This window comes from Lacticigenium naphthae DSM 19658 (assembly GCF_000425865.1).
Taxonomy (GTDB): domain Bacteria; phylum Bacillota; class Bacilli; order Lactobacillales; family Carnobacteriaceae_A; genus Lacticigenium; species Lacticigenium naphthae.
The window spans coordinates 1-54,172 of sequence record NZ_AUEG01000007.1 but is presented as its reverse complement, the minus strand read 5'-3'; the positions used below and the strand labels follow the sequence as shown (position 1 = coordinate 54,172).

The following is a 54,172-nucleotide window of genomic DNA, read 5'->3' as shown; positions in this document are numbered from 1 at the left end:
CTTGAAGTTACCCATAAGCGAGCCGATCGGCCAACTTTTGAAGAAAATATAGGCGAAGTTGCCGGAAACACACAGAATCGGTCAACTTCGAACAGTATTCGCTTTGAAGTTACCCATAAGCAACCCAATCGGTCAACTTTTGAAGAAAGCACAGCTGAAGTTGCCGAGATTACTTCCGTTCAAGCAACTTCAAATAACCCATCTCTTTTGAACTTGCTGAAGATGCCTGCGACTACCCATTTACCTGACCGCTTTTCATGCTATGTGACTCTACAGGAGCGTTTAGTAGACTGTCGCTAGTCTTGAAAGTAGGTTTCAGAAAAAATAGCTACAGAGATGAAAAGTCTGGGAATCCCCCCAGACTTTCTTTTCTATCAGAAAAAGGAACCGATAACTGCTTGAATAATTCTCTCAAACATTTTATTAAGCAATTGAATCCAAGTCTGTTATTCTTAAGTTGTGAGGAAAAAAGGCTTGTGGGAAACAGCCACGAAAGCTGATTCCACTCACAGGAGAGTAAGAGGAGAAGAGGGCGAAACAATCTGTTCACAAGGTAACAATCTTTTTGTTTTTTTTCGACATACTTTGCAAAAACAGTTTATCTTTCTTTAAAAACATGTTAAACTAATCACATGCAAGAAAATAAAGATATTATGTAGGGAGTAGGGATACAATTATGAAAAAAATCATGAGTGGATTAAAATTCTATTTCCGTAACGGAGAAACGTGGACAATTGACCGCGAAAACATTGGTGACTTATGGATCAAACAAGTCACAACCAGCTACGGACGTATTGACGAAGGCGAATTACAAGAAATTCACCCCTGCCAATCATTCAAAATCGAAATTACCCGTGAAGCTGATCAAGTGAAATCCAACGATATCAACCTTGGAGGACTCGAAACCGGCATGTTTGACCGCGTTGCCCGTCGCCAAGATATCGAAAGAATGGAAATCCTTTACCGCGACTTAGCGGAAAGAGACAGCATTTACTTCCCGTATGAAGCATCAGACACGGATGAACACGTCAATGCTTACCAATCATCTTTTGTTTCCGATAACGATAAGTTATACCTCGTTATCGATCCAGAAACAACCGCTGAAGAAGTTTATCCGGACGCTTCTTCAAACTAACCTAGTTGCTTCTTGTTTTATATCTATACCCTCTTACTCCGTGGTCACGCGCAAGCGTGACCTCCTTTTTTTGTCTAAAAAAACCAGCTCCCAAGGATTCCGCTTGACGATCAAGCCGACACCAGTCACTCTCCCACAGCGACAATACCTATTCTCCGTACAAAAAGGCCAGTATTCAAGTTTCGACTTGAACACTGGCCTTTCCTTATAGTTAAAGTTTTTCGGGTCTGAACGCTTGTTTCAGACTTTATTCTTTATTTAAACCAAACTTTGGCGAATTTGTTTCCGATGATCCCACCAAGGATCATGACTGCTAGGAAGACCCAGCCAGATAATGAAAATTGTGCAATCGGTGTATACAATGCCCCGACGTTACAACCATTAGCTAAACGTGTACCAAATCCCATGGACAGGCCACCCAAAGCGAATAAGAAGAACTGACGCACAGATAAGCTCATTTCAGACATGAACGCTTCTCTGAATTTGTTTGCAGTGAGTAAGAAGACGATGGTCCCCAAGAAGATACCGGCATTTTGTGTATTGACCGGATGACTGAAGAAGGGAGCACTGTAATGTTCAGGCGCGCCGAGTGTAAATTCAGCTAACGCTTCTGCAGAAACCCCAAACAACATGAGGACTTTCCCAAACCAGAAACCGTAAGGAGTCGAAGCGCCCCAACCAGAACCAGTGACGCCCATCAAGAGTGCGAAAACCAAGGCGATTGCTACAGCACCTTGTTTCAAAGTCCAGGGACGAACAAACAAGCGGTTGTAAGTTTCATTGGAGAACAAGCTGTATTCTTTCGAATCGAATGTATCGGGTTCATCTTGACGAGTTTCCATGAAATGTCCAGCATAGGTATTGTTGCGTTTGCGTGAACTTTCAAATTTGTAACTGAAGAAAATGACGATGCCACAAAAGAGTGCGGTCAATAGAATGGCACCCAAGTACCCGTTCAAGCCGTCCCATTTGAATAAATCAGGCAAGAAGACACCCGTTTCAAATGTACTGGAGTTGAACCAAGTAGCTGTGACGAATTCAGCGGAACGTTGGATAGGAAAACCTAAGAAAACGCCCATTCCGAAAAAGACTAACGTGACTAACGCACGTGGTAAAGCAGTGACCAAGTCAGTCAAGACCCCAGAAGCACAACAAGCGGAGAAGGACATCCCGAAGCCAAATAATGCGCCCCCAGCAAGTAAGCCAAAGTTGATCGGATTGATCCACAATCCAAAAGTAGTGGGATCGGCATTAAACAAGAAAGCTGTCGAGATCAACGTAGTGATGAAAAACATAAACATCAACGTCCGCAATAATTTCGTTGACCCCGTTGTATAGGCCCGGTTGATGCTTCCAGCGAAACCTGTATACGCACGTGAGAGTGCATAGCCTAAGGATAAGCCCATAAGCAAGCGGAAAAATAGCATACCCGACTCTAAAAAATTGTACCCCATGAATAAAATAATACCTAAAAATGCAAAGCCAAAAATCGGTTGGATTTTAGACTCCCTCTGCATTGGTTTTGACACCAACATACTACCCTCTCCTTATAATTAAATGTGATTGATTTCACTAAGAGTATACCGACATGGATTGGCTTGCGCAATATTTATACGCAATAAAGCATATTTTGTTCACAAAAACACAAATGAAAACACTTTAGTATGAGAGTTTAATTAAAATACAAGCATTTTTTGACGTTCAGTACACAATAGGATAATCCACTTATTTAAAGTGAGAAGAAGTGAGCAAGCAAGCAATTACGGTCCCCGGATCATAAACCCTACTAAGACATCCTGCCGTTCAACCATTCCTCCTCGCAAAAGTTCCCTTTCATACGGTATACTAGAGGAAGCAAACAGACAGGAAGGATGAAACACACATGAAAATAGGCGTTATCGGACTCGGGAACATCGCACAGAAAGCTTACTTACCCGTCATGCTCACCCAGCACCCAGAAGTGGACTGGCATCTCTGCACGCGCAACCAGGAAAAATTAGAGCAGATCGGCAAACAATACCGCATCGACAAACTCTTTACGGACTTGGACGAATTTACGGACAGCGGGATCGAAGGGGTCTTCGTACACACGCCCACAGCTACCCATTACGACGTCATCAAGCAATTCATCCACAAAGGCATCCACGTCTACGTGGACAAACCCATCAGCGAGGACCTGGACCAGACCAAAGAACTCCTCGAACTCGCCGAAGAAAAAAACGTCTTACTCATGACCGGCTTCAACCGCCGCTTTGCGCCCATGTTGGACGAATTGAAAAAAATGGAAGACAAGCAGTACGTTTCTGTCCAAAAAAACCGTCAAGGCAGTAGCGGACGCAACACGCGCTTCATGATCTACGACTTGTTTATCCATCCACTGGATACAGCACTCTACCTGCTCGACGGAGAAGTTGAATCCATCCAGTCCACAATAGTCGGCACAAAAGACAACTTTCAACGAGCCTGGGTGATGATCGAATCCAAAGATACGACCGTCTCGGTATCCGTGAACACCGAAGCCGGCGCCAACCTTGAATTCATGGAAGTCCAAAGCAAAAACGGGACCATGCGCCTGGAAAACCTGGATCAGCTTACGACACGCATAAAAAATACCGACCAGACCACCCGCTACAGTGACTGGACACCAACCTTACACAAACGCGGCTTTGAACCAATCATCCAAGCATTCCTGGATGCCCTCAAAACCAAAAAAAGCCCCGTCACCCCCAAATCAGCCTGGCTCTCACACAAAATCTGTGAAGAAATGCTGAAGAAGGAAGGGTACTAAAAAAGAGAGTGGAGGCGACTGCCCTGGCTCGACCGGAAAATAGGGCCGCACAGGACAGAGCACCCTGCGCATGGCCAAGCGGCATCTTTTTCCCGAGAGCCAAGAAGCCGCAACTCATTTCAAACAGAGAGTGGAGCTTTGCGTTAAGAAATGAGGGGCTGGAGCAGGGCAGAACAAGATTCGCTAGAATCGGTGAAGCTCAGCGAAGCAACCGCATTTCTGCAAAGCACAACTCATTTCAAAAAGAGAGTGGAGCTTTGCGTTAAGAAATGAGGGGCTGGAGCAGGGCAGAACAAGATTCGCCAGAATCGGTGAAGCCCAGCGAAGCAACCGCATTTCTGCAAAGCCGCAACTCATTTCAAAAAGAGAGTGGAGCTTTGCGTTAAGAAATGAGGGGCTGGAGCGGGGCAGAACAAGATTCGCCAGAATCGGTGAAGCCCAGCGAAGCAACCGCATTTCTGCAAAGCCGCAACTCATTTCAAAAAGAGAGTGGAGCTTTGCGTTAAGAAATGAGGGGCTGGAGCAGGGCAGAACAAGATTCGTTAGAATCGGTGAAGCCCAGCGAAGCAACCGCATTTCTGCAAAGCCGCAACTCATTTCAAAAAGAGAGTGGAGCTTTGCGTTAAGAAATGAGGGGCTGGAGCAGGGCAGAACAAGATTCGTTAGAATCGGTGAAGCCCAGCGAAGCAACCGCATTTCTGCAAAGTACAACTCGTTTCAAAAAGAGAGTGCGACAATAGGCGTTCAGACCCGGATCATTGGAACGAATACATGAAGCTAGTCGTGAAATGGACGTCGGGTCTGCTTTATTGAGGATGCTTCAAAAACTCATTCATTTTTTGTTTTCTGAGAGAATGCAAAAAAAACCTTAAAGAAAGAAAAAGTACTCCGATAAACAAACAGTATGTAAAAAAATATACCGGTTTGTTAGAGGAGTGAAATGAATGAGGCACATATATAAAAGATTACTTACAGCAATTATGATAGCGACATTTTTCATTGGTGGCTGTAATAAAGACGAGACAACTAAAAAAGATAATGATGAAACAGTCGTTTTAGCAAAAGGAATAGAGAAACCTGAGCTGTCTTCTAAAGTAGCAGAAGACGAAACTCAAGAAGATTTATTAGAGGAGAAACCTCAAAAACCAGGCGATATAGTATCAGCTGAGATAGTTTCTGAGACAATAGAAACTGAAGAGGAAAAAATAGAGAATAAAGAAACCAAACATAAAACTTCCAAAAAAGTAGTAAAATCGGAAATAACCACCGAGAAGAAACAAAACTTCAATGGAAGTCCAACTGTTAACGTAATAGAGTATTTACTACCTTTAGAAAACTCCGCTGAAAGAGTTGAAGAATTGACGCATATCGTTATCCATTTTACGAGCAATGCTCAAAACAAACCGGCAGACCCATTTCTGATTGAAGATACGTATTCCATCTTTAAAGATTATGGTGTTTCTGTTCATTACGTTATTGGAAAAAATGGGGAAATCTATTCCTTGGTTAAAGAAAATCGAATAGCTTACCATGCGGGAAAAGGTGACTTAGACGGATTTCCACAATACCAAGACAGACTCAACCATCATTCTATCGGAATAGAATTGCTCGCTATCGGCACAGAAGATGAAATGGAAGCAATGGTCCCCCAAGATACCTATGCTCAAATCGATTCAGAAGATATCGGGTACACTGAGGCACAATATACTGCACTTCGATCCTTAGTAGATGATATAGTGAAGCGGCACCCAAGTATTCAAAGAGACAGGAACCATATCGTAGGACACGATGAATATTCTAAAGGAAGAAAAACAGATCCTGGGAGCTTGTTCAACTGGTTTGAAATAGGTTTGTAAATGCTTTTACACCAAAGAAATTAAAGAAATAGAAACACAGTCGTTATTAAAAATTCAACAAATAAAATAGGCTTGAGATATGTTATACTATTCTAAGTGTTATTTCTAAAAATCATTTAAATGAGTAGAGGTCTTTATTATGTATGATATGTTTTTTGTTTTGATTATGTGTGTATTCACCATGGTCATTTCGCTGATAGTTACTCCCTTAGTTAAAAAATTGGCAGTCACTGTAGGAGCTGTGGATAATCCGAATAAGAGAAGGGTAAATATAAAGCCCATGCCGACAATTGGTGGGTTAGCAATTTTTATTTCTTTTTTCATTTCCGCCTTTTTCTTGCAGCCACTTTCCACACAAACAGTCTTACCGGTATTCATAGCTTCATCGTTCATAATTGTCACAGGTTTGATAGATGATATAAAAGAAATTTCTCCGTTAGCCAAAATACTTGGGATAGTCATAGCGGCGACAATTATTTATTACTTTACTGATATCAAATTAGAGATGATCACTATACCTATATTTGGTGAAATTCATTTTGGGGTTTTAAGCTTACCGATGACACTCATCTGGATTTTAGGGATTACAAATGCGATTAATTTAGTCGATGGACTAGATGGGTTAGCGAGTGGGATTTCAATAATAGCGCTGAGTACGATGGGGATTATTGGATTTTTCTTTCTAGGATTTGAAAATGTAGAAATTTCCATTATGTTATTCACGTTGGTAGCCGCAATTGTAGGCTTCTGGCCGTATAATTTCTTTCCAGCCTCTATTTTTTTAGGAGATACGGGAGCACTGTTTCTTGGGTTTATGATTGCAGTATTTTCATTAAATGGATTGAAGAATGTTACCTTTATTTCATTAGTTATTCCGATAGTAATATTGGGTATTCCGATAACAGATACACTTTATGCAATCATAAGAAGAAAACTGAAGAAACTGCCCATATCAGCTGCAGATAAACATCATATACATCATAGACTAATGGGATTGGGTCTGTCGCATAGACAAACGGTATTAGCGATTTACTCGCTCGGAATCATTTTTTCCATTATTGCTTTATTGTATAAAATGTCAACATTCTGGGGTACGATTATTTTATCTATTGGAGTAATAGTGGGTGTAGAAATATTCGTGGAAGTTATAGGCTTAATAGATCCGGGGAGAACTCCATTTTTAAATTTTGTTAAGAAATTATTCAAAAAAGCAAAATCAGATGAAAAGCCAAATAAATAGAATACAAATAAAAAGTAAGAGACTGGGAATCCAGTCTCTTACTTTTTATTCATAACCATTTGGATTGTTTTTTTGCCAGTTCCATGAGTCACGAACCATATCGTCAATTGTTAGTTTCGTTTCCCAATTCAACTCCTCTTTTGCTTTGGAAACATCGGCATAACTACTCGCAATATCTCCAGCTCGCGGTTCTACAATTTCATACGGAATATCTACACCATTCTCTTTTTCAAAAGTCCGGACTAAATCTAATACACTCGTGCCTTTTCCCGTACCTAAATTGTAGGCTTCGATACCAGTTGAATGGAGAACTTTTTCTAGGGCTTGAATATGACCTTTGGCCAAATCAACTACATGAATATAATCCCGAACGCCTGTACCGTCTGGTGTTTTATAAGTATCCCCAAACACACTTAGTTTTGCGCGTTTACCTACTGCGACTTGAGTGAGATACGGCATGAGGTTATTCGGGACCTCACTAGGATCTTCACCAATCAGACCCGATTCATGTGCGCCGATTGGATTAAAGTAACGTAAAAGAGCCGTACTCCAATCTTTATCGGCAATAGATTGATCTTGCAAGATTTGTTCGATAAACATTTTTGTTGTGCCGTATGGATTGGTGGTGCTTAAGGGCATAGTTTCTTTGAAAGGAACAACGTTATTCATACCATAAACTGTAGCAGATGAACTAAAGACCATGTTTTTTACAGCGTATTCATTCATCAATTCCATCAGTGTAATGGTTCCTATAATATTGTTACGGTAATATTTCAATGGTTTTTCAACTGATTCACCTACCGCCTTATAACCTGCAAAATGAATAACCGCTTCAATATTATTCTCTTTGAAAATATTTTCTAAACCCTCTTTATTGAGAAGAGTCTCCTCATAAAAAGTAAAACTCTTACCTGTGATTTTTTTGATGCGATTTAGAACTTCGTGTTTGCTATTAGAGAAATCGTCAACGACAATAACTTCGAAGTTTTTCTTCAATAATTCGACTACCGTATGGCTACCGATATAACCAGCACCACCCGTGATTAAAATGGACATAAAATCCCTCCCTTTGAAAAGTATAGCATAATCCAAAAATTATTAGTCAGGTAATGGAGAAATATGACTAATAATTTTTTAATGAAGATGAATTAAGAAGCGAGTTATGCTATCATAATTTAGATAATGTGAAAAGATAAAATTAGAAAAGCATAGTAATAAATTAAAAAATAGCGTTAAAATATTTATTGTTAGTAAATTGTAAAATTTGATTGAGGGAGTTAAAAATGGATAAACTAGTATCAGTTATAATACCGGTCTATAATGCTGAAGAATATATAAAAAAAACGATAGAATCTGTCTTAGCACAAACCTTTCAAAACATTGAATTAATTCTTGTAGATGATGGATCGACAGATAAAAGTAAATCGATTATTGAAACATTAGTGGAAACAGATTCACGTGTTTACTACTTCTATCAAAAAAATGCTGGAGCACCAGCTGCTCGGAACTATGGTATTTCAAAATCTAAGGGAGATTTTATTTATTTAATTGATTCGGACGATGAATTAAATACTGAAGCAATAGAAAATATGTTGTTCTCTTTTGAAAATAAAGAAGTTGATTTGGTTGTGGGCCAATATCAACATATGAATGAAAAAGGCACCTTAGGTAAAAAAGAAGATTTTGGGTATACAGATACGAAATTGTTAGAGGTTAGTGATAATCTTAAGGAACTAGCATTTGTCCCCCCTTTTCCGGGAAACAAAATGTACCGCACAAATGTGATAAAAGATAATAATATTTATTTTGCAAATGTCAAAATTGCTCAAGATTTAAACTTCTACCTAAAGGTATTGCTTCACGTTAGAAAGATACAATTTGTTAAAGAAGTAGTATACTATTACCGATTTAGAGAAGGTAGTATAAGCAATACGTATACGAAATCAATATTGGATATTAGACCGAGTATTGAGAATGTAGAAAAATACTATAAAATGAATGAAAATTATGATAAACAGCTTTTTGATAATATCAAGTATTTATATTATTCATATCAATTATCAAAAGTTCCTCAAATCGCAAGTGAAAAGGACCGCAAATCTGTTTTTTGGGATTTAAAGCACGAACTGAAAAAAATTAAAAAAAGAGATTTATATCAGTCTATATATAGGAAAAAATATTGGAATACTACATTAAAATTATCTTTGAGTTTTATTTTTTTGAGTAAATATTATCAAAAATTTCAAATTTCAAAAAAGCAAGAGAGGTAAATAAATGAATCCATTAATTAGTGTTATTGTACCAGTTTATAATGTTGAGAGCTTGCTTCCTAGGTGTTTGAACTCGATTGTTCTTCAAACATATGCTAACCTAGAAATCTTGCTGATAGATGACGGTTCTACAGATGAAAGTTTGGAAATTTGTCGTAGTTATGAGAGAGAGGATTCTCGTATTAAAGTACTAACTAAACCAAATGGTGGTCAAGGGAGTGCTAGAAATATGGGATTAAGTATCTGCAAGGGCGATTTAATCACATTTGTAGATAGTGATGATTGGTTAGTTAAAGAAATCTACGAGCATGTAGTTCAATTATTTAACAAACTTAAGATAGATATAGTGAGTTTTAATACCATTCAAACTAATGGCGATGAAAAACTTCCTGAAGTTACAGATCAAGTAGTCGAGGTCAATGGTGTGGAAATTTTAGAAGATTACCTGTATCGCGGTCAAACAGAAGTAGCGCCTTTTACAGTGTGGAGAAAAGTTTACTCTAAATCTATTTTAGAGAATCTTAGATTTGATGAGAAAACAATAAATGAGGATATCTTATTTAATTATTCTGCATTAGAAAAAGCAGATAAACTCGTTCACACTAATAAAGTAGGTTATTATTATTTTCAGGAAAATAAAAGCACAACAAGAAGTGGATTGAAAAAAAGAGACTTTGATCTGCTAGAAGTAAGTAAGGAACTTGTCGAAGTGACCCAAAAAAGCGAGAATGAAAGATTGATATATTTAGCTAAAGTAAAAAAAGCAAGAACTTATTTTTCTTTATTAGCAAAAATCGCATACTATGGAGTAAGTGATGAAAACATCTCTAGAAAAAAAACAATAAAAGAATTAACAGCAAACATCAGGGAAAACTATTTGCTATTGATTAAATCACCTATGTCGTTCAATCGTAAATTAATGGTTACTGTCCTTGCCGTAAATTATAATATTCTCGCTATACCTTTAAAGATTTATAAACAGTTCAAATAAGGAGCATTCAAATGGACCAATATTTTACACTGAAAGATTATCTTTTATTTTTAAAACAATCAAAAAAAACAATAATAATCACCTCCTTTGCTTTTGTGATTATTTTTTCGGGTCTATATTATTTTTTTAATATTTTAGATTCGCAGGGCGATGAAGAATCTATTGGAAAAACTGTGGCGAATGAAGAAATAATATCAAAAGAGGAAGCTGATCAGTATTTGGATACTGAATATGAGGTGCTTACACAAAACCAACAATCAGAACTAATTAACTATTTAGATCAAGAGGCATATATCTTTAGATATTTTATTGAACTCAAAGATGGTGAACCCTATAGAGAATTCGGTACTGTTAAAGAAATATTAACATTGCCTGAGACTATTCAACAAATTCAAAATAATCTAAATGTTAAATTCAAACCTGATGCTAGTAGAGCAATTCGTATGTCTTTCGATCAGAAAAATAATGTTCACACATTTCTTGTTGGTATCGGAAATGAAGCAGACAATTTAAATATTGCAGAAGAGTATTATTCGCTGCTAGAAAATGCAGAGGGAACTTTTTTTGAAAACAAAAATGTGTATCTAATCGATTCAACCCCAATAAAAAATGATCTTCAGGAAGAAGCTATAGATCCTTCCGAACTTCAAGATCCCACCAGTGCAAGTAATTTGGTTGTTGTCTTCATTTTGATAGTATTCGCAGGTCTCATTGTTGGACTGGTAACCAGTCTCATAAAAACATTTTTTTCAAAAAATATTTCTTCCCTGTATAACTATCAACTTGCTAATACTGAGAAACTTGTAAAAATGAGCCATTATTCAACTCGAAAAACAGATAGTATCATTAATGTTATAAGTTTGATTACAAATAATACAAAAGAAAAGATTGCTTTCTTAGTGCAAGATGATTCAAAAAAGAATTTGCAAGATGAAAGATGGTTAAACAATTACGCTAATACTAGTTATATGTCCGTTTTGGATATTCCCAAAGAAGAAAATTTTGATAAATTCATTATAATAACTGAATTAAATCAAACCAAAAAATCTTGGTACACTGATCAATTAAAGCTCATTCGGAACTTATCAAAAGATATACTAGTTATTGAAATGAACCAAAATAAGAAATCGAATTAAAGGAGTAAACTTAGTGTATAATGAATTCTCAGTATTATTGTCCGTTTATCAGAAAGAAAAAAAAGACTTTTTAATTGCTAGTTTAAATAGTGTGATTAATCAGTCCGTAAAACCCTCGGAAATTGTAATTGTAAAAGATGGGCCACTGACAGAAGAACTTGAAGAAACGCTATCAAATTTTATTGAAGAAATGCCAAGTTTGTTTAAAATCGTCACGTTGAAAGATAATGTAGGATTAGGGTTGGCTTTAAATGCAGGATTAAAAGAATGTAAGTATGATCTGGTGGCACGTATGGATACGGATGACATATCTATGCCTGATAGATTTGAAAAGCAACTTGAAATTTTTAACAGAATTCCAGAAATCGGAATTGTTGGCAGCAATATCAGTGAATTTGTTGACAATCCAAAGAATGTTGTCAGCCAAAGAACGGTTCCTGAAAATCACGATGATATAGTCAAGTTTTCACGAAGGAGAAGCCCTTTTAACCATCCAACTGTCATGTACAAAAAAAACCTAGTCTTAAAATTCAATGGTTATTCAGACTTTAGGCGAAATCAGGACTATGATTTATTTGTCAGAATGTTAAATAATGGGATAAAAGCATATAATATTCAGGAGCCATTGCTTTTATTTAGAGCCGATAGTGATAATTTGAAACGAAGAAAAAGCTGGAAAAAAACTTCATATGACATACAAATGAGGTATAAATTTTTTAGAAAAGGCTACTCTTCCATTCTGGACCTTACAATTACAACGATAGCTTTTATAATTGTATATTTTGCACCATTAAAATTATTTAAGTTGATCAATAAAAAGATTTTGAGGGAAAATATAAAATAAGGAAGTTGGATAATTGTGATTATTGAAAAAAAAATTAATGAAATATTGACTAAATATCCAATTATAAAAAAGAGTGTTAAGCGTCTTTATCAAGTGACATTTTATCTTTTATCCAATAAGGAAGAAAAAAAAGGGAATATAAATAGAGTCACACCAAACGATCAATTTGAATACTTCTTTGGATACTATGATAAGTCTCCTTGGGATAGTGACGAGAGGTATATGCTCTGCTTACGCGTTCAAGATACTTCTAAGAGTGTCGCTCCTAAGGAACCTGCCGAGTTATTATTGATCGATACGAAAAATGATAATACTTTAACTAGCTTAGGTTATACAAATGCATGGAATGTACAACAAGGATGTATGATGCAATGGTTGGGACCTAATTATAATGAAGAAATCATATACAACGATTTTATCGAGGGAGAATACAGATCTATAATTTTAAATATAGTTACTAAAGAAAAGAGAATTATTTCAAAACCAATTTATAGTATTACTGAAGATGGGAATTACGCACTATCTTTAGACTTTTCTAGATTGCATAGGCTACGTAAAGGGTACGGATATTCAAACAAAGAAGATGCTTCCAAAAATGAAAAAGTACCTACGAGTACTGCGATTTGGAAAGTGAATTTAAAAACGAACGAGGTAACAGACTTATTATCATATTCTGATTTTTATAATTTTGAAAATGATAAATCAATGTCAGATGCAGAACATAAAGTCAATCATATAATGATCAACCCTTCTGGAGATAGGTTCATGGTGTTGCATAGATGGCTAAAAGGAACAAATAAATTTACTCGCCTAGTCACTATTGATATGGATGGGAAAAAGATGTTTAATCTAAATGATGACAAAATGACTTCACATTGTTTCTGGAAAAATGATTATGAGATAATTGCATATGCTAATAAACAAGGCAAGGGATCAGGGTATTATTTGTTTAAAGATAAATCTCTAAATTATGAAGAGATTTTAACCAGTTTGAAAAATGATGGACATCCAAGCTATTCCCCTGATAAAGAATGGATTATAACGGATACCTATCCGGATAGGAAAAGGATTGCTAATATTTATCTAGCAAAAGAGAGTGGTGAAATAAATACTTTGGCACAAGTATTTGCACCGTTTAAATATGATAATGATGTTAGGTGTGATCTTCATCCTCGGTGGAATCGAAGTAGTACTGCCATTGCATTTGATTCCGTATTTGAAGGCAAGCGAAGAATGTATACAATAGAAGTGAAACCGGAAAATTTTTTGGAAAAATAAACGAGAGGTAAGATAATGATAAATATACTAGTTTATGGGATATCTACTGAAATCGGAGGAATTGAATCCTTTTTTCTTAACTTTCTTGAACACACAAAAAATGACTGTTTTAACTTTGATTTTATTCTATCAAGTAAAAACGACGTTCAATATAAACAAACTTTAGATGAAACGAATTCAAATATAATAAAAGTTACACCTTGGGGAGAAAATCCTCTTAAACATGGAAAAGAAGTCAAAAAAATAGTACAAGGAAAAAAATATGATTATATCTGGGTGAACACTACCTCTGCAAGTAATATTTCAATATTTAAAATTTCGAAAAAATATTCTAATGCCAAATTGATCATACATTCTCATGGAGCTGCTTTTGAATCGAGAAATAAAGGCATGAAATACTACTTGTTAAAATTGCTAGATAAAATCAACAAAACTAGAATTAGCCATTATGGGGACATACTTTTTGCCAGTTCTAACGATGCCGCTTTGTGGTTATTTGATACAGTAAAAAATGTTCATATTATTTATAACGGCATCGAATCCTCTAAGTATTTGTACAACCGTGTTGAACGTAATCAAATGAAAAAAGAATTAAACTTAGAGAATAAAGAGATTTTGCTAACGATGGGGAGACTCGAAGAAGTTAAAAATCATGAGTTTCTAATTGATATCATGCCCGAACTGATAAAACACAATAAAAATAGGCAACTATTGATACTTGGGCAAGGCAGTTTAGAAAATGTATTGAAAACAAAAGTGAGGGAATTAGGATTACAAGACCATATATTTTTTTTGGGATTTAAAGAAAAAATCGAGAATTATTTAGAAATTGCAGATTTGTTTTTGCTACCCTCGAAAAGTGAAGGATTATCTATAGCTACTATAGAAGCTCAAGCATCAGGTTTACAATGTGTAGTTTCTAATGCAGTGCCCAGTGAAGTAAAGGTCACTGATTCTGTTTATAGGAAGGATATATCCAGTCCTGATGAATGGATCGGTGTTATAGAATATCTTTTAGATAAAGAAGTCGATAGAATCGAGATGAATACTATTGTGAAAGATAGTGATTTCGACATTTCTAAAACTGTATCAGTTTTGAGAACAGTTTTAAAAGAGGGGGGAAATAATGCAAAATAAATTAAAAAATATTTTTTTTCTCCTTTTTCTCTTTTATATTTCTTTTCCCTTTGTTTTCAAACAAAATCATTTGCTGCAAGATCTACTATTTTTCATAGTATACTTGTTGATAATATTTACAAACTGGTCTATATTGATTAGGAAAATAAACTTTTTCAAGCCTAAAAATATGCTCATTCTAAGTTTGTTTATATTAATATCCCTTTATTCGATCATGTATCCATTTATAATGGGGACTTATGATTTATCTTTTTTTAGGGGGATATATTTTTCATCATTTCAGTTGATCATAAGTCATTTGGCTTTAGTTCTTTTATATATTAGATGGTATAAAGAAGAGGCTACGCTGGTATTGTTAGCTAAATTCTATATAGTAGCTTCTCTATTATATTTGTTTTCTACTGTATTTTTAGTATTGACTCCTGGATTGCGCTCATCCTGGCTAAGTATTTTATATATATCCGAAACGGATATTGAACATTTAGCAAAACCACAATATTATACAAGAATAGGTATAGACGGTTTTGCAGGATTTAGACAGACTTTAAGATTCTCATTAGCTGTAGTTTTAAATGTATATTTACTAATAACCCACATCTCAACAAAAGCAAAAATAAATATAGTTTTTTATTTTTCAATGTTTTTTTTACTCATTGGAACTTTATTGTACGGGAGAATAGGTAGTGTGGCATCCGTATTGGCTTTAGGAATAGCTTTCCTACTATTTTTATATTATCAAAATGGATTACATCTCTTTATAAGCTATCTGTTGGGACTTGTTTCGCTAGTATTTATATTACTTGTTGGCTCACTTTTAAGTGAAACCATAAATACTTGGTTTAACTGGGCTTTTGAAATAATAATAAATTTATTCAGAACTGGGGAAGCAACTTCTGTTTCCACAACTGCACTTTTCGAAAATATGTATTTTTTACCTACAATAAAAGAATTCTTTGTTGGTGAAGCATACTTTACAGATCCTATTACGGGTAGTTATTTTGGTTCAACAGATGTCGGTTTTCTAAGAAGTTTACTTTTTTTTGGTATTTTCCCAACACTCCTGAATTATTTCATACCACTTCTGATAATATTCTTTATGTTTAACAATCTGCTCAAAAATAATGGTAAAGCAGCTCATGTCTTATTGTTTTGTTTACTATTTTTATTTATTGTTTTTGAAATCAAGGGTGGTATATATCATTATCTTATACCCTACTTATTACCGTATTATTTTGTTACGGAATACGAGAATAATGGATTTATTAGAAAATGATAGCTATTATTTAATATAGAAAGGATCAACTATGAAATTAGGAATCGTAATTTTAAATTATTTAAATTGGGAAGATACTGTTGAGTGTATCGATTCTATCTATAATCAGACTTATGGTGACTTAGAGATAGTAGTAGTCGATAATAATTCTAAGAATCGGTCCATAGAAAACATAAAAGGAAAGATTATTGCGGACAAAAAACGAATTCCTATACATTTTTTACAATCAGATGAAAATTTAGGGTTTGCTAAAGGAAATAATCTCGGGATACATTACTGTATAAATAAATTAAATATTTCCAATGTTTTTGTGGTGAACAATGATACTATCTTCAAAGAATTCGATTATTTTGAAAAACTAGTAAAAGTTCCAATGGATAAGACTGTTGGGGCAATTGGAACGAGAATCGTTGGTAGTGACGGAAATAATCAGAATCCAATATATTTTAACCCTTCACTTAAAAGTGTTTTTAGAGAATTGATTTTTCCAATAATAGAAACATATAGGAATATAAAAAGATTTGTACAGTCAAATAGAATTGAAGGTAGAAAAGAAAAGGATAGTAAAAAAGATACCACCCAAAAAAGTGGTTATATTTTGCATGGAGCAGCTATTTTATTAACAGAAAATTATTTAAATAAAGCTACAGGTTTTTATCCAAAAACATTTTTGTATTATGAAGAGAATATATTGGGATTGATTTTCAAAAAAATGAACTTAAAAATGATTTATTTAGACGATATTGAAATTTATCATAAAGAGGACCAATCATCAACGATGAGTTTCAACAATCAGACAGATATTAAGTATAAATATGGAAGAAAAAGTGTAAAAGAAGCGCTTAAATTGTATTTCTTATCAAAGGAAAAAATACAAAAAATTATAAATCAGCAAAATTTTGCATATCGTATTGATAAGTAAGAAGTAATAATGGAAAGTAGGGAATTCTCCTCATGGTAATGAGCGATTTTAAATCAGGGATTATATACAGCGCAGTTGGAAAGTATTCAAATGTTGTAATTCAATTATTAGTTAATGCTGTGCTATCTAGAATATTAACGCCTGATGATTACGGTGTAGTAGCTATAGTTCAGATATTTTTGGTGTTTTTTACCCTCTTGGCTGATATGGGATTTGGACCCGCTATTATTCAAAACAAAACCTTAACAACAAAAGACATCAGAGTAATTTATAAGTTTTCGATTTATGTAGCAATAGTATTAGGCTTTATGTTCATGTTTTTAGGTTACCCAGTCAATATTTTTTTTGAAAATAGTGTTTACATTCCTATTTTTGTTATTTTAGGTGTTTCTGTGTTTTTCCAGGCCCTTTTAGTGGTTCCAAAATCGATACTACTAAAAGATAAAGATTTTAGAACAGTAAATGTGGTAGTTATTGCTTCCGGTATTGTAAAAGGTATTGTATCAATCATATTAGCGTTACAAAACTTCAAATACTACTCAATAATTATTGGGGCTATTGTTCAAGCAATCATTACTTATTGGTTTTATTACAAAAAGACAAAAATTTCTTCCCGAGTATCATTTTCATGGGAACCCATAAAAAAAATATGGTTGTTTTCAAGGAATCAATTTGCCTTTAATTTTATTAATTATTTTTCTCGGAATTTAGATAGTATTTTGATTGGGAAGTTTTTGGGACCTACTCAGTTAGCTTTTTATAATAAATCTTATCAAATTTCACTATATCCTAATCAATTATTGGCTGGAATAATCACTCCTGTGATTCAACCAATTATGTCTGAATATGAAAAGGAAACAAAAGTAATAGAAACAGTCTATTTACGAATCACACGTATTTTAGCTAATATTGGTATACCGGTATCCGTGTTCTCGTTTTTTGCTGCTGAAGAGATCATTTTATTCATATTTGGTAATCAATGGGTCGACAGCGTATTAACCTTTAAAATACTTGCAGTATCAATTTGGCTTCAAATGATTGCGAGTACTTCGGGGGCATTTTACCAATCTACAAATCGTACTGATCTCCTTTTATTTTCTGGAGTACAGTCCATGATATTAAATGCACTGTTTATTATTTATGGGGTATATTTAGGGAGCGTTGAAGCTGTAGGTGTGATGTTAGTAATCTCATTTAGTGCAAACTTCTTAGTGAATAATTATCTGCTAATGTATCAAGTATTTGAAACAGGATTCAAAAACTTGATTATATCTTTAACTAAACCAATAATATTAGGAATTTTTCAAATAATTATTTTCCTTATTCTTCCCGAACTTCAATATAGTATATTCATTAACTTAGTCATTAAGTTGATTGTTTTTTCAGTAGTGTTTTTATTTGGTTTAATCGTTACCGGACAGATAAAGGAAATGAAGAAATTAGTTTCTAAATGAAATAAAAAAGCAAATCAAAATGATTTGCTTTTTTACTTCAAGTATCTATTCTTCAATATTTTTTGATAAATTCTAAACAGAAAGGATAATAGACTGTGCAATTTATTTCTGTAAAACAAAACTCTCTACTGCCAATTACAGGCTTAAAAATCATTCTATTTATAGCATTGCATTTTTTGATTACATTTTTTTTGCAATTACTCCATTTCAACTTTGAAAAAGAATTAATAAGTAATTTTTTTTCGATTGAGAACACTTCTATTATATTAGCACAGACATTCATATTGATTTGGATCGGTTTGTGGCTATTCTCAATTACAAGAAGTCTTCTACTCGCAACAATCATCAACACTGTTTTTTTTCTTCTGATGGGGGTAGCAAACCAACAAAAAATCCAATACAGAAGTGAACCCTTGTATCCTTCAGATATTTATTTTCTTAAAGATATAAATTTTGTGTTAGATATGGTCGAACCAATCTATTTAGTGGCACTTATTTTAATAGTGACTTTTATCACAGGAGTTTTTATATATATATTAATGTCCAAAAACAAACGGTCAGCCGACCATAAGTATAAAATTTTTCGATTAGTATCTATTATTATTTTGACCTATGGCTTATTTTATATGAGTAATTTTAATAAACCTGGTAATGCTATCAAAGAATTTTTTTCCAATCATACTTCATGGGTCATGTTTAACCAACATTCTAATTATTCGAAAAATGGCGTAATCGTTGGGTTCTTATTTAACTTAAAGTCTCCTGCAATGCAAGAACCAGGAGGATATTCCGAGAAAAAAGTGGAAGAAATTATTAATAAGTATAAAAAACAAAGTATTGCGACTAATGAAGACAGAGTGACAAATCTTGATGATATGAATATAGTGTATGTGATGAACGAAACTTTTTCCGATCCATTATATTATGATGGTTTATCCGTAAACCAAGACCCCATCAGCGATTTTAGGAATCTTGAAAATTTTGGAAATATAAGTTGGGTGTATACCCCTGCATATGGAGGAGGCACTGCAAATGTTGAGTTTGAAGCGTTGACGGGCATATCTCTGGAACCTTTGTCTGCAAACATTACCACTCCATATATTCAATTAGCAAAAGAAATAGAAAGTTATCCCTCTATTTTGTCTTTAGTAGGTGACAAGTATGACCGATTGGCAATTCATCCATACAATACCAATTTGTATAAGAGAAAAGAAGTGTATGAAGGTCTAGGGTTTGACCAATTTCTTGACCATCATACTATGGAATACACAGAAAGAATTGAAAACAATGAATTTATCTCCGATGAATCTGCATATAAAGAGGTAATAAAAACAATTGAAGGGAATCAAAAACCATCATTTATTCATTTAGTGACTATGCAGAATCATCAGCCTTATTTGGGCAAATACGACAACTTGCTTTTTGAAGTAGAAGGGACACCAGATAATATTGAAACGGCTCATTACATGAATGATTTATACTACAGTTCTTTGGCATTGAAGGACTTCATTTCAAAGCTTGAAAATTCACCTGAAAAAACTGTGGTTTTCTTTTGGGGAGATCATTTACCGAGCTTATACGGAGATGACGTATACGGAAGCAATGGGAAAACAAAAATGCACAAAACTCCCTTGTATATGTATTCAAATTTTTCAGAGATTGGAGCAGTTCCGGATACAATTAGTCCTATTTATTTTATGAACCATATTTATAGTTTGAATAACTCTAAAGTAAGTCCATACATTCAGTTGCTAATGTCTTTAGAAGAGCATATTCCCGTTATCAGTAATGGAACATATTATAGCGAAAAAAAATCTGAATACTACAATAGACGAGAAGAGTTACCTGTTGCGGCACAGGAATTGTTAAATGATTATGATATAATATTATATGACATAACTACCGGCGCTAATTATAGTTCTAAATTAGGATTATATAACTAAAATAATTAAACTAAGTGAGGGAGATATCATAATGAATAATGAAAATATTTTAATCACAGGAGTAGCAGGATTTATAGGGTCATTTTTAGCAAAAAGACTTTTGGAGTCGGGAAATGTAGTCATAGGAGTAGATAATCTTAATGATTATTACGATACAAATTTAAAAGAAAGCCGATTGAATAATTTGCAAACGTATGATAATTTCAAATTTATTAAAAGTGATATTTCAAAAAAGGAAATCATTTTAGATGTTTTTAAGAATGAAAAGCCAACTGTTGTTATAAACTTAGCTGCTCAAGCAGGAGTAAGGTATTCTATTGTCAACCCAGATGTGTACATGGAGAGTAATGTGCAAGGCTTCTTTAATATTTTAGAAGCATGCAGAAAATACCCTGTGAAACATTTGATTTACGCATCTTCAAGCTCTGTCTATGGAAATAATAAAAATGTTCCTTTTAAAGAGGAAGATAGAGTGGATTACCCAGTATCTTTATATGCTGCGAGTAAAAAAACTAATGAAATGATGGCATACACATATAGTCACTTATACAATATTCCAACTACTGGATTACGTTTCTTTACTGTTTATGGTCCAATGGGAAGGCCGGATATGGCTTATTTTGGATTTACAGATAAGTTTTTCAATAATGAACCCATAGCAATTTATAATAATGGGGACTTTGAAAATGATTTATATAGAGACTTTACTTATGTCGACGACATTGTTGAAGGAGTTTCACGGTTAATATCATTGCCACCTTCTAGTGAAGACGGGAATGTTCCAAGTACGATTTTTAATATTGGAAATAATAACCCGGTAAAATTAATGGATTTTATAAGTACCCTAGAAAATGCATTAAGTAAATCACTAAATAGGGAAGTCACATTTCAAAAGGTATTTGAACCAATGAAGCCAGGAGACGTTCCAGCTACCTATGCATCAATTGAGAAACTTAATAAAATCACAGGATTCAAACCGCAAACTCCATTGGAGAAAGGTTTGCAGAAATTTACGGATTGGTATGTTGACTATTATAAAAAGAAATGAGAGCTATATGTACACAATAAAAAAAGTTTTCTGAGTTAAAAATAAACTCAGAAACTTTTTTTGTTGTCATACAGTAAGAGGTTTTTATAAAATAACCATTCTTCTTTAATATGCGCAATGGTAAAATAAAAATAGGAAAAAGGAGTGTGAAATATGGAGAAGAAAATCAGACAATTTATTCGATTAGTTTTTTTGAGTTTATTTTTTATTTCGTATATCAATATGGATCAGGTATATGCACAGGAAGAAGTTCTAACTAATGAACAGGTCGAAACAACCTCAGTTCTTTATGATGAAAATTGGAAAGACAATATTAATGAAATAGGTTATACATATAAAGTGGAAATTGTTTCTCCGGAACAACATGTTTTTTCGGAACCACATTTAGAAAGTAATGAAATTTCTTATCAAACTGAATGGAAAGAAGTAGCTTTTCAAGTGAAAGCAACTTTTAAAGTAGATGATGGTGCAATAGATGAATGGCTTAATATATATTTAAATGATGAAGAAATTGGATGGATCAAAGCGACAGAGACAATTACTGTCGAGGAGGAAGAATCAGCAAATTTGTTAGTGGAGGATGAAGAATCATTCGAGGTTAGCGAAAACAAAAACACTGAAGGAGACAGTATCTCTAAGACTAATGAAGTAATAGCAGATACTAATTCTTTAGCTATTGTTCAAGAAGAAAAAATAGCTGTCACAGATTCTGTGTTGGATTACGCTGTTCAAACGGATGATGGTGGTTGGGTATATAATGGTGTTCATGGTGACTTTGCGGGGACCGTTGGAAAATCCAAGCAAATTAAAGGATTGAAAACTGAAATAGATGATTCTTTGAACCTGGCTATTGAGATTTCAACTTATACTGATGGAATCGGATGGAGTGAATGGGGACATTCAGAAATCACTAATGAAAATTTAAAAATATCTGCTGTCCGTTTGAGGTTGATTGGAGAAGAATCTGAGGAATATAATCTTTTTTATCGTGTGCATTCTCAGAGTTATGGATGGCTTGATTGGGCTAATAATGAACAACCAGCAGGTGTGAAAGATTACGATAAGCATATTGAAGCGATTGATATAGACCTAGCGCATAAAGATGAAGTCGTCGAAGAGATGCAAACAACTGAACCATTTATTGTCAATGAATATCCTAAGCTTACTTATCAGTCTCATGTTCAAAAATATGGATGGATGGATATTGTACAGAATGGGACATTATCGGGGACAATCAATGAATCGAAAAGAATTGAAGCAATTCAACTAGATATAATGAACACGGATAAAGTAAACGTTCAATATTCTATTTTGAGTGAAAATAATCAATGGTCTGATTGGCATAATGAGGGGGAAATTGCGGGAAGTATCGGACAGTCTAAAAAGATCCAAGCGATTAAAATCAGATTAAGTGGTGAAGACTCAGGGGAATTTGACGTTTATTATAGAGTCCATGCACAAAAATTTGGTTGGCTTGACTGGACAAAAAATGGAGAAACAGCTGGAACAGAAGGATTTGATTATCGACTAGAAGCAATCGAAGTTTCGATTAAGAATAAAAAGGACAATTCTTTAATAAAAGGTGACAACCCTTTTAAAAAATATGTTGCTCCCTCGATAACCTATAAAACACATATTCAAAAGCTTGGCTGGTTAGAGCAAGTTGAAGAAGGAATGATGAGTGGGACTACTGGACAAGAAAAAAGAATGGAAGCTATTGAAATTTTCCAAGAGAATTTTCCAGCAAATAGTTCTATAGAATATACAGCTCATATTGAAAAAGTCGGCTGGACTGACTACTATAGTAATGGGAGTACGGCCGGGACTGTGGGATTGGCTAGAAGGCTGGAAGGGATTCAAGTCAGATTAACTGGTGAAATGTCACAAAAATATGATGTTTATTACCGAACTCATATAGAGAGTTATGGCTGGTTAGGTTGGACAAAAAACGGAATGAAGTCTGGCTCTGAAGGATTAGCTAAAAGAATAGAAGCAATTGAAGTGAAATTATTTAAAAAAGGGACAGGCCCAGAATTAGACAAAAAATCATTTGAAAGACCAGTAATTGTTTACATTGATTCAGGACATGGAGGGAACGATTCAGGGGCGACCTCAGCTGGTATCTATGAAAAAAATTTAAATTTTAGCGTTACTCAAAAAGTTGTACGCATGTTAAAAGACAAAAAAATAAATAATCGACCAATAACTATTCAACAGACTCGATTGGGTGATCAGACATATTCGTTAAAAGAGAGATCCCTAAAAGCTAATACATTAAAACCGGATATATTTTTAAGTATCCATCACAATGCCTTTAACGGTACAGTAAAAGGAATTGAAACTTACTATTACAATCAATCTGGAACTACTAACAACCCTTTAGCAAATGATTTTAATAGAATCCTAGAGAGTTCTAAATTGGCGAATGCAATTCATGCGAATGTTGTGGAATCCTCAGGAGCAAAAGCTCGTGAAGAAGATCGTGGAGTTAGACAAGCAAATTTCCATGTATTAAGAGAAACGTTGATGCCTTCTGCCTTGATAGAGTTTGGTTATATCGACAATCCTACTGAGCGTGCACGATTGGTACAAAACAGTTATCAAGAAAAATTGGCTAGAGGTTATGTTAATGGTATTTTAGAATACTTATACTGACAAAAAAGGTTGAGTTCACTCTCAACCTTTTTTTAAATAATTGACTATGTGATGTAATGATAGATATACTTTCAATAAGGTGGTTTAATTCTTTACGTTTTTAGTATGATATAATGGTTACGGTTATTTAGAAAGGAAAGTGAAATTATGAAAGGTATTGTATTAGCTGGTGGTAGTGGAACTAGATTATATCCTCTTACGAAAGCTGTATCTAAACAGTTGATGCCGATATATGATAAACCGATGATTTATTATCCTATTTCGACTTTGATGTTGGCTGGTATAAAAGAAATATTGATTATCTCAACTCCGGAGGATACACCAAGATTTGAAACACTTTTGGGTACTGGGGATGAAATCGGGGTGAAATTTTCTTACGCCGTTCAGGAGAAACCCAATGGGTTAGCTGAAGCGTTTATTATTGGAGAAGAATTCATAGGTAACGATTCAGTTTGTCTAATATTGGGTGATAACATCTATTATGGTAGTGGATTATCAAAAATGCTTCAATCCGCAGCCGAAAAACCAAAAGGAGCAACCGTCTTTGGCTATCATGTAAATGATCCAGAAAGATTTGGTGTCGTTGAATTTGATAAGACTATGAAAGCAGTATCTATCGAAGAGAAACCTGAAATACCGAAGAGTAATTACGCTGTAACAGGATTATATTTTTATGATAATGAGGTTGTTGAAATCGCAAAAAATATTAAACCTTCAAAAAGAGGGGAACTTGAAATAACAGATGTCAATCAGGAATACTTGCGTAGAGACAGGTTAGATGTTCAATTAATGGGTCGTGGATTTGCCTGGCTGGATACAGGAACTCATGAATCATTACTAGAAGCTGGTATGTTTATAGAAACAATAGAAAAAAGACAAAATTTCAAAGTGGCTTGTTTAGAAGAAATTGCATATCGTATGGGATATATATCAAAAGAAAAGTTAAACGAATTAGCTCAACCGCTAAAGAAAAGTGGGTATGGGAAGTATTTGTTAAGAATCTCAAACGAAAAATAAACGAGGAGTGTGTTATATGAAACTGATAGATACTTCCCTTCAAGATGTTGTCTTAATCGAAACGGATGTTTATGGAGACCATAGAGGTTTTTTTACAGAAAGTTACACACAAAACAAATTCGAAAAAATGGGTATAAACAATAATTTTATACAAGATAATCATTCTTTATCAAAAGAGCCCGGAGTGTTAAGAGGGATGCATTTTCAAATGCCTCCAAAGGCACAAACAAAAATGATTCGGTGTACAACTGGAGCTATTTATGATGTCATTGTTGATTTAAGAAAAGGCTCTCCTTCGTTTGAAAAATGGGAAGGCTTTATATTAAGTGAACATAATCATAGACAATTGCTCGTTCCAAAAGGATTCGCACATGGTTTTATTACTTTAACAGAAAATTGTAACGTTCAATATAAAGTAGACGAACTGTATTCCAAAGAGCATGATGCTGGGATTGCCTTTGATGATGCGGATATAGGGATCATATGGCCAATGAATTTAAATAGTGTCATATTGTCCGAAAAGGATAAACACCATCCAAAATTGAGTGAAATCAATAATCCATTTGTATGGAAGGAAGAAGAAAAATGAATATTTTAGTTACAGGTGGTGCCGGTTTTATAGGGAGTAATTTTGTTCATTATATGCTGAGAAATCATCCGGATGATAAAATCATAAATTTAGATTTATTGACGTATGCTGGAAATATTCATAATCTAGATGATTTACAGAATAATTCCCAACATATTTTTGTTCAGGGAAATATTACAAATACTGAATTAGTCAGTTATTTAATCAAAGAATATACCATCACTCATGTTGTCAATTTTGCAGCTGAATCACATGTAGACAGAAGTATAACGAATCCTGAAATTTTTGTTGAAACAAATGTAAAAGGAACGTTAGCTTTACTGAATGTGGCGAAAGAATACGGCGTTCATAAATATTTACAAGTTTCGACAGACGAAGTATATGGTTCATTAGGTGAAGAAGGCTATTTCACAGAGGAGACTCCGTTAGCCCCCAATAGCCCTTATTCGGCCAGCAAAGCAAGTGCAGACTTGCTGGTGCGTTCCTACTACGAAACATATGGAATGAATGTCAACATAACTAGATGTTCTAATAACTATGGTCCCTACCACTTTCCTGAAAAATTAATCCCACTCATGATCACTAATGCAATGGAGGGGAAAAACTTACCTATTTATGGAGATGGAAAAAATATACGCGATTGGCTCCACGTGGAAGATCATTGTCAAGCAATCGACCTGGTCCTTAAAAATGGTCGAAAGGGAGAAGTGTATAACGTAGGTGGACATAATGAGAGAACGAATAATGAAATTGTTCATACGATAGTAAATAAACTGAATGTTTCAAAAGATTTAATTGCGTATGTAGAAGATAGACTAGGCCATGATAAACGTTATGCAATTGATCCTACGAAACTTGAAAATGAGTTAGGATGGAAGCCAGTATATACATTTGACACAGGGATCAATGACACAATAGAATGGTATAAAGAAAATGTAGAATGGTGGAAACCGTTGAAAGAAAAAGCAAAGTTGTGAGGAACAATGAGAAAAGACACTGCCATCTTTTCTCATTATTCTATTTTTAAAAAAGGAGTTGTGTAAAATGAAAATCATGATTACGGGTGCAAATGGTCAACTTGGACAAGAATTGCAACAATTGTTAGATGAAATGGAATTAGAATACTTTGGCTGTGACTCTGATGAAATGGATATTACAGATTCTTCAAAAGTCAGCGCAGTATTTAACGAAGTTCAGCCGACTATTGTTTTTCATTGTGCCGCTTATACAGCTGTCGATAACGCAGAAGATGACGGGAAAGAGCTGAATTATAAAGTTAACGTTTTGGGAACTGAAAATATAGCAAAGGCCTGTAAAAAAAGGCAAGCCAAAATGGTTTATATAAGTACTGATTATGTTTTTAATGGGAAAAACGAAAATGAATATTTAACTTCAGACACTCCTGATCCAATCAACGAGTATGGAAAAGCGAAATTAAAAGGAGAAGAAATGGTGCAAAAACACCTTTCAATGTATTATATCGTTCGTACGTCTTGGGTATTTGGTCAATACGGAAAAAACTTTGTATATACCATGTTGAAATTGTCCGAAACAAAGTCAGAACTAGCAGTTATAAACAATCAGTATGGGAGACCTACTTGGACAAGAACTTTAGCTGAATTCATGATCTATCTGATTGAAAAAGAAGTACCATATGGTATTTATCATCTTTCAAACGATGGCGAATGTAGTTGGTATGAATTTTCCAAAGAAATTTTAAAAGACAAAGAGATTACAATCGATCCAGTAACGAGTGAAGAATATCCACAAAAAGCACAAAGGCCACAACATTCCATATTAAGTTTAGAGAAAACTAAAAAAACAGGCTTTGAAATCCCTACCTGGCAACAAGCTTTGGCGTCTTTTAAAACGATAATAGAAAACAAATCGTAAAAATCGAAGAATAATTATGAGAATGGAGTTTTTAAGTAATGATGAGAAATAAATTATTCAAAAAATTAGTCGTACTAACATTTGTGGCGACTAATTTTATTCCAAGTGCTGTTATGGCAGTTGAATCTCAGGAATATCAAAATACTGAAGAGGAATTTAAAGAACCAGTTGAAGAAAAAACAGTAATAGATGCAGAAGAATCTGTAAATAGTGAAGAAGAAACAATCCAAGATGGTGCCATTATTTCTGATGATCTTTCAAATACCAGTCAAGACGCTGTTATTGAAAAAGACAGTACATATGAAGTAATCGAAGAAACAAATTCAGACGACGTATCGAAGTCAATAGATGCTGTAGTAGAAGAGAAGCCCCAAGATACAATCTCCGAGGATAACTCAACTGAATCACAAATTAATACGAGTGATTTAGCTGAGATAGAGAATACTGCTCAATCGAACCCTATTTACCCAGAGGTTTATTCGGTAGAAGAAAATAGGAAAAAGGCAATGGATATCATGGAAGAAGACGGGCAACAATCTGTGATGATGTTTAGAATGGCGAGTATCTCCCCAACACAGTCTTTCCTTGATCAATTTGCTCCTTTAGCAAAAAAATATGCTACACAATATAATTTATATCCTTCGGTTATGCTTGCCCAAGCTATTCTAGAGTCAGGCTGGGGAAACAGTTCATTATCCCAACCGCCTTATCACCAAATGTTCGGGATAAAAGCTAGTGGAGATTTTTCAGGGGATTATATTACAGTTCCCACTCAAGAATGGATTGTTGATAAAACGCATCCAGAAGGCGGATATTATATTACAATTATGGATGAATTTAGAGTATATCCATCGTATGACGAAGCTTTTCTGGATCAGGCAAATTTTTTACAAAAAACAAGATATAAAAATGTCAATATGAGTGCTTCACCAACATATCGTCATGCTACGCAAGCTTTAAAAGATGCGGGATATGCAACAGATCCGAATTATCCTCATAAACTGAATGCAATAATTTCAAGATATAAATTATATCAATATGACCCAACACCAACTTTGAATTATCAGAGCCATGTTCAAAGAGTGGGGGATCAAAAAAATGTTCAAGACGGGCAACTAAGCGGGACTGTAGGAGAATCAAGGAGAATCGAAGCAATTCAATTCAATATCAAAGGAATTCCTGAGTTGGGAATCCAGTATGCAGGGTTTGTCGAATCACAAGGATGGACTGACTGGATGGGCAACGGCACATGGATAGGAACCAAAGGGAAAAATCAGAGAATCGAATCTGTTAAAATGAAACTGACCGGGAGTAAATCGGACTATTATGATATCTATTATAGAATACATGTTGAAAAAATTGGTTGGATGGATTGGGCCAAAAATGGTGAAATAACCGGAACCGAATTATTCGATTATAGAATTGAAGCGATTGAAGCTAAATTAGTTCCAAAAATTTCTTATGCCATGTACAATTCCAAAATAGATGAAAAATGGAGCAGCGATTCAATTGATGGAAAAACACTTGGAGGCGGAACTTCAGCGTTTAATTTTGAAGCATTAAAAGTAAATTTAGAAAACACAGTTGAAACAGGGAATGTTCGGTTTATTTCCCATCTTAAAGGAAGCAATTCTGATGCTTGGTTAAGCTGGCAAAATAATGGACAAGATAGCGGAATAATGAATTCTACTAGAGCAATCGATGCTATGAAAATTGTGCTAGAAGGTGAAATGGCTTATCATTTCGATGTCTATTATAGAGTGAATATCAATAATAAAGGATGGCAAGGTTGGAACAAAAATGGAACTATTGCTGGAAATATAAACAATCAGGATTATATAGTTGGAATGCAATCTAAATTAGTTCCAAAAGATTACGGGGTCTCAGGGGGAAATAAAGAAATATTTAGGAAAAATACGAGGCCAATATTATCTTATCAAACACACATTGAAACTAGTGGATGGCAAGGATGGTTTAACGAAGGGGACACTGCAGGGTCCACAGGATTGTCTAGACGATTAGAATCCATTCAAATAAAATTAGATAATCTGGCCTATTCAGGAGCTATAGAATATAAAGCACACGTTGAAAAAATAGGTTGGCAAAATTGGGTCAGGAATGGCTCATTGTCTGGAACAACGGGTGAAAGAAAAAGACTTGAAGCTATACAAATCAGATTAGTTCAAGAAGTGGCAAATGATTATGATGTTTACTACAGGGTTCATTCAGAAACATATGGGTGGCTTGACTGGGCTAAAAATGGAGAACCAGCGGGAACTGAAGGAAAGGCTAAAAGATTGGAAGCAATAGAAATCATTTTGGTAGAAAAAAATGGTGATGCACCCGGGATAGCAGTGAAACCTTTCGTGAAATAGGCCTTTAAAAAAGCATTATTATATAATATATACCTGAAAAGACGTAGAAGAGTTTTCTTGTTTAATGATTATTTAATTGCAAAAAAATTGGGGTCTATAATAAATCGTGTTGGTGAGTTCTAACGAACTTGCTTACACGATTTTTGTATATCATTTGATGTAGGCAAGTGAGTTCCTCCTTAGGTGATGTTTTCGTGGACTATTATTCTACAGGAGAACTCACTTGCTTTCTATATAGATGAAAAAAATGACGTTAGTGAGTAATTCTCTCACCAACGTCATTTATTGTACAACCTAATTTTCTCACCAACGTCATTTATTGTACAACCTCTTTTGTTTGTATGGTATAGTAAATTTCGATTGTTTTTGTCGGGTGCTCTTTCTAAAAAAGGGAATAGCGATTATAATGGGAAAAGTGCCCTCATCACTGGAAATTGACCTATAGTGGGGGACGTGGGGGAACTGTCTTTTTTGTCTTACAATTCAGGGAAAAGGTGAGGGAATGTTAGAGTTAATAATTCGATTTGTATTTTTGATGGTGGTTCTATTCGGACTATTCGAATTTTCGTTGATTGAACTGAACATAAAAAAGGATTTCATTCCGCTTTTTGTATTTTCATCAATCGGTCTGGTAAGTTTTATGGCGGGATTGTTGAACGTCATGCAGGAATCGATACTGATCCTTATTGGATTTTCTTTATTTTACTTAATCTATCTGATTGTTAACCGGAAACTCCGGAAACTCTTTCCGTCACTTGGTATGAGCTACTTTTTAGGAATGATAGCTTACTTAGCTATCTTGCTGAAGGGAGTCCGTTTCTCAGAATACGATGACTTTTCTCACTGGGGTCTGGTTGCCCGGGAGTTGGTCCTGAACGATCAAATGCCAAATTTTGCCTCTGAACTGATAACTTTCCAGTCCTATCCCACTGGGAGTGCTAATTTTATGTACTTCATTGGGAAAATACTCGGGGAATCCGAGGGTATATTGTTATTTGGTCAGAGTCTGTTGCTCTTGGCGAGTATAACCGTGTTTTTTGCTTTCGTCAAGAAAAATAAGATAGTCAATACGGTGCTGATATTGATAGCTACACTCTTTTTTTTCACGGCGAATAATTCCATTTTCATGTTATCAGTTGATACTTTACTGACTCTGATTGGGTTGGGAGTGACAGCGATCCTCTTACATAACTTTCGTGAGAAAACCATGGAAAAATCTTTTCTAGTCATCCTGCCAATCCTTGCGTTTTTGATGATCATAAAAAACAGTAGCATCCTGTTTGTGCTGATAAATTCTATATTGTATGCAGGGCTTTTGTTGAAGTCAAAAGGGATTAACAACAAAAACCTTTCTCTTTCAGTAATGAGTTTCGCCGTTCCGTATTTCTTCAGCTATTTATGGACGAAACACGTAGACTTTGTCTTTCCAAGCGGACGGGAAGCCAAGCATTCCGTATCACTTGAGAATTATCAAGCCATAATGGAATCGAAGACTCCTGAAGATATTGAACTGATCACAAAAACGTTTCTGGATCGGATGGTCAACACCCAAACACCGGATGTCAGGATATTTATGATGGTGCTCGTGACATTCTTGGTCGTTGCTCTCTCCAAGATGATTTTCAGAAGGAATGGGGTCAATAATTACCGTGAGTGGAAATTGTTTTGTTCGTCCATACTTCTGTATATTGTTTATCAAGCGGGGCTGTGGGCGATGTACCTATTCTCAATGCCAATCGGGGAGGCGATCAATCTAGCTGGGTATGAACGGTATAATTTGACGATTGTCATGTATCTGTATGGGTTATTGTTGATTTACTTTTTAGTGCAGAATCAAAAAACTGTCTTCAGCAAACCGGCTACTATTACACTAAAAACTTTTTCTGTGATACTGCTAGCCGTTTATCTGTTCCTTCCTGGGAGGCACGATGTCAGTGATTTGCTGGGTAAATACCAGTCACCTTCTTCTGTCCGGAGTATTTTCAGTGATGTGATAGAAGGTGAAGATATACCGGAAACTGGTGAATTTTATATCTATAAATCGGACAATGACAGATTGAATAAAGCAGGAATACTGACTTATATTGCCAAATATGAATTGCGAAGTCCGTATGTAAAGATAATCAACAAAAGCAATATCGAGGAAGTTATCACGGAACGTAAAAACGCACATGTTGTTCTGATTGAAAAAGATGAATATATTATGGACCTGCTGGAAAGGAATAACCTTGATGGCTCCAAGATGATCATCCAAATTAACTAGATTTGTGAGGAGAAATTATGAAAAAGTGTTTAATCGTCATTCCCGCATACAATCCGGATAGTGAATTGCTGACATATGTAGAAAATCTGGTTCAATTCGGATTCGATTCTATTCTGGTCGTGGATGATGGGAGTGCTCCTGAAAAGAAACCCTTATTCGATAAACTTGAGGCATACAGTGAAGTCACATTGATGTGTCATGCCACAAACTTGGGTAAAGGTAGAGCATTAAAAAATGCCATCAATTATTTTATGAACCTGCCAAATCAGAAACAATGGTCTGGACTGATAACAGTCGATTCAGATGGACAGCACTTGGTGGAGGATGTGATTAAGGTCCATAAGGAACTCATCGGCTCCGCTACATCGCTTATTATGGGAACTAGGCAGTTTGATAAGGGTGACATCCCGATCAAAAGCAAGCTCGGTAATAAGGTGACAAAGGTGCTGTTCAAATTAATGTACGGAAAAACCATCAATGATACGCAAACAGGATTGAGGGGAATAACTAAGGACATATTACCTCAATTCATCAAACTGTTTGGTGAACGGTTTGATTACGAAATCCATATGCTAATTGCAGCTGTGAAAAACAAAGTTGATATAAAGGAGATTCCTATCCAGACAATCTACTTGAATGGAAACAGCGAGAGCCACTTCCGACCAGTGATGGATTCCCTTGAAATATACGGACTGCTGTTCAGAAATTTCTTCAAATACATGGGTGTTTCCTTGATGTCATTCCTCATTGATATTTCCTTCTTCCAGCTATTCATCGTCCTATTGGGTACGTTGACTGCTAGTAGGAGAATCGTGCTGGCGTCCATCCTGGCAAGAATAATATCCTCGCTTTTTAATTATGGTTCGAATAAACTGTACGTATTCAAAAGCGAGAAAAATATCCAGTCCACGGTATTTAAGTATTATTTGCTGGTAGTCCTCCAGGTGGCAAGTTCTGCCGCATTGGTTTATTTTTTCTATTCACTGACTGGGATAAGTGAAATCTTTATCAAGGTACTGATTGATGGGCTACTTTTCTTTTTCAGTTACCGTATTCAAAAATCCCTTGTATTTTAAAAAATATGCATAAAAAAATTATCGAAACTTCACTTCGCTTGCTATGTCGAGGTGAAGATGCAAGGAATAAAGGATGGTACAAATGTAGTTTATGTTATTGAAATGATACCGCATTAGCATACTTGGAAAAATAGGAAAGTGATTCAAATAAGGATTCCGGTCTTCAGGTTGGATAGCACTAGGACGTTCAGTGAGTAATTAATTTAGTGAAGAAACTCATTTGAAAAGTACAGTCAAAAACGATGAATGGCATAGACTACAATATGGTTTATGATGAAAAAATGAAATGGGTGTACGATATGCTTCACGAACACCTAGAATTAAATTTTCCTTTTAAGAATGAGCAACTTTAAGCATGAAACTCAATTTTTGTTTGGAAGTGTTTCTTTTGTATGTTTAAAAAGAGTAATTGGATTTTTCTAATGTTTATTTCTTGTGGATTGAAACTTTCATTATGGAAAGTAAGAAACAAATTATTAAAATATTCGTTAGATATTTTTATTCATATAAGGCACCAAATACACATTTATTCATACTCCACCTGATTCCCCTAAAGAATTCATATATCACAAAATTGGTACGGATTTCTAAAAAAAAAGTAAGAATGAGGATAGAGATTTATTTTTTTGTTTAAATCATGTATGATTAATATGTGAGATTTTTTGTAATCAATCTAATTGGAAAGAGGAAATAATACATGAATATAACTGTTGTAGGTTTGGGTTACGTAGGGTTATCAAATGCAGTATTATTAGCCCAATATAACGAAGTCCGTGCTTTAGAAGTCATCGCAGAAAAAGTTGAAATGGTAAAAAATAAAAAATCCCCCATCGTAGACAAAGAGATTTCAGAATACTTGGCTACTAAAGAGCTGAATCTGTTACCTACTTTAGATAGAGAAGAAGCCTATGCACATAATCCGGAATATGTGATCATTGCTGCTCCGACCAATTACGATGAGGTACAAAATTATTTCGACACTTCTGCAGTAGAGAGTGTCATTAAAGATGTGATTCAGCTTGCTCCAGATGCGACAATGATCATTAAATCGACTGTCCCAGTTGGATACACTCAGGAAATCAGAGAAAAGTTCAATACAGAAAACATTATCTTTTCACCGGAATTCCTTCGTGAGGGAAATGCTTTGTATGATAATCTTTACCCAAGCAGGATAATTGTGGGTGAACGTTCGAAACGTGCGCAGAAGTTTGCTGATTTACTCGTTCAGGGAGCATTGAAAGAAGATATAAAGGTATTGCTGATGGATTCTACCGAGGCAGAAGCAGTGAAATTGTTTGCGAATACCTACCTTGCCTTACGTGTAGCTTATTTCAACGAATTAGACACCTATGCTGAAGTAAGAGGGTTAGACTCTCAAGCTATCATTAATGGCGTCAGTTTAGATCCGCGTATCGGAGATCACTACAATAACCCATCCTTTGGATATGGTGGCTATTGCTTACCGAAAGATACTAAACAATTATTGGCTAACTACGAAGATGTCCCGAATAATATTATTGGGGCCATTGTTGAGGCAAACCGGACAAGAAAAGATTTTGTGGCGAACCAAGTGTTGGCTCGGAACCCTAAAACAGTCGGCATATACCGCTTAACAATGAAAAGTGAATCCGATAATTTTCGTCAGTCTTCTATCCAGGGCATTATGAAACGCATCAAAGCTAAAGGTGTGGAAGTAGTTGTATATGAACCTGTTCTCAAGGAAGATAAGTTCTATAACTCTGAAGTTATTCGAGATTTTGCGGAATTCGCGAAACGGTCAGATGTCATTGTGGCTAACCGCTTTGATGAAAAATTAGATACTGTTCCTGAAAAAGTGTATACGAGAGACCTATTTCACAACAACTAAAAAAATCAAAAGAGAAGTTTAGTGATAAGTATGAAGATTTTGTAAAGAAACCTTCATACTTATTTACTATTACATAGGAAAAGAGTAAAATTAACAATTGGGAATTCAATACAGAAATTATTACATGAAAAAGAGAGACAGGTGAGGATATGCCTCAAACACGATTAGAAAAAAAACAACTGCATAAAAAGAATAAGAAAAGGAATCGATTTTTACGGATTTTAGGAGTGTTAGCCTTAATCGCGGTCGCTACAATTGGTATATTAGTATGGAAAGTATACAGTGACGTGGTCAGTACATCCGACAATATCTATTCAGAAGTAACAGATAAAGAAGAACGACGAACAAAACCAGTTGATGTAGATGGAGGAGAAGACCCCTTTTCTGTACTTTTAATGGGGATCGATACCGGATTTGCTGGCCGTACGGACCAAGGACGTTCAGATACAATTATGTTAATGACCGTCAATCCGAAAAAAAATGAAACCAAATTATTGAGTATTCCGCGTGATACCTACACAGAGATCATTGGACGTGGGACAATGGACAAAATTAATCATGCTTATGCTTTCGGTGGGGCAAGTATGTCTATTAATACAGTGCAAAATTTATTTGATGTTCCAATCGATTATTACGTCAGTGTTAATATGCAAGGATTAAAAGATATTATTGATTCTCTGGGTGGAGTAGAAGTGACCCCGCCGATCTCATTTACCCAAGACGATTATACATTTACTGAAGGCGTAACAACGAAGGTAGATGGAGATGCAGCTTTAGCGTATTCTAGAAATCGAAAAAGTGACCCTTCTGGCGACTATGGCCGTCAAGAACGTCAGCGTCAGTTAATCGAAGCTTCTCTGAAAAAAGTAGCTTCTCTATCCTCTGTCGTACGTTACCAAGGTGTGTTGGAGTCGCTAGAAAAAAATATGACGACAAATTTAAGTTTTGATGATTTGTTGGATTTGTTCAATAAATATCGCTCTGCTGCCGACACTGTTGACCAACTTCAGTTAGAAGGATACGGCGAGTATATAGATGGGATTTATTATGAAATTATTCCAGAAGAAGAAGTTGCTAGAGTTTCTGACATTCTACAAGAAGAATTAGAAGTAAATGAATAAAAACAAAGAGAACTCACTTAGAATCTTAAGGGAGTTCTTTTCTTTGAACAAAAAACTGATATATAAATTTTTAGATAACTGATCGCTTATATCCAAAATCGTTTTCTGTGTCAACATCAGCACATTAGTGAAATAACCCTTGACCCATGCCACAATCAAGTATAGACTTTTAAATAGTTACGCTTAAGTAAAAAAACAGGTTCACGAAGCGAACCGGTTATTCAGGAGGATACCATGGAAGAAGAAATTAGTTTAGTTGAAATTTGGCAAATGCTGAAAAAACGTTTAGGGATGATTTTTTCTATAGGCATTGCTGGGCTAGCCCTTGCAGCCATCTATACATTGTTTATCGCAGTACCGCAATACAGTTCGACCACGCAAATGTTAGTGAATCGTCCACAGACTGGTGAAACGATTCAGGCAAGTGATATCAACACCAATCTACAATTGATCAATACATATAAAGATATCATCAAAGGTCCAGTGATTTTGGATGGAGTAAGAGAGGGATTAGATGTTGAATTTTCTCATACCCAATTATCAGATAAAATCCAAGTGGCCAATCAGGACAACTCACAAGTCTTTTCTTTGACGGTTACAGATGACAATCCTTATCGCGCCTCAGAAATCGCGAATTCCGTAGCGGAAACATTCCAAAACGAAATTGACGACATTATGAAGGTAGATAATGTTACCATTATTTCTGCAGCTTTACCCAATACGAGCCCGATTTCCCCGAATAACCTACTGAACATGGTGATTGGATTGATTTTGGGACTGATGATCGGTGTCGGATTAGCTTTCGTACTGGCATTCTTAGATACATCAGTGAAAGATGACAAGTTTATTTCACAAGAACTGGGTTGGGTCAACTTGGGCAAAATATCTGAGATGACAACAGACGAATTGAAATCAGATCCACGCAAATCTGAACTACAAAAACACTCGCGTACAGCGAGAACAAGAGTGTAAGGAGCCGGTTATGTTTAAACAAAAAAATAAAGCAATAGAAAACAACGGAACACGCCCGGGGCTGGTGACGATATCTAAACCCACTGCCGTCGTTTCCGAACAATTTCGAACGATCCGAACAAACATTCAATTTTCCATGGTGGATAAAGACTTAAAAACATTGGTGGTCACTTCGGCTGGACCCGGTTCGGGGAAATCGCTGGTTTCTGCGAATCTAGCAGCGACTTTTGCTTCAGAAGAAATGCGTGTGTTGCTTGTCGATGCGGATTTACGCAAACCGACTGTTCACCGCACTTTCCATGTGAAAAACAACGATGGATTAACTTCCGTGTTGACCGATAAAACGTCAGAATTGACAGATATGATTTACCGTACCTATACAGAAGGATTATATATCTTGACAAGTGGAGCGATCCCACCCAATCCGGCAGAATTGTTAAATTCTAATCGCATGAAAGAAATCACCAAAGAAATGGAAGGCTTGTTCGACTTGATCATTTTCGACACGCCGCCCGTATTAGCCGTGACGGATGCACAAGTAATGTCCAGCAAGGTAGATGGGACGCTATTCGTCATCCCTCATGGACGTGCTACCAAAGATGAAGTGACCAAAGCGAAAGAACTATTGGATATGGTCGGGGCAAACGTTCTGGGAGCTATCTTTAACCGGGTTTCTGCAGAAGACGATAAGTATTCTTACTATTACGCAAATGAGGAGTGATCTTCATGATCGATTTACATTGTCATATCCTTCCAAGAGTCGATGACGGAGCGAAAGACTTAGAAGAATCTCTTGAGATGGCGCGACTCGCTGTCTCTGAAGGCATCACACACATCCTAGCGACGCCCCATCACCAAAACAAGATGTGGATGAACGACAAACAAAAAGTACAGACTCTAGTCAGTGAACTACAGGTTGCTCTAAACGAACAAAATATCCCGCTAACGGTTTTTCCTGGCCAAGAGGTCCGACTGTATGGCGAACTCCTCAAAGACATAAAAGAGGGCACCATTCAATTTATCGACGAAGGCAATCAGTACTTGCTCCTTGAATTTCCGACGAGTCAAGTTCCTGCCTACACCGAGCGCTTATTCTTTCAACTGGAAAGCAAGGGTGTCACTCCCATCATTGTCCATCCTGAACGGAACCGGGTATTCCTTAAAGAACCGGAACGACTCAAAGAACTCGTGGACAAAGGGGCACTGGCTCAACTCACTGCTGCTAGTTACACCGGTGGCTTTGGCAAAGAGATCCAGAAGTTCAGCAAGCAGCTCATCGAAGCTAACCTGGTCCATTTTATTGCTTCAGATGCACACAACACCCAGAACCGTTCCTTCCACATGCAGGAAGCCATGCAGTTGCTCAAAAAGGAATACGGTCAGCAAACAGTCGATCAGTACAATCAGCTCACAAAAGATATCGTCAACGGAGAATGGGCTTACCCGCAACCAGCTCAATCAATCCGTAAGAAAAAAAGGTTTGGGTTATTTTAAGAAGGAGTCCTGACTATGAACCGCCAACAGAAAATTACTTTTCTAATCGCTTTTGATAGTGTGATCATTATCAGCTCCAGCTTGCTGGCCTATCTATTCTTGCTGCCGTTTGTCACCTTGCCTCCTAGGAATTTCTGGGCAGCAGTCGGGCTGAGCATTGTAATATACATAGGGATCGCACTGACACTGAAATTGTTTTTAAAAATAAATCGCTACACCAGTATTCGCGAAACACTTATACATATGGCAGGAGTCACTGCCGCTTACGTACTGGCAACGATCATTGCCGTACCTTTCGTCCAAACGATCAGTTTCCGCTTTATGGTGTTAAGTTACCTCAGTGCGGTGACCTTGATTCCAGGAGCCCGGATCTTTTGGCGCATCTACCATGAACACCACCAAAAATTACAACGCGAGGACAGCACCGATCTCAAAGGCGAGCCATTACGGACCTTGATCGTCGGGGCAGGAGATGGAGGCAGTCTCTTTGTCCGCAGTATTCAGCGTTACAATTACGGCTTGAATATCATTGGGTTCGTCGATGACGATATCACCAAACAGCAAGTGTCGCTTTACGGTATACCTGTCCTGGGACAGACCGAGAGTATACCCCAGTTAGTCAAACAGTACGCCATTGAACAGATCACGATCGCCATTCCGACTCTTTCCAAAGAAGAGCTGAATCACATCGTAGAGATCTGTAGTGAGACCCCTGTGAAAATAAACCAAATGCCGTCGGTAGAAGAGGTCGTCCAAGGCCAGTTGGAAGTAAGTCGCTTCCGAGAAATCGAGATCACGGACTTGTTGGGACGTGAAGAAGTGAATTTGGACATGCAGCAGATCTCGCAACAATTGACGGGCAAGACCATCTTAGTCAGTGGAGCCGGTGGATCCATCGGTTCCGAGATTTGTCGCCAAATCAGTCGCTTTTCTCCCAAACGGATAATCCTATTGGGACACGGGGAGAATTCGATATACCTGATAAACAAAGAATTGAACCGTATCAAAGATAGCAAAACGGAATTGGTTCCCATCATCGCAGACATCCAAGACCGGGAACGGATTTTTAAAGTGATGGAACAGTATAAGCCGGACCGTGTCTATCACGCGGCAGCGCACAAACATGTGCCCTTGATGGAATACAATCCCACGGAAGCTGTCAAAAACAATGTCTACGGGACCAAAAACATGGCCGAAGCCGCTAAAACTGCCGGAGTGGGAAGCTTTGTGATGGTCTCGACCGACAAAGCCGTCAACCCGCCCAACGTCATGGGCGCAACCAAGCGGATCGCCGAAATGATCGTGACCGGCTTGAATGAAGAAGGCTGTACAAATTTCGTAGCCGTACGATTCGGGAATGTCTTGGGCAGTCGCGGGAGTGTCATCCCGCTCTTTAAAGAACAAATCCAAAATGGGGGGCCGATCACGGTGACCGATTACCGCATGACCCGTTACTTCATGACCATCCCCGAAGCCAGTCGACTGGTCTTACAAGCAGGTACACTGGCTAGAGGCGGAGAAATCTTTGTCTTAGACATGGGGGAACCCGTGAAAATCCTGGACTTGGCACGAACAATGATCCAATTGAGTGGGTATGCAGAAGAAGAAATCGGGATCGTTGAAGCCGGCATCCGACCTGGAGAAAAACTCTATGAAGAACTCCTCGCAGGTGGCGAACATACCGACAAACAGGTCTTTGAGAAAATATTTGTCGGGAAAGTCAACAACCAGTCACTCAAAGAAGTGATGCAGTTTGTACAGCACTTGGATTATCTCACCGACGCTGAACTGAAAATCGAACTAGTCGAGTTTGCAAACCAGCACAAAAAAGAAAAGAAACAAAAAGAAATAGCAATCACGGAGGCCAAACCCGTTCACACGTAAACCAAAGGCTTCTCCGCCAAAACGGAGGAGCCTTTCATTTCAAACAGAGAAGAATACAAGTACAATAAAAAAGCAGGAGGAATGCACATGGGTTATTTAAAAATCAAAAGAGTACTGGATATCCTATTTTCAGTGATCGGACTAATCGTATTGTCTCCTGTTTTTCTCATTCTTATCATCGCGATCAAGCTCGATTCCAAAGGTCCCATCCTCTTTAAACAGAAGCGTGTGAGGATGCACAAAAAGCATTTTTACATTTTGAAGTTCCGAACGATGCGTACAGACACACCTAAAGATACCCCAACGCATCTCTTAGAGAATCCGGATCAATGGATCACGAAAGTTGGGAAGTTTTTAAGAAAAACGAGCTTGGATGAACTGCCGCAAATCATTAATATCTTAAAAGGTGAAATGAGCATCATCGGTCCCAGGCCGGCATTATGGAATCAGTATGACCTGATTAAGGAGAGAGACAAATATAGTGCAAATGCTGTCCCGGTGGGGCTGACAGGCTTAGCACAAATCAGTGGGAGAGACGAAATCGAAATCGATGAAAAAGCTAGAATTGACGGAGAGTACGCGGATATGATAGGGTTCATGATGGATGCAAGATGTTTCGTTGGAACTGTGTTTAGTGTTTTGAGAAACGATGGTGTGTTAGAAGGTGGTACTGGGGTTATGTCAAAAAATTCAAATAAACAAGAGCAAAAAGAAGAGGAGAGCGTGATTAGATGAGTGTGACTGATCCGAGAGTGAGTGTGGTTATACCTACATATAAACGTGAAGCAAAATATCTATTAAGAGCCATAAATTCCATAAATAATCAAACCTATAAAAATACGGAGATGGTAATAGTTGACGATAACCCCCCGGATTCTAAACACAGAAAAAACACTATGAATCTTATGAATCTATACATTAATGATCCAAATATTATTTATTATATGAATGAAAAAAACATAGGAGGATCTTTGGCGCGCAATAATGGTATTAAGGTAGCAACAGGAGAATTTGTTACCTTCCTAGACGATGATGATGAATATTTACCAGAAAAGATTGAGAAACAATTGAATTTTATGTTGGGACAAGAATGTGATATGTCATTTACTGATTTAAAATTAGTAAATGACAATAAGATTGTTGTTGATTATCGTGAATATTCTGACTTGAACAGCTTTGATAAACAATCATTACTAAAGTATCATATTACGAGACATCTTACAGGAACTCCAACATTTATGTATAAAGCAAATAAACTTAATGAAATTGGTGGATTTGAAGATTCAAATATGGGACAAGAGTTTTACTTAATGCTAAAATCCATAGAGAAAGATTTGAAAATTTGTTATTTACCAGAATGTGATGTTATTGCATATAGACATAAAGAAGGAGGTATTTCACAAGGGAAGAATAAAATATTTGGAGAAAATACGCTTTATAAATTTAAGAAGAAATATTTTAAAGACCTTACAAATCAGGAGAAGATGTTTATAAGATTTAGACATTACGCAGTAATGGTTATAGCATACAAGCGGAATAATGAATATCTTAAATCATTGGGAAGTATTTTTATAATGTTTTTATCATCTCCGATAGATTTTTTTAAAGAAGTTAGACGATTTATTTTAAATATATTTAATAAAAGAAGGATGGGAATTTAATTATGAGTTTATTTGAAAAAATTGTAAAAAAAGAAGAAAAAATAGCAGTAGTAGGACTAGGATATGTTGGGATGCCTATAGCGGTAGCTTTTGCGAAAAAGGTTAGTGTAATAGGGTTTGACTTAAATAAAAATAAAATTGACTTATATAAGTCTGGGGTTGATCCAACAAATGAAGTTGGAGATCAAGAGATTAAGAAAACAACTGTAGAATTCACGTCAAATGAAACTAGGTTGCAGGAAGCTAAGTTTCATATAGTAGCTGTCCCGACTCCTATTAATTCTGACAAAACACCGGATTTATCGCCAGTAGAAGGTGCTAGTAGGATTGTGGGCCGCAATTTAATCAAGGGATCTATTGTAGTTTTTGAATCAACTGTTTATCCCGGTGTAACCGAAGACATCTGTGTTCCAATATTAGAAGAAGAATCTGGATTGAAATGTGGTATAGATTTTAAAATAGGCTACTCACCGGAAAGAATTAACCCTGGTGATAAGATTCATAGACTTGAGAATATTATCAAAATTGTTTCTGGCATGGATGAAAAAAGCCTTGAAGAGATTTCGAAAGTTTACGAATTAGTGATTGAGGTTGGTGTTCATAGGGCTGGATCAATTAAGGTTGCAGAAGCAGCCAAAGTGGTTGAAAATAGCCAACGTGATATTAACATTGCTTTCATGAATGAACTAGCAATGGTTTTTGATCGAATGGATATTGACACAAACGAAGTTGTTGAAGCGATGAACACTAAATGGAATGCATTAAAATTTACGCCTGGACTTGTTGGGGGCCATTGTATTGGGGTTGATCCGTACTACTTTGTCTACGAAGCTGAAAAGCTTGGTTATCATAGCCAAATTGTTTTGTCCGGAAGAAAGATAAATGACAGTATGGGTAAATTTGTTGGAGATGCAATAATCAAAAAGTTGATTTTAGCAAATAAAGTTGTGAGACATTCTAAAATTGTAATATTAGGTTTAACATTCAAAGAAAATACACCAGACACAAGGAACTCTAAAGTAGTAGATATTATAAATAGTCTTAGGGATTATGGTATTGAACCAATCGTTGTCGACCCAGAGGCAAATGCTGACGAAGCGAAACGTGAATACGGTGTTGACTTGGTAGAAATTAATGAAGTTAACGAAGCTGATTGTCTAGTATTAGCAGTAGCTCATGATATATTCAAACAGTTGAGCTGGGAAGAAATTGACAATCTATATGGAAATTTTGATAATAAAGAAAAAATTCTGATTGATGTTAAAAGCATTTTTAACAGAAGTGATATTGAAGAACAAGGATATGAATATTGGAGATTATAATAAACAGATTGAGGTGAAAGGTATGAAAATCCTTCATATTAATTCATATTATAATGGTAGTAAGTTTTATAAAAACTTGTATGATCAGCAAAAAAAAATGGGACTTGATATAAGCGTTTTTGTGCCGGTATCTCTTAAGTTGAGAAATGTTGATTCATTTGGAAAATATACAACAATTAGTGTTAACCATTCAAAATATGATAGGCTCATTTTTTATTTAAAACATAAAAAAATTCTAAATGATGTCATAAGTAAATATGAAATCAAAGACTACTCAGTATTACACGCACATTCATTATTTTCTAATGGATTTATTGCAATGAAATTAAAAGAAGAATATGGAATTCCATATGTGGTAGCTGTTAGAAATGCTGATGTAAATGTATTTTTTAAAAAGATGATTCATTTGAGAAAATTAGGAATTAAGATTTTTATGAATGCTGATAGAGTTATATTTCTTTCGGAATCTTACAGAGACTCGGTAATTAATGAATATGTTCCCGAGTTGGATAAGGAAAATATACTGAATAAATCACAGGTTATACCCAATGGCATCGAGGGTTTTTGGTTGGATAATACAGGACTACCAAAAAAAATCAATAATAAATGTGATATAAAATTGCTACAAGTAGGAGATATCAATAAAAACAAAAATATAATAAAAACGGCAAAGGTAACCTCCCTGCTAAATAAAAAAGGATTTAATGTGGAGCTTAATATAGTCGGGAAAATTAAAGATCAAAAAATTTTTAATGAAATAAAAGGATTAGACTATATAAATTATTTAGGATATAAATCGAAAGAAGATCTTATAAATATATATAGGGAAAATGATATTTTTATTTTGCCTTCAATATATGAAACCTTTGGTTTAGTATATGCAGAAGCTATGAGTCAAGGTTTGCCAATCATATACTCTAAGGGTCAAGGGTTCGATAGTCAGTTTGCTGATGGTGAAGTGGGATATAGTGTTGACTGTTATAATGAGGAAAACATTGCAGAAAAAGTGATAAGAATTGTTAGTAATTATGAAGGTTTCTCAAATTCTTGTTTAGTTAAAGTTCATGAATTTAATTGGAAAAAAATTGTTGATAGATATAGTAATATCTATAGTGATGTTCTTAATGAAGAATAATGTACTTTAGAAAAACAATAAGAAAAATTAATTTAAATATGTGTAAACTAAAATAATTCAAGCTCTTAAGTATTATTTATCAACCAAATCTGAGGGAACTTCCTTCGTTTTTTAAACAATAATAGTTTAATTATTATTGTTTAAATTTATATAATTAAAAAAGGTGATTTAAAATAATTATTAATTATACACTCAATTTAAAATTTAACCATGGTAAATGAAGACGGTGACTGTAAGTTTCTCTAAAGCAACCCGTTTTGGAAATGCATGGTTAATTAAAAACTAATGATAATATTAGACTCCACTTAAAGAAAAAGGAAAGCGATGATCATAAAGACAGTCTATCCGTAATGCTTTTGATTTTCTTAAATAAGACGAATTATTAAAGAAATCTACGCTTTGTTTAAATCAGGAAAAAATATTATGCCAAACATAAATTTTTTTATGGATGTCCATGGAAATTTATACTAAAAGTAGAAACTACTTTTTCTAGACACTAATATTCATGGTGAAAAGAACGAGATTGATAACCAATACTCTACGCTAATACTTTGTAGAAAAATTAGAGATAATATACTTTTTGATGCTAATTCTCTGTCAAAAAAGTATAAACTAAAATCTTTTTTTTATGACAGTTTGTCAAATAAAGCACAACACCATTTCAATAAATGCTTCGTCTGGTGTTTTCCAATCCATGCATTTTCTTGGCCGATTATTAATCAAGGGAAGAGTTTTTTTGACTACCTCAGTGAGAATGGCATCGGAATTCATTTGTTTGGGGATAAACTCCCTAAAAGTCCGTTACTGGTTTCATTACTTTCTCTCTGCCAAGAATCGTACGCATCAGCAAAGCACATTGAAATGTTCAATTCTGACTCACTCAAGGTATAATAGGCAAATTCTTTTCCTCTTTCCGTTATAAAGCTTTGAAATGCTTCCCGTGGATAAATAGTATATAGGTTCAAATGGAAATTTCCATTGATTTTGCGGGAAGAGCTAGTATAAGAATAGCTACATACAAACGGGTTTGACGTTTCCCTAAGGCGGCGACACAGCCCTTCGCTGAGACACAACGGCAAACCAACTACCTTCTTATTTTTTTGGTTTTTGACGTTTCCTTTTCTGGCGCAAGACCGTCAAAGACACGTCAAGCAAACTGTCATAAATCCAGTGGTAAGATGAAGAACCGAAAGATAAATAAAAATTAATAGTTTAGGGATAATGATTATAAAAATAATTTTCTAGTAGGAATCATGTTTTTTAGGACATTTTATTTTTTTTGTATATTAGTTCATTATGGAGATTTCGTTCTAGATTAGGATTGATTGGAGTTACACTGATCAAGTAAAAAATAGCGCAATATTTCTCGGTAACTTACTTGATAAAACATTTAATGAAAAAATTAAATTGTGAATACCATTTGATGATAAAGAAAACAAGAAAGAACTAAGTATCAAACTTCAAAGATTACTACAATCACCTATTCAAAAATGATTCGTTTGATACTTAAAATTATGTTGACTCCTTTCCTTTTTACATAATTGTTTGGTATAAGAAAAAGGAATAGGGCCAATTCAATTGCTGTAGCATTAAATGACATACTAATTTATAATATGTTTAGAAAGGAATTTTATGAGTAAACCTAACAAGTTAATCGGTTTTTTTAATAAGTACAATAAGCATATAAATAGTCAATTGCTATTATTTTTATTCATATCATTAACCTTTAATTATATACTTATAATCGGTCCTGTTTATAAATATGCAGGATTTGAAATAAGTAACTTTAGTTTTCCCTCCTTTTGTATTGGCCTTATTGCATCAAGTATAGCTATTATATTCGGATCTTCAATTACTGATATATTCTACTATTCTCTTTATCATATTATATTGATAATGAATTATCTACCTGCTGTGATATTAACAGTTGGTATGGGAATGAATATAAATTCTTTACTGGTTGTAATATTACCATTAACGTCAATTTTGTTTCTTGAAAAATTTATACCCAAAGTCGAATTAAGTAGACCTAAATTAAAATATCGAGTTGGATCTTTAATTTCATTAACGAGTATTTTGATATTACCTTATTTGTCCAGGTATCAAATTATCAACTATTCAAATTTATTATTTGAGAATGTCTACGAATCGAGGGCAAATTTCAAAGCTTCAGGAAATCCATACTTTGGATATACCTCACCTCTTTTAATGAGATATATATTGCCTTTTATTTTAATTAATTCAATTACTAGGAAAAAAATAACATTAATTATTTACATTCTTTTTATGATTTTATTAGTTTTCCTCACAACGGGAAGTTTGAAGGGATATATTATATATATAGTTTTAATGGTATTTCTTTCATTTGGGAAAAATAAATATCAGAAAATAGGTCGATTTATAAAAATGATATTAGGAATTTCTCTTTTTGAAAATTTAACATTTTTGATTACGAATGAAATGTTTTTAGGTGATTATATTAGAAGAGCTTTATTTGTAGACCCTTTATTATCGAGGAAATATACTGAATATTTTTTGAATAATTACACATTTTTTTCTCACACGAGAATAGCATCAATATTTGGTATAGATTCTCTATATAGAGAAACTGATACGATCACGAAATGGTTTGGAAGATATGTTATAGGAACAGGAACAAACGCAAGCATTGGCTCGTTTGTAGAAGGGTTTTTCAGTTTTGGATTAATTGGATTATTCATAATCACATTGATATTTACAATGTTTATTTTCATTATTAGAAGCTGTAATATAAAAAAAGAATATTTGGGTATAATAGTTATTGGTTGCTATGTGTTTATAATGACAAATATTGAAACAGCATTTGTAACACAAGGGTTAATTTTCTTTGTCTTTCTTTCACTCTTTATTTTCCCTAAAAGTGATAGAAAGATAAACCCTTAGTATTACCAATAATGAAAGTTAAATATGATTAGAAATTAACTGGAGTTGATAGAATGAATATAATGATATTATTAAATTATAATGACTTTCAAACAACAGAAATATTTTTAAATGAAATTAAGGAATATAAAATATTACACAAAATTATTGTTGTTGATAATTGTTCAACTGATAATTCCTATGATCTTTTAAAAAAATTTGTTTCTGAAAAAATTGATGTAATTTCGAGTGATTCAAACAAGGGATATGCAAGTGGTAACAACTATGGAATTAAATATGCTGAAAAGAACTATATACCCCAGAATATAATCATTTCGAATCCAGATATAAATGTTTCTGAAGATAGTATACGAAATATCTGTAATCATCTTGATTCGCATGATAAAGTGGCTGCAGTTTCAGGACTGATACATGATATTAATGAAAATATAGTTGCGAATTTTGCATGGCGCTTACCAAGATACCAACATATGATTATTAACACATCGCTTGTTTTGTCAAAGCTTCATACTATTATTACATCAGATAGTCAGTTTTATAATAGGAATGAATTAGTTGATCAAAGTGGTTCTTTCGATGTAGAAGTTTTATCAGGATGTTTTTTTGCTATAAAATATAAAGTAATGAAAAATATAGATTATTTTGATGAAAGAACTTTTTTATATAATGAGGAGACAATTCTTGCACACAAGATAAAAGAGGAAGGTTTTAAAGAAGTGATTTTAGTTGATGAAAAAATCATACATCATCAGGGACTATCGATAAAAAAATCAATAAATAACTGGAAATTTAAATCGAAAATCCTTGAAGAAAGCCAATTAATTTATTTGAAAAAATATTTAAAGATTTCAAAATCCAAAATCCGACTTTTTAAAATATGTTTTTATGTAGGGAAATACGAAAAGTATTTACTGACAAATATTAAACAAAAATTAATGGAGAAAAGTAAAGAGTGAAAGTAAAAGTTTCCTTACGAAGGTTAGAGAAATTGATTGAGCTTATGACCAATATTGTCTTAACAATTTCAACGCGGTATGATATACCTAGTAATTTTATACGCTGAGCGACGTGACTCAGTTCAAATTTATATAGAGTATATAAAGCAATCCACACTAGATGAATTTTCCAATATATATATTGGAAATCGATATTTGGGGTTTTGTTCTGAAAAGGAGTTTACTTTTTAGGGATAGTAGTGTGAAGTTCATTTCAGATTTGTTAGTTAATAAAGTTAACGAATTGCTCAATAAGTATTTAGCGTGAAACTAAAATAATGAGTTTTGATTATGTTGCTTCTGAAAGATAAAAGTAGAGGCAAAAAAATTAATAGATTACATATACTGTATTTTATTAATATTAAAAAAATCATAGTATAAATAAATTAGAAGGAATCAACACAACTGATAGATTAGTAAACGAGTATACCGTCAAATTAGATATAGTACCATTGAGAAGGTATACATACTAGCTAAAAAAATGATAGAAATTGTTAAGTAAACTAATGCATTATAATTAACAATTGAGACAAAGCAACACATACTATTAATTATATTCACACAAACAGTTTTATAAAAATTGTAATACAGGCAATGAAAATTACTGTAGTGAGTATGCACTTGAAATGTTAATGTCTGATGATTCTGGAATTGAAATTATAGTAAACAACATTATCATTGAAGATTATTCAACAAAAAATTTAAGTTTAATGGATCCAATTTTTTTTTCATGTTACTGAATTAAATTTTAATAAATAGATTAATTTGATGGTAAGTTTATCTTGATTTTTTAAAAGAAATCTCAATTACAGTAAAAGGAGTTTATACATTGAACGATAAAGTAATAAATTTCATAAAAAACTTTTCATATACAATATCTTCGAATTTAATCTCTTTAATTATCTCAACTGTAGTTGTATTAATAGTACCGAAATTAATTGGCATTGAAGATTATGGCTATTGGCAACTTTACCTATTTTATGCATCATATGTTGGATTTTTACATTTTGGGTGGAATGATGGTATATATTTAAGATATGGTGGAGACGAATATACAGATCTTGATAAAAAATTATTCTTTTCACAATTTTACATGTTGATACTAACCCAGATAATTATAGCCATAGTTTTATATACTATTGCTCAAATATCTAATTTAGATAGTAATCGAGCATACATACTTCAAATGACTGGAATTTGCCTGCTATTTACTAATGTACGTCATATGTTGTTGTTGATTTTACAAGCTACAAACCGCATTAGAGAATATGCTCAGGTTACGATGATTGGTCGGCTATTATATTTTTTGATAATTATTTTATTCCTTTTAATTGGAATTAGAGATTTTAAATTAATGATTGTAGCAGACCTAATTGGACGAGTCATTTCTTTACTTTTAGCTATGTATTTTTGTAAAGATATCGTATTCAGAAAAATATCATCATTTTATTTCAGTTTTAAAGAAATGTTTGAAAACATTAATGTAGGAATAAAATTGATGTTTGCAAATATAGCAGGCATGCTAATTATAGGAGTAGTTAGATTTGGGATCGAACGAAGCTGGGATGTTGAAACATTTGGGAAAGTATCTTTAACATTGAGTGCTTCCAATTTAATGTTGCTTTTTATAAATGCTGTTGGAATAATAATGTTTCCAATTTTAAGAAGAACAGAAAAAAATAAACTTCCGGGTATTTATTTTGTGATGAGAGATTTTTTAATGGTCTTACTATTAGGATTATTAGTAGGTTATTATCCTATGAAGACACTATTATCTGTGTGGCTTCCTAAGTATTCAGAGAGTTTGATGTATATGGCACTAGTTTTCCCAGTATTTATATATGAAGGTAAAATGGCCTTATTGATTAATACCTATTTAAAAACATTGAGACAAGAAAAATTAATGCTCAAGATTAATCTGATTTCTGTTTCTCTAAGTTTATTATTCACTACATTAACTACGAATGTTTTTCGAAATCTAGATATGGCAATTCTGTCAATAGTAGTTTTATTAGTAATTAGATCTATTTTAGCCGAGTTCAGTTTAGCTAAGATTTTGAATATATCTTTACTAAGAGACATTTTATTAGAATTATCAATGACGATAGTATTTATTTTATCTGGATGGTATATAAACTCCTGGATTACAGTATTTATTTATGGTGCTGCATATATTTTTTATTTGATTATTAAGAAAAAAGATCTAAGTGAGACAATTAGTTCACTGAAAATGTTAGTGAAAAATTAATAGAAATAAAAAAATCTTATATTAATAGCAAATAATGAAACCCTCATATTTAATAATTCCTAATTAAGTGTGTTAACAAAACACCAATTTTTAAGAATTAGTCAACAGTGATGTTCTTAATATAAAATGAATCAAGAGAATCCTAAAAAGCTCGATGAGAATGCAAGTTAAGATTTATGTGAAAGTTGGAATCATATAACAAAAATGATTGAGAAAACAGAAGGCTTTTTTCTGTAAATATCAATTTCACTCAGTGGATTTTAATAATTCTTAATACTTTTCGAAAATTTTACCGAAATAAATATTGTTAAAAGTATGATTTTTCAAGATTCTACCAACGAAGTAGATGAGATATTAGAGGGAAATAGGATGGGAGTTTAAGTAAGGACACTGATGAACGCTATAAATAATGATAAACTAGTTAAATGGAATAAAACAAGTTCAGTGATTACTGCGATAATTATAGTAAATTTTAGTTTTTCAAAAAGCATGTATCAGCGTATGGTTTTTCAACACTTTTTAATCAAATTTTATAAGGTGTAGATTTGTTTTATTGCTATTTTATTTATATCTCTCGCCCGAATAAGTTCAGTCGGTTTGATAACTAATAGACAAACGTATCAGGCGCCACCTTTGGTGTTAGTAGTTTCTTCCCAGGTTTTTCGAAACTCAACAGAAGAAAAATATTTTAATGAACCGTGTGGACGCCTATTATTCCACCAATTGACGTAATCCATAAGCTCTACCTGTAATTCATAAAGTGTCTCGAATATGGTGTCATAGATAAACTCAAACCTGAATGATTTGTACGTTGACTCGGCAACCGCGTTTTCATAAGGATTTCCTTTTCTACTCAAAGAACGTTCAATTTTGAAGGTATCCAAGAGGGTATCGGTGGTCTGGTTATTAAACTCTTGCCCTCGATCGATGTGAAAGAGTTCCACCTTGTTTAAATCGCCTTTAATCGTCTCCATAGCTTGTAAAACTAAGTCAGCGTTTTTATTAGGTCCGCCAGAATAACTAATAAACTCTCTGATAAACAAGTCGAGGACAAAACAAACATAGAACCGGCTACTCGCCACTTTAATGTAAGTTAAATTAGTTACGAGTACTTTCATAGGCGCAACTTGATTGAATTCGCGATTTAATATGTTCTCAATTTTAGCCTAGTTAACACCAGTGCTCTGAGATTTATGGGAAGGTCTATTATAATTGGATAATAAGTGGAACTTCTTCATGATCCGAACAACACGTCGACGGGGCACGTTAAATCCTTGTTTCTTTAATATCGGTTTTAGCTTTCTTGTGCCGAAGGCATTTCTACTCTTAGCGAATTCTTCAATGACTGCTTGTTCAAGTTCTGCTTCACTTTCGCATTTTTTTACTTAGTAATAGTAAAATCCTCTAATGATTTTAAGGGCCCGGTACATGGCTGATATAGAATAGTTATGTTGGTTTTGCTTGATTACTTCGACTTTCGCCTGAATATCAGTCTCGCGTGCTTTTAAATAGCAGCTTCCATTTTGAAGTTACGAATTGACTTTCTTCAGTTCTTTCAATTCTTTTTGTTCAGGTGTTAAATCATGTCTTTCATTAAACGAGTCTGTTTGACTATGCTGGTGTACCTATTTATCAAAAACAGACCCTGTAAAATAATATTCCTCGATGATTTCTTTTCTTGATTTTCCTGCTCTGTGTAGATCAAAAATTTGTTTGTTGAATTCTTCTATAATAAGTTCGACGTGTACGAAGAGTAGACATGATAGATTCCTCCTTTGTATGTTGTTCTTAGTATGCACACCTTATCTTTTCTGTCCAACTCATTGTAACCTATCCAGTAAGACACTAATCGTATAGTTAGAAATGAAGTATTTGAGAAAGGTGGATTTGTAAATGATATAGATTATGAGGTTAAAGTAAGGTGATCATAAATTGGGAATGATATATAGTTAGATTCAAGATTAAAAACATGAGGCTTATAAAGGTTGTTTTGTAAATTGACTTTGTTGCTAGATGGTTCATAGAATATCTATATTTTGAACTTTTTTTATATTATGGCAACTTACAGTGATTCTAGACAACGTAAGTGTTAAATATAATTTCATTATAATTTGTTGGGGAGGAGGTCTTTGTCATTAAAGTATATAAATTATTATTATCATCAATTGGTGGATTTTTGCCTAAATCCTATCATCCGCTAGGGAAATTTTTTGGTAGGAATTTTAGAAACTGGTGTACAAAGCATATCGCAAAAGAAATAGGGAAAGGTATTAACGTTGAAAAAGGAGCTTCTATTCATGCTGGAGTTGTTTTAAAAAATGGGGCTAATGTTGGAGTGGATTGTTTGATTGGGCAAGATACTATTATTGGAGAAAATGTTATTATGGCTCCAGAATGTCAAATATATACCCAGAACAAGAAATTCAATAAGGAAATAAAACGGTTTGAAGGATATGAAAAAGTAAAACCAGTGATCATAGGAGATAATTGTTGGTTGGGAACTAGAGTACTTATAATGCCTGGTGTTACAATAGGAGAAGGGTGTGTTATCGCTGCTGGTGCGGTTGTATCAAAAAGTATGCCACCATTTTCTGTTGTAGCAGGAAATCCTGCGAAAGCAGTTAAAAACTTATTAGCTTAGTTTTTCTTATCTTAATAAATTAGAATGTTAATCCTCATACTATTCTCCAATTTTTTGTTAACTAACTTAAGCTGGATTTTTTTATTCTCTATCAAACATACTGAGATTAGTAGTGTAATATCCTCGACGGTGGTATTGCACTACTATTTTTTTGTGGTTCTTTGTCAAATCGTGTTGGTCTATAATTCCCGAGGTAGAAACTTCACTGTTTCTACCTCTTTTTATGCGACTGTACTATCTTTGTGTTTTTCGATTTCTTTTTCTTCTTCAAATGTTAAGGGTCTGATTTTCTTGTCAGTCTTTTCGGTCAACTTGAAACTGATGAAAACACGAGCTCTCAAGTGAGCGAAATTACGATAACCGTAGCCGCTTCGCTTCATTGTCTTGATTTTATTATTCATGCCTTCTAAATGTCCGTTGGACAAAGTGTAAGTGCAGGAATTTTCTATTGCATCTAAGTATTTTTCTATTGTCTGGAAGGTGGTCCTGACGTATCTTTTAAGGGGTCTTTCCTTACTGCGTTCGAGTTGATCAACGAATTCTTCATAGTTACCAGTAAATAGGTGCCATTTTAGATCATTAATCAAATCATATACCCACTGGAATTGGTCATCGATGGATAAAAGGTAATTGACCATCATTTTTTCAGTGACCTGACCATCATAAAGGCGATGGGAAAAGTAGTGCTCAAAATCGACACTCCAGACATTCTTCAGAATGATTTTCC

At 34.6% G+C, this 54,172-nt stretch carries 42 protein-coding genes and 1 pseudogene; 38 read left to right on the top strand and 5 right to left on the bottom strand.

Going from position 1 to position 54,172, the window contains the following annotated elements; all coding sequences use genetic code 11:
- Both H626_RS11805 and H626_RS0106895 read left to right on the top strand, forming a co-directional pair.
- Window positions 1–300 (top strand): hypothetical protein (locus H626_RS11805; protein ID WP_211221965.1); only part of this gene is annotated, 300 nt, incomplete at its 5' end.
- Window positions 301–676: 376 nt separating this feature from the next.
- Window positions 677–1,135, top strand: coding sequence for a hypothetical protein (locus tag H626_RS0106895; RefSeq protein ID WP_027108701.1), 459 nt, complete (start codon window positions 677–679; stop codon window positions 1,133–1,135).
- A 254-nt stretch (window positions 1,136–1,389) separates the two neighbouring features.
- Here the strand turns inward: H626_RS0106895 and H626_RS0106890 are convergent, their stop codons facing one another.
- Window positions 1,390–2,670, bottom strand: coding sequence for a YeeE/YedE family protein (locus tag H626_RS0106890; RefSeq protein ID WP_245570086.1), 1,281 nt, complete (start codon window positions 2,668–2,670; stop codon window positions 1,390–1,392).
- Window positions 2,671–3,017: 347 nt separating this feature from the next.
- Between H626_RS0106890 and H626_RS0106885 the strand changes: the two genes are divergently transcribed.
- The 3 genes from H626_RS0106885 (at window position 3,018) to H626_RS0106870 (ending at window position 7,019) form a co-directional block, all read left to right on the top strand.
- On the top strand, window positions 3,018–3,923 hold the full coding sequence (locus H626_RS0106885) for a Gfo/Idh/MocA family protein (protein WP_027108699.1): 906 nt from the start codon (window positions 3,018–3,020) through the stop codon (window positions 3,921–3,923).
- Window positions 3,924–4,867: 944 nt separating this feature from the next.
- Window positions 4,868–5,779 (top strand): N-acetylmuramoyl-L-alanine amidase, encoded by a 912-nt coding sequence (locus tag H626_RS0106875; protein ID WP_051237893.1) that lies wholly within the window; start codon window positions 4,868–4,870, stop codon window positions 5,777–5,779.
- A 148-nt stretch (window positions 5,780–5,927) separates the two neighbouring features.
- Complete coding sequence (locus tag H626_RS0106870; protein WP_035618893.1) at window positions 5,928–7,019, top strand: glycosyltransferase family 4 protein; 1,092 nt, start codon at window positions 5,928–5,930, stop codon at window positions 7,017–7,019.
- A 45-nt stretch (window positions 7,020–7,064) separates the two neighbouring features.
- Here H626_RS0106870 and galE read toward each other — a convergent pair whose 3' ends face one another.
- Window positions 7,065–8,075 carry a UDP-glucose 4-epimerase GalE gene (galE, locus tag H626_RS0106865; protein WP_027108695.1) on the bottom strand — a complete coding sequence of 337 codons (1,011 nt, stop codon included), beginning with the start codon at window positions 8,073–8,075 and terminating at the stop codon, window positions 7,065–7,067.
- A 227-nt stretch (window positions 8,076–8,302) separates the two neighbouring features.
- Here galE and H626_RS0106860 point away from each other — a divergent pair, with 227 nt between their 5' ends.
- The 32 genes from H626_RS0106860 (at window position 8,303) to H626_RS0106695 (ending at window position 50,804) form a co-directional block, all read left to right on the top strand.
- Entirely contained in the window at window positions 8,303–9,289 is a 987-nt protein-coding gene (locus tag H626_RS0106860) for a glycosyltransferase family 2 protein (protein ID WP_027108694.1), read from the top strand.
- A gap of 4 nt (window positions 9,290–9,293) precedes the next feature.
- Window positions 9,294–10,280: a glycosyltransferase family 2 protein gene (locus H626_RS0106855; protein WP_027108693.1), complete on the top strand. Its 987-nt coding sequence runs from the start codon at window positions 9,294–9,296 to the stop codon at window positions 10,278–10,280.
- Between the two features lie 11 nt (window positions 10,281–10,291).
- Window positions 10,292–11,416 (top strand): hypothetical protein, encoded by a 1,125-nt coding sequence (locus tag H626_RS0106850; RefSeq protein WP_027108692.1) that lies wholly within the window; start codon window positions 10,292–10,294, stop codon window positions 11,414–11,416.
- Between the two features lie 13 nt (window positions 11,417–11,429).
- Complete coding sequence (locus tag H626_RS0106845; protein WP_035618875.1) at window positions 11,430–12,260, top strand: glycosyltransferase; 831 nt, start codon at window positions 11,430–11,432, stop codon at window positions 12,258–12,260.
- A gap of 15 nt (window positions 12,261–12,275) precedes the next feature.
- Window positions 12,276–13,538: a TolB-like translocation protein gene (locus tag H626_RS0106840; protein ID WP_211221964.1), complete on the top strand. Its 1,263-nt coding sequence runs from the start codon at window positions 12,276–12,278 to the stop codon at window positions 13,536–13,538.
- Between the two features lie 15 nt (window positions 13,539–13,553).
- Window positions 13,554–14,675 carry a glycosyltransferase gene (locus H626_RS0106835; protein ID WP_027108689.1) on the top strand — a complete coding sequence of 374 codons (1,122 nt, stop codon included), beginning with the start codon at window positions 13,554–13,556 and terminating at the stop codon, window positions 14,673–14,675.
- Entirely contained in the window at window positions 14,665–15,948 is a 1,284-nt protein-coding gene (locus H626_RS0106830; RefSeq protein ID WP_027108688.1) for a hypothetical protein, read from the top strand. Before H626_RS0106835 ends, H626_RS0106830 begins: the two co-directional genes overlap by 11 nt.
- A gap of 31 nt (window positions 15,949–15,979) precedes the next feature.
- Window positions 15,980–16,870 (top strand): glycosyltransferase family 2 protein, encoded by an 891-nt coding sequence (locus H626_RS10860; RefSeq protein WP_051237892.1) that lies wholly within the window; start codon window positions 15,980–15,982, stop codon window positions 16,868–16,870.
- Window positions 16,871–16,902: 32 nt separating this feature from the next.
- Entirely contained in the window at window positions 16,903–18,324 is a 1,422-nt protein-coding gene (locus H626_RS0106820; protein WP_027108687.1) for a lipopolysaccharide biosynthesis protein, read from the top strand.
- Between the two features lie 95 nt (window positions 18,325–18,419).
- Window positions 18,420–20,267, top strand: coding sequence for an LTA synthase family protein (locus tag H626_RS0106815; protein WP_051237891.1), 1,848 nt, complete (start codon window positions 18,420–18,422; stop codon window positions 20,265–20,267).
- A gap of 31 nt (window positions 20,268–20,298) precedes the next feature.
- Window positions 20,299–21,315, top strand: a complete 1,017-nt coding sequence (locus H626_RS0106810; protein WP_027108685.1) for a GDP-mannose 4,6-dehydratase — start codon at window positions 20,299–20,301, stop codon at window positions 21,313–21,315.
- Between the two features lie 153 nt (window positions 21,316–21,468).
- Window positions 21,469–23,970, top strand: a complete 2,502-nt coding sequence (locus H626_RS0106805; RefSeq protein ID WP_027108684.1) for an N-acetylmuramoyl-L-alanine amidase — start codon at window positions 21,469–21,471, stop codon at window positions 23,968–23,970.
- Window positions 23,971–24,117: 147 nt separating this feature from the next.
- A complete protein-coding gene (gene rfbA, locus H626_RS0106800) occupies window positions 24,118–24,987 on the top strand; it encodes a glucose-1-phosphate thymidylyltransferase RfbA (RefSeq protein ID WP_027108683.1) in 870 nt (289 codons plus the stop codon).
- A 16-nt stretch (window positions 24,988–25,003) separates the two neighbouring features.
- On the top strand, window positions 25,004–25,576 hold the full coding sequence (rfbC, locus tag H626_RS0106795; protein WP_027108682.1) for a dTDP-4-dehydrorhamnose 3,5-epimerase: 573 nt from the start codon (window positions 25,004–25,006) through the stop codon (window positions 25,574–25,576).
- Window positions 25,573–26,553 (top strand): dTDP-glucose 4,6-dehydratase, encoded by a 981-nt coding sequence (rfbB, locus tag H626_RS0106790; RefSeq protein ID WP_027108681.1) that lies wholly within the window; start codon window positions 25,573–25,575, stop codon window positions 26,551–26,553. The genes rfbC and rfbB overlap by 4 nt, the downstream gene beginning before the upstream one ends.
- A gap of 67 nt (window positions 26,554–26,620) precedes the next feature.
- Window positions 26,621–27,469, top strand: a complete 849-nt coding sequence (rfbD, locus tag H626_RS0106785) for a dTDP-4-dehydrorhamnose reductase (protein ID WP_027108680.1) — start codon at window positions 26,621–26,623, stop codon at window positions 27,467–27,469.
- 38 nt (window positions 27,470–27,507) lie between these two features.
- Window positions 27,508–29,844 carry a glucosaminidase domain-containing protein gene (locus tag H626_RS0106780; protein WP_027108679.1) on the top strand — a complete coding sequence of 779 codons (2,337 nt, stop codon included), beginning with the start codon at window positions 27,508–27,510 and terminating at the stop codon, window positions 29,842–29,844.
- A gap of 502 nt (window positions 29,845–30,346) precedes the next feature.
- On the top strand, window positions 30,347–32,107 hold the full coding sequence (locus tag H626_RS0106775) for a hypothetical protein (RefSeq protein ID WP_027108678.1): 1,761 nt from the start codon (window positions 30,347–30,349) through the stop codon (window positions 32,105–32,107).
- Between the two features lie 17 nt (window positions 32,108–32,124).
- On the top strand, window positions 32,125–33,183 hold the full coding sequence (locus H626_RS0106770; RefSeq protein ID WP_027108677.1) for a bifunctional glycosyltransferase family 2/GtrA family protein: 1,059 nt from the start codon (window positions 32,125–32,127) through the stop codon (window positions 33,181–33,183).
- A gap of 697 nt (window positions 33,184–33,880) precedes the next feature.
- Complete coding sequence (locus tag H626_RS0106765; protein ID WP_027108676.1) at window positions 33,881–35,050, top strand: nucleotide sugar dehydrogenase; 1,170 nt, start codon at window positions 33,881–33,883, stop codon at window positions 35,048–35,050.
- Window positions 35,051–35,199: 149 nt separating this feature from the next.
- Entirely contained in the window at window positions 35,200–36,171 is a 972-nt protein-coding gene (locus H626_RS0106760; RefSeq protein WP_051237890.1) for an LCP family glycopolymer transferase, read from the top strand.
- A gap of 234 nt (window positions 36,172–36,405) precedes the next feature.
- Window positions 36,406–37,143 carry a YveK family protein gene (locus H626_RS0106755; protein ID WP_027108674.1) on the top strand — a complete coding sequence of 246 codons (738 nt, stop codon included), beginning with the start codon at window positions 36,406–36,408 and terminating at the stop codon, window positions 37,141–37,143.
- A 10-nt stretch (window positions 37,144–37,153) separates the two neighbouring features.
- Window positions 37,154–37,864, top strand: a complete 711-nt coding sequence (locus H626_RS0106750; protein ID WP_027108673.1) for a CpsD/CapB family tyrosine-protein kinase — start codon at window positions 37,154–37,156, stop codon at window positions 37,862–37,864.
- A gap of 5 nt (window positions 37,865–37,869) precedes the next feature.
- Entirely contained in the window at window positions 37,870–38,637 is a 768-nt protein-coding gene (locus H626_RS0106745; RefSeq protein ID WP_027108672.1) for a tyrosine-protein phosphatase, read from the top strand.
- A gap of 15 nt (window positions 38,638–38,652) precedes the next feature.
- Entirely contained in the window at window positions 38,653–40,521 is a 1,869-nt protein-coding gene (locus H626_RS0106740; RefSeq protein ID WP_027108671.1) for a polysaccharide biosynthesis protein, read from the top strand.
- Window positions 40,522–40,608: 87 nt separating this feature from the next.
- Entirely contained in the window at window positions 40,609–41,256 is a 648-nt protein-coding gene (locus H626_RS0106735) for a sugar transferase (RefSeq protein WP_027108670.1), read from the top strand.
- Window positions 41,253–42,182 carry a glycosyltransferase family 2 protein gene (locus H626_RS11195; RefSeq protein WP_051237889.1) on the top strand — a complete coding sequence of 310 codons (930 nt, stop codon included), beginning with the start codon at window positions 41,253–41,255 and terminating at the stop codon, window positions 42,180–42,182. Before H626_RS0106735 ends, H626_RS11195 begins: the two co-directional genes overlap by 4 nt.
- Before the next feature lie 2 nt (window positions 42,183–42,184).
- On the top strand, window positions 42,185–43,504 hold the full coding sequence (locus tag H626_RS0106725) for a nucleotide sugar dehydrogenase (protein ID WP_027108669.1): 1,320 nt from the start codon (window positions 42,185–42,187) through the stop codon (window positions 43,502–43,504).
- Entirely contained in the window at window positions 43,485–44,639 is a 1,155-nt protein-coding gene (locus H626_RS0106720; RefSeq protein WP_051237888.1) for a glycosyltransferase family 4 protein, read from the top strand. The genes H626_RS0106725 and H626_RS0106720 overlap by 20 nt, the downstream gene beginning before the upstream one ends.
- Window positions 44,640–46,271: 1,632 nt before the next feature.
- On the top strand, window positions 46,272–47,561 hold the full coding sequence (locus tag H626_RS0106705; protein ID WP_027108666.1) for an O-antigen polymerase: 1,290 nt from the start codon (window positions 46,272–46,274) through the stop codon (window positions 47,559–47,561).
- A gap of 53 nt (window positions 47,562–47,614) precedes the next feature.
- A complete protein-coding gene (locus H626_RS0106700; RefSeq protein WP_027108665.1) occupies window positions 47,615–48,517 on the top strand; it encodes a glycosyltransferase in 903 nt (300 codons plus the stop codon).
- Between the two features lie 868 nt (window positions 48,518–49,385).
- Window positions 49,386–50,804, top strand: coding sequence for an oligosaccharide flippase family protein (locus tag H626_RS0106695; protein ID WP_027108664.1), 1,419 nt, complete (start codon window positions 49,386–49,388; stop codon window positions 50,802–50,804).
- 620 nt (window positions 50,805–51,424) lie between these two features.
- On the opposite strand, the gene H626_RS11325 is transcribed toward H626_RS0106695, so the two are convergent.
- Complete coding sequence (locus H626_RS11325) at window positions 51,425–51,955, bottom strand: integrase core domain-containing protein (protein WP_281170662.1); 531 nt, start codon at window positions 51,953–51,955, stop codon at window positions 51,425–51,427.
- Window positions 51,956–51,970: 15 nt separating this feature from the next.
- Window positions 51,971–52,159 (bottom strand): annotated as a pseudogene (locus H626_RS11800) (helix-turn-helix domain-containing protein); the annotation flags it as partial.
- Between the two features lie 821 nt (window positions 52,160–52,980).
- Between H626_RS11800 and H626_RS0106685 the strand changes: the two are divergent.
- Complete coding sequence (locus tag H626_RS0106685) at window positions 52,981–53,445, top strand: acyltransferase (protein WP_051237887.1); 465 nt, start codon at window positions 52,981–52,983, stop codon at window positions 53,443–53,445.
- A gap of 221 nt (window positions 53,446–53,666) precedes the next feature.
- Here H626_RS0106685 and H626_RS11315 read toward each other — a convergent pair.
- Window positions 53,667–54,172, bottom strand: a 506-nt coding sequence (locus H626_RS11315) for a transposase (protein ID WP_211221963.1), incomplete at its 5' end; no start/stop codon positions are given.

Excerpts from the sequence above, each read along its gene's own strand:
- H626_RS0106755 (WP_027108674.1), top strand. The coding sequence starts at position 36,406 with ATGGAAGAAGAAATTAGTTTAGTTGAAATTTGGCAAATGCTGAAAAAA.
- H626_RS0106740 (WP_027108671.1), top strand. The coding sequence starts at position 38,653 with ATGAACCGCCAACAGAAAATTACTTTTCTAATCGCTTTTGATAGTGTG.
- H626_RS0106770 (WP_027108677.1), top strand. The coding sequence starts at position 32,125 with ATGAAAAAGTGTTTAATCGTCATTCCCGCATACAATCCGGATAGTGAA.
- H626_RS0106820 (WP_027108687.1), top strand. The coding sequence starts at position 16,903 with ATGGTAATGAGCGATTTTAAATCAGGGATTATATACAGCGCAGTTGGA.
- galE (WP_027108695.1), bottom strand. The coding sequence starts at position 8,075 with ATGTCCATTTTAATCACGGGTGGTGCTGGTTATATCGGTAGCCATACG.
- H626_RS0106810 (WP_027108685.1), top strand. The coding sequence starts at position 20,299 with ATGAATAATGAAAATATTTTAATCACAGGAGTAGCAGGATTTATAGGG.
- H626_RS0106875 (WP_051237893.1), top strand. The coding sequence starts at position 4,868 with ATGAGGCACATATATAAAAGATTACTTACAGCAATTATGATAGCGACA.
- H626_RS0106870 (WP_035618893.1), top strand. The coding sequence starts at position 5,928 with ATGTTTTTTGTTTTGATTATGTGTGTATTCACCATGGTCATTTCGCTG.
- H626_RS10860 (WP_051237892.1), top strand. The coding sequence starts at position 15,980 with ATGAAATTAGGAATCGTAATTTTAAATTATTTAAATTGGGAAGATACT.
- H626_RS0106705 (WP_027108666.1), top strand. The coding sequence starts at position 46,272 with ATGAGTAAACCTAACAAGTTAATCGGTTTTTTTAATAAGTACAATAAG.
- H626_RS0106855 (WP_027108693.1), top strand. The coding sequence starts at position 9,294 with ATGAATCCATTAATTAGTGTTATTGTACCAGTTTATAATGTTGAGAGC.
- rfbC (WP_027108682.1), top strand. The coding sequence starts at position 25,004 with ATGAAACTGATAGATACTTCCCTTCAAGATGTTGTCTTAATCGAAACG.
- H626_RS0106890 (WP_245570086.1), bottom strand. The coding sequence starts at position 2,670 with ATGTTGGTGTCAAAACCAATGCAGAGGGAGTCTAAAATCCAACCGATT.
- H626_RS0106885 (WP_027108699.1), top strand. The coding sequence starts at position 3,018 with ATGAAAATAGGCGTTATCGGACTCGGGAACATCGCACAGAAAGCTTAC.
- rfbB (WP_027108681.1), top strand. The coding sequence starts at position 25,573 with ATGAATATTTTAGTTACAGGTGGTGCCGGTTTTATAGGGAGTAATTTT.
- H626_RS0106775 (WP_027108678.1), top strand. The coding sequence starts at position 30,347 with ATGTTAGAGTTAATAATTCGATTTGTATTTTTGATGGTGGTTCTATTC.
- H626_RS0106830 (WP_027108688.1), top strand. The coding sequence starts at position 14,665 with ATGCAAAATAAATTAAAAAATATTTTTTTTCTCCTTTTTCTCTTTTAT.
- rfbD (WP_027108680.1), top strand. The coding sequence starts at position 26,621 with ATGAAAATCATGATTACGGGTGCAAATGGTCAACTTGGACAAGAATTG.
- H626_RS0106850 (WP_027108692.1), top strand. The coding sequence starts at position 10,292 with ATGGACCAATATTTTACACTGAAAGATTATCTTTTATTTTTAAAACAA.
- H626_RS0106765 (WP_027108676.1), top strand. The coding sequence starts at position 33,881 with ATGAATATAACTGTTGTAGGTTTGGGTTACGTAGGGTTATCAAATGCA.
- H626_RS0106780 (WP_027108679.1), top strand. The coding sequence starts at position 27,508 with ATGATGAGAAATAAATTATTCAAAAAATTAGTCGTACTAACATTTGTG.
- H626_RS0106735 (WP_027108670.1), top strand. The coding sequence starts at position 40,609 with ATGGGTTATTTAAAAATCAAAAGAGTACTGGATATCCTATTTTCAGTG.
- H626_RS0106700 (WP_027108665.1), top strand. The coding sequence starts at position 47,615 with ATGAATATAATGATATTATTAAATTATAATGACTTTCAAACAACAGAA.
- H626_RS0106745 (WP_027108672.1), top strand. The coding sequence starts at position 37,870 with ATGATCGATTTACATTGTCATATCCTTCCAAGAGTCGATGACGGAGCG.
- H626_RS0106895 (WP_027108701.1), top strand. The coding sequence starts at position 677 with ATGAAAAAAATCATGAGTGGATTAAAATTCTATTTCCGTAACGGAGAA.
- H626_RS0106805 (WP_027108684.1), top strand. The coding sequence starts at position 21,469 with ATGGAGAAGAAAATCAGACAATTTATTCGATTAGTTTTTTTGAGTTTA.
- H626_RS0106860 (WP_027108694.1), top strand. The coding sequence starts at position 8,303 with ATGGATAAACTAGTATCAGTTATAATACCGGTCTATAATGCTGAAGAA.
- H626_RS0106720 (WP_051237888.1), top strand. The coding sequence starts at position 43,485 with ATGAATATTGGAGATTATAATAAACAGATTGAGGTGAAAGGTATGAAA.
- H626_RS0106835 (WP_027108689.1), top strand. The coding sequence starts at position 13,554 with ATGATAAATATACTAGTTTATGGGATATCTACTGAAATCGGAGGAATT.
- H626_RS0106760 (WP_051237890.1), top strand. The coding sequence starts at position 35,200 with ATGCCTCAAACACGATTAGAAAAAAAACAACTGCATAAAAAGAATAAG.
- H626_RS0106725 (WP_027108669.1), top strand. The coding sequence starts at position 42,185 with ATGAGTTTATTTGAAAAAATTGTAAAAAAAGAAGAAAAAATAGCAGTA.
- rfbA (WP_027108683.1), top strand. The coding sequence starts at position 24,118 with ATGAAAGGTATTGTATTAGCTGGTGGTAGTGGAACTAGATTATATCCT.
- H626_RS0106750 (WP_027108673.1), top strand. The coding sequence starts at position 37,154 with ATGTTTAAACAAAAAAATAAAGCAATAGAAAACAACGGAACACGCCCG.
- H626_RS11195 (WP_051237889.1), top strand. The coding sequence starts at position 41,253 with ATGAGTGTGACTGATCCGAGAGTGAGTGTGGTTATACCTACATATAAA.